Origin of the sequence: Neobacillus terrae (genome assembly GCF_011393025.1) — a bacterium.
In the GTDB taxonomy this organism is placed as follows: domain Bacteria; phylum Bacillota; class Bacilli; order Bacillales; family Cytobacillaceae; genus Neobacillus_A; species Neobacillus_A terrae.
The window spans coordinates 1-57,671 of record NZ_JAAOEO010000020.1 but is presented as its reverse complement, the minus strand read 5'-3'; the positions used below and the strand labels follow the sequence as shown (position 1 = coordinate 57,671).

Genomic DNA, 57,671 nt, shown 5'->3' with positions numbered 1-57,671 from the left:
TTGGAAGCTCACTAACATGATAGTTAAGCAGGCGATCAATTCTTCTTTCAGATATTTTTGCTAGATTGGCAAAAGCAATGGTCATATGGTCTGAAGAAATCCCTACATATGTTCCGTCAAAATTGCCCCCCATCAAAGTGGTACCCTCATCTTCTGAAAAAATAATAGGATTATCGCTTACAGATCCAATTTCATTCATAATGGAAAATTTGGCATCCTTTATAGACTTTTTTACCGCCCCGTGAACCTGTGGTATACATCTTAAGCTTAATGCATCCTGAAGTCGATAATTTTTATATATTTCAGTAATTTCACTTTCCTTAAGAATTCTAACAATGTTTCCTGCTGTTTTAGCCTGTTCTTCGTGCTTTTTTACTTGATGTGTACGAGGGTCGAAGGCTTTTATGGTTCCTTTTAAAACTTCTAAAGACATAGCAGCCGCTAAATCAGCCATTTTTACTGACTGTATCCCGTTGTATAAGGCCAGAGCAGCAAGTGCCGTAACTGAGGTAGTACCGCTTGTTAAAGCCAGTCCTTCTTTACTGCTTAAGATTAAAGGATGTAAACCTGCGAGGTTTAATGCCTCTCTACCCGGGAGCAGTTTACCTTGGAACCAGGCCTTTCCCTCGCCTGTTAATACTAAAGCCATATGAGCTTCGGGTGATAAGTAGCCAACAGAACCTTCACCTGGAGCATATGGAAACACACCTTCATTTAACATCGACGCTATAAGTTCGAGCACCTCCAGACGAATACCTGAATAACCATGTCCCAAATTAATAAGAATGATCACTTGAATGGCTCTAACAACCTCTTCTTCTAAAGGTTCACCAACGGAAACGGCATGTGACCTGATAATATTTTGTTGGAGGGTTTGGGCATCAGTTAATGAAATACTTTCTGAAATATTGCTTCCAAATCCAGTGGTTACGCCATATATAGCACGATTTTCACTGAGAAATCTCTCAATAACTTTCCTTGAAGTAAGAACTCTCTCTCGGTACTCCTGACCAAAACAAACTTTTGCTTTATATCTTGCTATTGCAATAATTTCATTTAGGGAAATATCATTTTTTCCCAGAGTTACTTCGTGAATCTGTTTTGGATGCGGCAGGGTATCTATGACGTTCATCTTTCAACCTTCTTCCCTATTAGGAAATATAAAGCATGAAGCTTTTTCAGTTTTTTATTTCAGCCGAAGGCATTTGTCCTTGAAATTTCAGCGCATTATCGCCCACTGGATTGCTTGCTTCATTCAAAGCCAACGATTTTGTCTCTGGTGCCCAAGCAATGGAAACGATTGTCCCGATTAGCAGGACGATCGACATTCCGATCATGGAAGGAACCAAGCCGAAAGAGTTAACGCTGACGGGCAATAAAAATGTCCCTATCGCAGATCCCACACGACTTATTGCTGTAACCACGCCTACTCCCGTGCCCCGGATCTCAGTCGGGAATAGTTCAGCTGGATATACCAAAGTTAGGTTTGAGGCTGCAGACATGACAAAAGTAAAGATTGAAAAAATAACAATGGCTGCCGTATAGGACCCGGCAGGCAAAACACTTAGAATGAATAATGTAACTGTTAGAATGACGAAAGAATAGATAGTAAAACCTCTTCGCGACAGTTTCTCAGTGCACCATAACCCTGCAATTGCGCCGACGAGCAGGAATATATTCAAAAACATATCCACCCCGAATGTTTCCGTAAAGCCCATCTTTTCCAAAATGGTAGGTAAAAATGTGTAAATAGCGAAGTAAGGAATGACCTGACACACATAAAACAAGCCACCAAAAGCAGTGCGTCTCCAATGATGCTTATTAAATAATTCTGTTGAACGAACAGAGGATTCCTTATCCGCAGAAACATTTTCATCCATTACTATATTTGCACCTAGATATTTTCTAATAATTTCATATGCTTCTTCTTTTCTCCCCATCATTAGAAGCCAGCGCGGTGATTCTGGGGTACCAATTCTTAAAACAAGTACAATAATAGCCGGCACAGCAGCACTAACAAGCATCCAGCGCCATGAATCTGGTCCAGTTTTACCAAGATAGTAGCCGATAACATTTGAAATAACATATCCTACCGTCCAAAGTACGTTTAAAGATGACAGTAGTACTCCCCTGTACTTCTTTGGCGCAAACTCTGCAAGCAGCGTTGAACCTACCGCATAGTCACCACCCAATGCAAACCCAATTAAGACCCTCAAAATGAAAAGTGTAAGTGGATCCTGTACAAAAAATTGGAGGGCTGACGCAACAGTAATGATGATAAAGTTTGTAAGGAATATTTTTTGTCTGCCAATTTTATCAGATAGTCCTCCTAGTAACAGACTCCCGAAAAAGAGGCCAATCAGGGCTGATGCTCCTAGTAAGCCATTCCAAAGTGGCCCCAGCTTCATTTGGGGTCCAAGAAGGGAAAGGGCCATTCCGATGATACCTAGTGCATAACCATCAGAAAAATTAGCTCCAAATGTCAAGGCAGTGATTCGAAAATGAAACTTATTTAATGGTGCATCATCTATTAAAATTACCTTTTGATTACTCACTAAAATTACCTCCTAAAATTTTTATTTGACTATTCTGAAATTTACAAAAGCACTTACTCTCATGTATTTTTTCTTTCCTCCCCTGTTAAGTTTCGTTAAAGCGCTTACAATAGTTTTAGAATTTTACATTAGTTAGGTAAATTATAATGAGTGTACCAAAAAATGGCTCTAGAATATCATTCGAATTAATAGCACAATATTGCTGCAATAAATTAAAGTTATCTATCGATTTTAAAGGCAGACAAGTCGTGATTAGTTTTTCCTTTAACAATTAAATCTGCGATAATTTCACCAATTACACTGGAAAACTTAAAACCATGTCCAGAAAATCCAGCTGCAATTATGGCATTGGGGAACTGCATATCGCGATCGATAATAAAGTCTTCATCTTTTGTTAGTGTATAAAAGCATGTGCTTCCTTTTAATAGTCTTCCGTTTCCTAAGGGGATAAATTTCTTTAAAAAAGAACGTACATCTCCTTCATCTTTTGGATAAAAACCGTAAGGCATTATCTTCTTATCAGGATCTATTTTTTCACCGCCATCATGACGCCCGACTTTTATTCCTTTACCATTAAAATCCGGAAAACCATAATAGTGTGAATGAAGACAGTCTACAGTAAATGCAGGAAAAGCTTTTGCAGAAAATTGTCTACGGTCACATTCAAACCAGGAAACCGTTTTGCGAACAGGCTGGAGCATCGTCCCTTTTCCAAGATTGCTTAAAAATTTTTGCGCCCATGCTCCCGCGGAAATAACCACAGCATCAGCATAATAGGTATTTTCATTTGTAGTTATCACAGCGCCACTGGAGCAAAGTTCAATATTTTTAACTATCGTATATGGTTTTATTATTGCTCCATGCAGCTGTGCAAGCTTCTTAAAGGCTCTGATACAACTTTCACTAAATAACACTCCGGAGCTCCGCTCAATACAGCCAATATACTCCTCCGGCAAGGTAAATCCGGCCCAATTTTCTCTTATTTCCTCACTTGAAAGTACCTCTATGGGTAACGAATGCTCTTTTGCACTCTTAATTACTCCTTCTATAAAAGATGAATTTGGCGGTCCTGCTGAAAGCACCCCAGTTGATGCGAATAAATTTATCCCCGATTCTTCCTCAAGTTCCTTCCAAAGCTTTTGAGCACGAAGAGCTAGCGGAACATATACACTTCCTTCTCCATAGGCATGACGAATGATTCTAGTCTCTCCATGATGGCTTCCATTCTCATGAGGCGGGTTATTCCTATCAAGAAGCAATGTGTTAATTCCTAATTTTGATATATAATAGCCAGCAGCCATGCCCATTGAACCTGCCCCTACTATTACAACTTCATAGTTTTCTTTCAATGCCGATCCCTCTCAGATTCATTTTAATTATTACTTTACATTATTGGTAAAATTTATAGAATCAAATTTTAAAAAATTTTTTTAAAACTAGACAACTCTAGCCTCACTCCTTCATGGTTTCTCTAATTTTACGTTTATCTAAGAAAGTAAGGGGTAGTTGATTTTTGTAAGGAGAGATATAAATGTGGTCTGCGGCGATGTGGGTTGCGATTTCAGGCTCTGGGGTGCTTTTAGGCGCCTTAGTGTATATGTTTATCTCCATCCCCAAAAAAATAATTGGATTAATTATGGCATTTGGTACAGGTGTTTTAATTGGTGCGGCCTCATATGAACTGCTTGGTGACGCAGTTAAAGATGGAGGCATTACACCAACAAGTATCGGATTTGTATCAGGTGCGTTGGTTTTTACGATCTTTGATTATGTAGTTTCGAAAAGGGGTGCCTTTCATAGAAAACGGTCCGGGCATAAAGCTGCCGAAGGTGGAGGTCTTGCCATTTTTGTGGGAATGATAATGGATGCTATCCTGAATCCATTATGATTGGTGCGAGTCTGCTGGAACAAGAATCCGTAAGTTTCCTCTTGGTTATCGCTATTTTTATAAGTAATATTCCTGAAGGATTATCGAGCACGGTTGGTATGAAAAACAGCGGTTATTCGAAGAAAAAGATTTTCCTGCTTTGGATTGCTGTTCTCGCTATATCTACCCTTGCATCCTGGGAAGGATATTTCTTTTTAGATGGAGCTTCGGAAAATGTTATGTCCGCTATCGCCGCTTTTGCTGGAGGAGGAATCATCGCGATGATCGCTTCCACAATGATGCCGGAAGCTTATGAAGACAGCGGCCCAATGACCGGTTTAATAGCTGCTCTCGGTCTCTTAGCTTCATTAATTCTTGATCACTTTTCTTTTAAAAAAACTCCTTAAAGGAAAAAAACCTTTAAGGAGTTTTTTTAAGGACCTTAAAATTATATACACCATTGAAATCCAAAACACCTTTTTTTCCAGATTAAAAGCTGCCCTAAAGTGGCAGCCTTGTAAAGTCAACAGCAAGTTCTATGCTGAGTTTGACGAATTCTTTCCTCTATTCCCTTTAAAAATGATGTCCAATACAGCTGACGGCTCCCTTGTTTTTGTTCATCTACCTTTTCCAGAAGCAGCCGGCCCTCATTATTACCGTTTTTCCATAATAAATAGATTTCTTGATTACTTTCCTCCCAGCCTATTTTCACGTTGGAATCTTTACTTAAAATATTCTCTACCTTAGAAATGAAACCCATTTCCATAATGAATCACCTATTCTCAAATTATTAATCTAATTGTATTATACAATAAATTTGTTAGCGCTTACAGACCTATTTTTTTCCAAATTTAATAAGCAAATGGAACACTAGTAAAAAGTATGACTTTTTTCTGGAAAATTATAGTTGACGAATAGGATATAGTTACAGTAAACTGTAACTATAACAGTTCACTGTAACTAGGGGGATTGACAATGGGATTCACAGCCCAGGAGATTGTGGAGCAGCTTCAAAGCGAAGGTGACACAGAAGCAACATTGCGTATGGTTCGGTACTATACACAAATTGGAATGGTACCTGATTTAGAGCTTATCGGTAACAGGCGTATGTATACAAAAAAGCACCTAGATTATTTTAGGGCAATCCGGACGATGAGCAAAACAGGGCAAAAGCTTGCCGATATACAAAAAGAACTTCAGCAAATGGAACCTGAACGAATCAAAAGGATTGGCCATCAAATGCCTAATTTCACTCCAGAAAAACTTTTTGAAGCCATTGCCTATGAACCGGCAGAAATGGAACAAATCAAACTCCATTCGGAGGTCATTCTGCAAATCAGTTCCCATTATGATGCAAAAAAGAAAGAAAAGATTGTAGCAGCAGTAAAAAAAATTGTTGAAGAATAGGGAGAGATTGGAATGCTGACTTACAAATGGGCAAAAAACAAGATGGAACACATCGAAGGATTAAATCATTTAAGTGTTGAAATTACACCTCCTGCCCCTCCATCCATTGAAAATAAACCGGTTGCTATTCTGCTCGTTATTGACCGTTCGGGCAGCATGGACGGTTTAGCGGAGGATTCCCGAATAGCTGAAGCTTCTGCCAGCAAGTTGGATTTTGTTAAAAAGGCATCTGAAAAGCTCGTCGATATGATGCGTGACGGAGACGAAATTGGTATTGTTTCTTTTGACCATATTGCCCGCATCGAGTATCCGCTCTCCCCTATTACTAGAAACGAACGGTTTATAATCAAAGATCGAATCCGCGCTATGGATACTGGCGGTACAACCAATGTCAGCGACGGGTTGGAACAGGCATATAGACAAATTTCAAAAGCCCTTCTAAAAACGCATCATGTTAAAATGATTCTTCTTAGTGACGGCGAGGCAAATGAAGGCATTACAGAAATTGACGACCTTGCTACTATTGTAAAAGGCTACCGCAACGGCGGAACTAGCATCTCAACCATTGGTGTTGGCACTGACTATAACAGTTTCTTTATGGAAAGCATCGCAACAAGCTCTGGCGGAATGTTTTACCACTTAAATTCTATGAAGAAACTTGAAAGCATCCTGACTGCAGAACTTCAAACTCTTGCTTCTCTGACTATGAAAAGCGCAAAGCTATCCATTCAACTTCCAAAAGGTCTTCAGCGAAGCAGCAACCTAAACGAGTATACCGAAGACGCAAATGGCACTATTTACATTGGTAATGTGTTTGAGGAACAGGAAATAATTATTGGAATTTTTACAGATGAAAAAGGCACACAAATAGAATCGAAAAATCTTACTCTCACTTTGGAGTTCACCGATCATGAAGGAACTAAAAATCAGCAAAGCACCCATCTTACCCTTCCACTAGTCGCAGATTCGGAAATGGATGATGTCCAAATTAATCATGACGTAGTCAAAAGTGTCCAGCGCCTCATGGAGTCGAAAGTTAAACGTGAAGCCATCCGTCATTTTGAGGATCATAATTTCGAAGCGGTTCACTCTATCGATATGAGTTCTTTTGAAAAGCTTTCTAGCAACTATGATTTTGAAATGAAGGAAAGTATGATGGAAATTGAAGAATTAAAAGAGACCCTTTCCCATGATATAAAACAAGAAGAACGAAGCCTTATAAAAGATGTATACGCAAGCAACCTGCAAGCATCTCGGAGAAAACGGAGAAACTAAAAAAAAGGGTAAAAGAATCATTATTTGATTCTTTACCCTTTTTTATTTACATATTAGTTTTAATACCATAACTTTTGTTAATAGATAGAGTATCGCTTTCTTAAAAAAGAATAATTTGAAACTTTTTTAGGACAAGAACGTATATACTATATATCGAGGATAAACAAAATATAATTAGATAGGTGATTTATTTGGGTTCTGCTATTTTAGAAATTGGACGATATGTTTTTGAAATTTATTATTGGTTGATCTTAATATCTATTTTTGGTTCATGGTTTCCTCAATTTCAAAAATCTAAACTTGGTGCTTGGGTTTACAGGCTAGTCGAACCTTATTTAGGATTCTTTAGAAGATTTATTCCCCCACTTGGGCCGATAGATTTTTCACCGATTATCGCCTTATTTGCTTTCCGTTATCTTAGGGGGTTTGCTCTTGAGGGTTTGCGCCAGTCATTAAATGTCCTTGGAGTTTAAGAAAAATTTACATTATCCAAAGTATTTAGAAGAAGCCACGAAGGATGAACCTTTGTGGTTTTTTTGAATTACTTTTTAAAATCTTTGATCAAAAGAAAATAAGCAGTTTTTTTCACCATGCTTAAATTTTTCGGTGGATGTTTCTGTGTAGCCATTAGGCAGATTCACATCCTTTTCACAAAATTGTATAACGTTCTTCCCTTTTCTTATTACTCCATAATAATAAGTTGTTTGAGGTTCATCTTTGAAAATAACTTCATAATGACCATGATAAACAGCTTTATTGATTAAATAGCTTGGTTCTACATAATGCCCCGTTAATATTTCCTCATCTTTCATTCCTTTATCCTCTAAATACTTCGGTACATATTTATTAACCAAAAACTTTGTATAAGGGTTGCCATTGTTTAATACATAAAGAATGTATAAAGGCAGCCCAATAATAAAAAAGGTAAACAGGACAATAATAGTGACTCGAATTCTATTTTTCAATTTCATCTTCTCAAAAGGCCCCCCGAAACTATAGTGTAAATTTACACTAATTATAACCTAAAGCCCCTACTAAAAAATAAATTAAATAAAATTTTCTAAATAAATATTTTTACGGAATCCGAAATATTTTTCAACACTTTATCGCTTTATCGTGTTATAATGGTAAAAGTTTTTTCATAGAAAGGTAAGTGTTTCTAATCATGCAATCGCGTAATAATAAAGCTCTTGTCAGCTTGCTATTCGTTTCTATACTTTGGGGCTGCAATTACCCCGTGAGCGCCTATTTACTTAAAGGGTTCTCACCCGTCATTTTATCAACAGTGAGAATTTGTTTTACCTCTTTATTTCTTATCGTTACTGCCCTCTTTCAAAAAGGTATGCGTCGGCCGACTGCCAGTGAGTGGAAGTTCCTGCTTGGGGTCGGGATTTTTGGAACATTGTTTAATCAAACCTTTTACTTTACAGGCTTGCACCATACTACGCCTGCTAATGCATCATTAATTTTGGCACTAGCACCGATTGCAACGATTCTTCTTGAACGGGTTGTTTTTAAAATTAGATTAACTGCCAAGAAATCCATTGGAGCACTGATCAGCCTAGTAGGAGTCTTTTCCATTATCAGCCTAGGAAGCGGCGGCTCTTTCGGCATTTCATTAGGGGATTTTAATGTATTACTAGCCATGCTCAGCCTATCTGTCAGTCTGCTATTTATCCGCGGTTTATCTAAATCAATGCCCTCTTACACAGTTACCGTTTATGCAACCGTTCTTGGCAGTGTATTAATGATTCCTGCTGCTGGGGTAGAGTGGATGGTATCCGGCACAATTGTCAGCCATCATCCTTATATGTGGGTAATGTTAATTTGTGCAGGGATTCTTGCTCAGGGCATTGCCGGTTTTTGGTGGAATAAAGGGGTTGCCGAGGTTGGGGCTGGAACTGCTTCTATGTTCATGAACCTGCAGCCTTTTGTGGCGATTATTGCCTCCCACTTTGTATTAGGAAACGCCATAATGCCCGCTCAAATTGGCGGAGGCGTGCTGGTACTTCTCGGTGTTTACATTGCTAATTTACCTGCCAAACCAGCTTTAGCAGTTGAACCAAATAAAAGTGCGTAAGTTCTTTAGAGTCCCTCTATGGGGCTCTTTTTGTATGATAGGAGCCTCTCCAAGTGGAAGGCTCCTTTCTTATTATTTAACAATGTATACTCATCATTTGTTCCCCATTCTCATCAAATTTTAATTTTCCCTCCTAAACTGTTGACACTTTTCTAGCTTAATAAGATAATAGTCTAAGTGATAATGATTTTCATTTGCATTTAAGACTTCTTTTTACAAAGGGCCTATTTGCAGATATACATACTATTAAAGCCATTGGAGGAATTACATATGAACGTAAATAAAAATAAAACAATTATAGCTGCACTACTCTCCACTTCTTTATTAATCCCTGCCCTTTCCGGCTGCAGTTCTAATTCAGAAAAAACAAATGGAGGCGAGAAATCTCCTGAAACCTCTAAAAAATTTAAAGAAAATGATGTGAAAGCGATATCCTCTTCATTAAAAACTTCGCTTAACTCTTTTACAAAAGCCTTAAACAAAGAAGACAATGAAAATATTAAAAAGACAGCAAAAAACTTAAACACAGAGTGGCTTGCATTAGAAAATAATATTCGGGAGTCTCACCCTCTTCTCTATACAGAAATTGAGAAATACCTTTTGCCTCTTTATGCAGGAGCCTCTCAAGACAATCCAGATAAAGCAACGCTTAAATCCTTAGCTAGTTCTCTTGATGAATCCTTAACAAAACTATCAAATGCTAAGGAAGCGGAAGAAAGTAATTCCGCAACTTTAAATCAAGCTGTCGAGCAATATAAAAAGTATGTTAATGAGGAAGCCAGCAAGTTGGTCATCTCCACTCAAGGATTCACTGATGCAGTTAAGGCAAAAGACATTCAAAAGGCAAAGGCACTTTATGCTGAGTCCCGGGCCCATTATGAACGAATTGAGCCAATTGCAGAAAGCTTTGGCGACCTCGACCCCAAAATTGATGCACGTGAAGGTGACGTTGATCCTTCTGAATGGGGAGGCTTCCACCGTATTGAAAAAGCCCTTTGGAACAATGAGTCCCTTGGTGCAATGATCCCTGTTGCCGACCAATTAAACAAGGATGTCCTTTCCCTTCAAGAGAAAGTTAAAGCAGTTCAATTAAGACCGACAGAGGTAGTTGCCGGTGCCATGGAATTGATTAATGAAGCAGCTGTTTCAAAAATCACCGGTGAAGAAGAACGATATTCCCGTATTGATTTAATGGACCTAGGAGCTAATGTAGAAGGTTCACAGGAAATCTATAAGAATATCCTTCCTGCTTTAAATGAAAAGGATAAGGAGCTTGCTGCCAAGCTGGATGCCAAGTTTAAAGAGCTAACCCAAACTCTAAACTCTCATAAAAAGAACGGACAATATGTTTTATACACAGAGCTAACACAGGAACAAATTCGCGAATTGAGCCAGAAATTAGGGGTTTTATCTGAATTGATGGGCCAAACAGCAAAGATATTACAATAGTAAGGAGTAAGTAAAATGTCTTCTGAAGTAAAACCGAACAAAGTTTCAAGAAGAAATCTTTTAAAAGCTTCTGCGATTGCTGGCGTAGGTATGGCAATTGGAGCAAGTGGATTTGGTGCCGTTACAGCTATGTCGGATGTCCTTGGGAAACCTTCAAATAAGGATAAATCCAGCAAAAGTACCATTCCGTTTTATGGTGAACACCAGGCAGGTATTGCAACCCCGCAACAGGGTTTTGCGTACATTGCTGCCTTCAATCTGCTAACAGACCAGAAGCAGGAAGTCATAAAGCTTTTTAAAAACTGGAGCAGCCTCGGCTACGCCCTTAGCATAGGCCAAGTAAATAAAGAAACAGCCTCTAATGATTTTCTTCCGCCAACTGATACGGGAGAATCCGAGGACCTTTCTCCTTCTAATATTACGATTACCTTTGGGCTTGGATCTTCCTTCTTCTTAAAAGACGGCAGAGACCGCTACGGAATTGCTTCTAAAAAGCCAAAGCATTTACAGGATATCCCTGCTATGCCCCGGGATGCATTAAAGGATCCCTTTATTGGAGGAGACATATGTATTCAGGTTTGTGCGGATGACCAGCAAATCGCTTTTCATGGATTACGAAATTTAATGAAATCAGCAAATGGCATCGCAGAGATAAAATGGATACAATCAGGTTTCCTTAGCAGCCCTGATGGTAAAACTCCAAGAAACCTTTTTGGTTTTAAAGATGGAACAGCAAATGCACAGCCTCGTGATGAATCTGCAATGAATCGGATTGTTTGGGCAGGAGCTGACGAACCTGACTGGATGACAGGAGGATCTTACATGGCTGTGAGAAAAATTCAAATGATGCTGGAATCTTGGGACCGGTCCTCTTTAAAAAGCCAGGAGGATACGTTTGGCAGAAATAAAAAGACTGGAGCTGCCTATGGCAAGGCTAAGGAACATGATTCAGTTGACTTAAATCAGCTGCCGCGAGATTCCCATACAAGGGCAGCAAAAGAAACAGGACAGGAACTTTTCAGGCGGGCTTATTCCTACACAGAAGGAATGGAACCGACAACAGGCAATATTAATGCTGGCCTCATGTTTATCAGCTATCAAAAGGATCCTGATACCCAGTTTCTCCCTATGCTTAAAAAGCTTTCACAAATGGACCGCTTGAATGAATATACCAAACATATTGGCAGCGCCATGTTTGCTATTCCCGGAGGCATTCGTAAAGGCGAGTATTTAGCCCAAAATCTATTAGAAGGTTAAAAAATAGCCCGCATTCGTTTGAATGCTGGTTTTCTTTGGCTAATCAGAATTTATATCCATAAATTCTAAACGCACGACGGACAGGAAGTCCTAGTCAGGAGAAAGGCACAGGATGTGCCGTTTTGAGCGTGATAAGAAAAACTAAGGCATCCACCAAAAGGACTTGGCGAATGCCAAGTTTTTCTAATCCTTCTTCTATCTTTTGTCAATATTGTGGTACACTTTAGTAATGAATTGGATGTAAACAGAGGTGTTCAAAAAAGTGAAAACAATATTAGTTATTGGCGGTGGAGCTGCTGGCCTTTCCGCTATGTATGAATTAAATAAATGGAAGAAAGAAAATCAATCCGATATAAGACTTGTCCTTGCTGAGGCGTCATCACAGCTTGGTGGAAAAATCCGAACCGTCAAGGAAGGCGGTTTTGTTATCGAGGCAGGCGCAGACTCCATTGTGGCCCGTAAAGCAATTGATAAGAATTTCATCAAGGATCTTGGTCTGGAAGAAGAAATCGTTTATAACGCTGTTGGAAGGTCCTTCATTTTCGTTGATGGTGAACTAAAACTAATTCCAGCTGATTCTGTGTATGGTATTCCGGCAAGCATTGAATCTTTGGCCAAAAGCACACTCATTTCTGCTGAAGGCAAGGTCGAGGCTTTAAAAGATTTTTACACTAAAAACGAAAGCTTCACAAAGAAGGATTCCATAGGAGACTTTTTAGAGTACTTTTTCGGAAAGGAGCTTGTTGAAAAGCAAATTGCTCCCGTACTATCCGGTGTCTATTCAGGAAACCTTAGTGACTTAACCATTGGAGATGTCCTACCCCAGGTTTTTGATTACAAAGAAAAGTATGGAAGTATCATTAAAGGGTTCGAGGAAAATAAAAAAATCTGGCTAAGCGGCGGAAGCAAATTTATATCCTTTAAAGGCGGACTTGGTGCTCTTATTGAAGCTTATGAAGAGCATCTGGACAGTACGGAAATTTTTAAAAATACGAAAGCAACTCGGATTGAAAAAGCAGCTGGCCGGTACCAGGTTGTTTTTTCAAATGATGAAATCATTGAAGCTGACCATATTGTACTCAGCATCCCCCATAATGCTGCAGAAGACTTGTTTATGGATGAGGAACTGGAAAAAGAATTTGCCAACCTAAAAAACAGCTCTCTAATATCTGTTTATGTAGGATTTGAAATCCCTGACAGCAAGCTTCCTTCGGACGGAACTGGTTTTATTACTGCAAATACAGATGAACTCTCCTGTAATGCCTGCACCTGGACAAGCAGGAAATGGAAGCATACTTCACAAAGCGGAAACCTGCTCGTAAGGTTATTTTACAAAAGCAGCCATCCGGCATACGCCTCCTTAAAAGAAATGAGCGACGCAGACCTACTACAAACTGCTTTGAATGATATTGTAAAAAGTCTCGGGATTACAGCGGAGCCTGCTGCATATGAAGTAACCAAATGGTCTGAGAGCATGCCAAATTATTTAATTACACACCCACAAACAGTAACCGCCCTGGAAACTAAGCTGGCTAAGGACTATCCTGGAATTTGGCTTGCCGGCTGCTCCTATTACGGGGTTGGTATTCCTGACTGCCTTGAAAACGGGGCAAACACAGCTAAGAAAATCATAGAGAACATCAAATAAAACCAAAAGAGATGCCTACGCATCTCTTTTTGCCTTTATATATTATTGCTTATTATTAAATTCAAAGATATTGCTTTCTCCCTGCTCCATGTCCCCTGTTTTCTTTAAAGTGAGCTTCTGGTCGGCTGTCAGGTTTGTAAATAAAACGGCAGTTGTGGTGGAAGGTACCTTTCCTTTTATTGCCTCCAAGTCTGCCTTTAACAGCTTTTGTCCCTTCGTTACTTGATCTCCTTCATTCACAAAGCTTTCGAATCCCTGGCCCTCAAGTTTTACGGTATCAACTCCAACATGAATGAGTATTTCATGTCCTTCCCTTGTTTTAATCCCAACTGCATGTTTGGAAGGGAATAACATCATAATTTCCCCATCCACTGGTGCTGCCACTGTTCCTTCAGCTGGTTCTATCCCAAATCCATCCCCCATTGCTCTGCTGGAGAATGCCTCATCTGGAATCTCTTCAATTGGAATTACCCTCCCTTTCATAGGAAGAATAAAATCCTCGCCTTTCATCGGGTCACAAGGCTTTGGATCCTCCACTTTTTTCGGCATTGGAGCAGAGACTGCCTCTCCATTCCCTACCCTGCTTTTCATGGCATCCGCAACAAATTCTACATCTGTTCCGACAATAACCTGCAGGTTTGATTTATTAACTTTTATAATACCCCTGGCTCCGTGGCGCTTTAGAGCATCCTCTTTGACTTCATTCATATTATCAACGGTTAAGCGCAAGCGAGTTGTACAATTATCAATTGTACCGATATTGTCTTTTCCGCCAAGATCCTGGATAAAGTATTGGGCCATTGTGTCATATTTATCGCCGCCTGCTGCCATTTCAACTCGGTCTGTTTCGGGCGTCTCGTCGTCTTCCACACGGCCAGGTGTTTTAATATCCAGCCTTGTAATAAGAAAATAGAAAACGACAAAGTAGATAATCGCATAAATAATCCCGATCCCAAACAAAAGCCACGGCTTTGTTGCTAATCCGAGATTCAAGAAAAAATCTATAGCACCTGCAGAAAATCCAAATCCATGGCGAATGCCCAATAAGTAAGTGACCACCATGGAGCTGGCAGTTAAAACTGCGTGAATTCCATATAGTAGCGGAGATAAAAACATAAAGGAAAATTCAAGCGGTTCAGTAATCCCCGTTAGAAATGAGGTTAAGGCTATACCTGCAAGTAAACCCGCAGTTTTTTTCCGCTGCTCAGGCTTAGAAGCAGCAATCATAGCAAAACCTGCTGCCGGAAGACCGAACATCATAATCGGGAAGAAACCAGCCATAAAAATCCCTGCTGATGGGTCCCCCGCAAAAAAACGGTTCAAGTCCCCAGTAGCTCCTTTATATTCCCCGAATACAAACCAGACAAGACTGTTTAATACATGATGGAGACCTACCGGAATAAGCAGCCTGTTAAGGAGGCCATAAAGACCGACACCTATTGCTCCTGCACCAATAATCCAGTGGCCAAGAGCATTTATAGCCGATTGGATTGGCGGCCATATAAACCCGAAAATCCCCGCTAATATGACCATAGCAGCCGCAGTTATAATCGGAACAAATCGTTTACCTCCAAAGAAGCCCAGCCAATCAGGCAGCTTTATTTTATAAAAACGATTATAAAGACTTCCTGCAACAATACCTGAAAGTATCCCGCCCAGAATTGCCATATTGATGTCTTTGTTGATTGCTTTTGTACCCTCTGTTAGAACTAGATACCCAATTGCACCCGCGAGGCCTGCTGCCCCGCTTTGGTCCCTTGATAAGCCAATCGCTACCCCAATCGCAAAAATAAGGGCCAAGTTTGCAAAAATGGCGTTTCCGGAAGCTGCTATAAAGGGAATATCAAATAAATCCTTTTGTCCAAGCCTCAGTAATAACGCTGCAGCCGGAAGAACAGCAATCGGAAGCATTAATGATTTACCGATTCTTTGCAAAAAACCAAGCATATGTACACTTCCCTCTCAAGTTATTCGTAGTTTAATTGCATAACTCCAACCTCTTAAGACAAACATAACCATTATTAAATTCAGTTTAAAACTAGTAATTTATGCATATTTTTACAAAAACGAAGGAGAGCTTGAAAAATGACTAAATCTTTCCTTATAAAAGATGTAACGATTTATGGTGAAAATGGACCTCTTAAAAATGCTTATCTTATAGTTTCAGACGGCATTATTTCGGAAATTGGAGAGATAGATACACTCCAGGAAAAGGATGCAGATTTTGAGGTCATTTCCTTTTCCGATCATTATTCTTTAATGCCTGGATTTATTGATGTCCATATTCACGGCGCGGGTGGAGCAGATACTATGGACGCAACACAAGAAGCCTTAACAGTCATGGCTGAAACACTTCCCCGTGAAGGAACAACAAGCTTTCTTGCCACGACTATCACCCAAAGCAGTGATGCCATTGAAAAAGCACTTGAAAATGCTGCCCAATTTATTAAAAGAAATAATGAGCCAGGAAAAGCTGAGGTTTTAGGAATTCATCTTGAAGGTCCCTTTATCTCTCCTAACATGGCAGGGGCACAGCCCAAGCAATTTATTACCAGCCCTGATACCGTCACTTTTAAAAAGTGGCAGGAACTTGCTTCCGGGCATATCAGGCTCGTTACTCTAGCACCTGAACAAGAAGGCGGGATTGAATTAACAAAGTATCTAAAAGATATAGGAGTTATCCCTTCCGTCGGCCACTCGGAAGCTACCTACCGGCAGGTGATGGAAGCAGTTGAAGCTGGTGTGAGCCATGCCACCCACCTCTTTAACCAGATGCGTGGCCTGCATCACAGGGAGCCCGGCGTTGTTGGTGCCGTTTATTTACGAGATGAGATAATGGCTGAACTAATTGCTGATACGATTCATGTCAGTCCCGAAATGGTCAACATCTCCTACCGCCTGCTTGGAAAAGAGCGGCTTGTCCTTATAACAGATGCCCTCCGTGCCAAATGCCTGAAAAATGGCATCTATGATCTTGGCGGGCAGGAAGTCACAGTCCAAGACGGCAAGGCTCAATTAAAGGATGGTACACTTGCCGGCAGTATTCTTAAAATGAATGAGGCCATTACTCATATGATAAAATTTACCGATGCAAATCTTATCGATTTAGTCGAAATGACGTCGGGGAATCCTGCGAGAGAATTGAATATCTTTAACAGAAAGGGCAGCATTGCCAAAGGAAAGGATGCGGACTTAGTCATCCTTGATGAAAATCATAATGTTGTGCTTACGATGTGCAGAGGGAAAATAGCTTATCAAAAATAAGGAGGTGTTCAGTGTGGATGTAATAGAGGTTTCAAATTATGAAGAAATGAGTCAAAAGGCTGCAAATATTGTAATAGAAACTATTAAAGAAAATGTCCGAACCCTGTTGGGCTTGGCAACTGGGAGTACTCCTAAAGGAATGTATCAGGTTTTAATTGATGATCATAAAAAAAATAAAACCTCCTATCAAGAGGTTCGGACCGTTAACCTTGATGAGTATGTTGGTCTGGCTCCAAGCGATCCCAACAGTTATCACTTTTTTATGAGAGAAAACCTGTTTGATTCCATCGACATCCCTTTAGAAAGTACCCATATTCCGAATGGGCTTGCAGAAAACTTGCAAAATGAGTGCACTAGATATGATTCGCTCATATCAGATTTGGGCGGTATTGATTTGCAAATTCTTGGAATCGGAATAAACGGACATATCGGTTTTAACGAACCTGGAACTTCTTTTGATTCTAAAACCCATATTGTTTCTCTAACCGAATCAACCCGCCAGGCAAATGCCCGCTTTTTTCAAAGCATAGAGGAAGTGCCCACCAAAGCAATCACTATGGGAATAAACACCATCTTCCAGAGTAAAAAAATTATCTTATTAGCATCGGGTGCCCAGAAGGCTGATGCCATTAAAAAGCTGCTTGAAGGTAAGGTTGATAAAGACTTCCCAGCTTCCGCCCTCTGCCCTCATTCCAACGTGACACTTATTGCAGACACAGAGGCATTGTCGAAGGTTGAAGAGGTTAATTCATGTTAAGTGAAAAAAGCATGCCGCGTTGGCATGCTTTTTCTGTTTTCTTCATATCATTAAAGCTGTTTTTACTATAAAAGGTGAAAAAACTCATTAAAAGTTTTTCTTTTAAATACAGATGTTTTTCTAGCGGCCTTGGAGAGTTTGGTTCTTCTTTGAATGAATGAAGGTTATCCACGGTCTGTCCGAGTTAAACATCCGACCGGCCTGCGCGGAAAAATTTCCGTTTCAATTATGGAAATGTTGCTGAAATCAGCTTTAGGGACAAATCACCGAATCTTAGTAAAAAAACCCTCCTCTTCTACAATTACCAATGAGCTTTAACAAGGCCTATAAATTAATGACAATATTTCGTTCATCTGTCATTTCCTGGACAGCAAAACGGGGACCTTCTTTTCCTACACCGCTGTCCTTTACACCCCCATATGGCATGACATCTGCACGGAAGGTAGATACATCGTTAATAATCACACAGCCAAAATTTAATTTGTGGCTGGCTTCCATTGCAATATTTAAATTGGATGTAAATACCCCGGCCTGCAAACCAAATGGAGTGTCATTGGCCATTTCAAAAGCCTCTTCAATCGTTTCGTATGGAGTAATACCAATAACAGGGGCAAAAACTTCCTCACATATGACCCGCATATCTTTGCTGACATTTGTTACAATTGCGGGATGCAAAAAAGCTCCTTCCCTTTCACCTCCATAAATGCTGGCACCTCTATCTCTTGGCTCCTGCAGCCATTCCTCTACTCGTATCGCCTCTTTTTCGCTTATCAAAGGGCCAATATCTGTTTCTGGGTCCTTGGGATCTCCAACCTTTAATGTTCCGGTCAGCTGGATTGCTTTATCAACGAATGCATGGTAAATATCTTTATGTACATAGACACGCTGAACCGATATACAGGCTTGTCCTGCATTTGAAAATCCTCTTGTTACACAAAGTTCCACTGCCCTGTCCAAATCCGCTGCATCATGATGGACAATATTAGGTGAGTTATTGCCAAGTTCCAATGTTACTTTACGAATGCCAGTATTATTTTTTATCTGGCGTCCCACTAGCGGGCTCCCTGTAAAGGTATACATGGCAATTCGTTCATCTTCCAGCATATACTGACCAGTTGTGTGTCCGTTTCCATTAATAAGGTTGAGAAACCCTTTTGGCAGCCCCGCCTCCATAAATATTTCAACAAGTAAACAAGATATAATTGGTGTTTTTTCTGCCGGTTTCAACACCACAGTGTTTCCTGCAGCAATGGCAAGCCCAATTTTATGTACAACCAGGTTAAATGGAAAGTTAAAAGGAGTAATTGCGCCGATAACTCCAACTGGGACACGTATAGTAAAAGCAATTTTATTATCATTACCTGGCTGTCCAAGAGGAATCCCCTGACCCGTAATCCTCTTTGCTTCTTCAGCAGATGCAATGAGAGTTTGTATTCCTCTGTCAATTTCACTCCTTGCATCTTTTAACGCTTTACCTGATTCCTCGACAATAGTTAAAGCTAATTCTTCCTTCCTTTGTTTAACAATCTCAACTGTTTTCAATAAAATTTCGTATCTTTGCATCGGGGAAAGTTTGGCAGCTTGAAAGGTTTCATAAGAATTTTTAACAGCTTCCCTAACTTCCTCCTTAGAAGCTATAGCGATGGTTGCTATTTCTTCACCAGAATATTTATCAAAAACGGCTAAACTTTCATTCGAATCCTTCCATATTCCATTGATAAAATTTCCATAGTACAATCTGTTGCTAATGTGGGTCTGCCCCATTTAAATTGTCCTTCTATTGCAGTACGTTTTTTAATTCTCCAATTGGTTCAATAGTAATAACCATTACATCTCCTGGTTGAAGCCACTTCTGTTTTTCTTTTTCATATCCAAGAATAACACCATCGGGGGTTCCGGTAAAAATAATATCGCCAGGCTTTAGTGTCATATACTTAGAAGCATAGCTAATAATAGCAGCACAGTTAAAAATCATGTCCTTCGTATTTCCCTTTTGCCGTACTTCCCCGTTAACTCTGCATTCCACTGTTAAATTCATTGGATCAATTTCATCGCTTGTGACTAAAAAAGGGCCGATTGGCGCAAAGCCATCAGGGCTTTTTCCTAGTAACCATTGATTCGTTTTAAACTGTAAATCCCTTGCAGAAACATCATTTCCTATAGTGTAACCAAACACATAGGCTAGAGCTTCTTCCTCTGAAACATTTTGTGCAGTTTTTCCAATAACGAGAACAAGCTCTGCTTCATAATCCATTTGTTCTGCGTATTGCGGTATTTTAACTGTTTCTCCATGGGCGGCTAGGGCATTATTAAACTTACTAAATAAGATTGGAGATGTTGGTACATCCATTTTCGATTCCTTTGCATGATTAATATAATTCAAACCCACACAAATAATCTTATCCGGAGAAGAAACAACAGGGGCAAAGTGGATCTCTCCCTCTAATAAAAAGTTGTCTTTATTTCCTTGATTAACTGCTCTTTGTACGACTGCATTTACTGCTTGAATACCATCTTGCCCCAAGGAAATTAACTCCTGCATATTTTCAGGGACTTGCTGCTCAAACTTTCCTCCTGCATCTTTTAAATCCAATACACCTAAGTCAGTTTTTACTCCAAGGCGGATTTCATTATTTTTTTTAAATTGTACAAGTTTCACACCAAGCACTCCTTTACTATTTACATTACCTTAGTTAAGTTGACTTCTTCTTGAGAATACTTAATATTCAAAATAACTACTTCGCATAGTTATTTTCGCTGTAAACTTGATATAAATCAAATAAAAAAGATTTTTATATTCACACTTTATACTTAATGGATCTTCTACAAAATGTGTGGTTTTGAATTATACTTGTCCTGTTGAGTTTCGAATCAGGTGCTTGCTTTCCGCTTGAGTCATATAGCTGTACAAAGCTAAACTTTTAACAATAATCCAAAAGCCTGTTGAGAAGCCTATTTATTACGATCCTAATTAATATAAAAAACCTCCTGAAAAAGGAGGCCTTCTATGATCATCTATTAGCTCGTTCTTTTTATAATAGAATTATCAATAACCTAAGAATATCTCATCGTCCCGGTGATAACCGCCATATCCCATTCCATAACCTGGGTATCCTCCGTGGCCCATTCCGTAGCCTGGATAGCCTCCATGTCCCATTCCATAGCCTGGATAGCCTCCATGTCCCATGCCGTAGCCTGGATAGCCTCCATGTCCCATGCCATAGCATGGGTATCCTCCATGTCCCATTCCATAGCCTGGGTAGCCTCCATGTCCTATGCCATAGCCTGGGTAGCCTCCATGTCCCATGCCATAACCTGGATAACCTCCATGGCCCATTCCATAGCCTGGATAGCCACCTGCTCCCATTCCTGGATAGCCTCCACCCATGGCTGATGAAAAGCCGCTTGATTCTATGCCAGTACCAGGGTAACCGCCTGTGCCCATACCAATATTCCCTAATTGTCTATCCATTTTTAATCTCTCCTCCTCAAATAATTACAAGGTAGTGTATGTGTCCATATCCAAAAAGGAATGGTTATTCGCCCATTTGAAAATGTTAGAGTTTTATTTATGACCCCTAAAATTTTATGTTAAGATTTTATTAGCTTATATAAAAAAGGAGGACAGGATGATGAATATAATTGATTTACATTGTGATGCCTTAATGAAATTGCAGGATGCTAAAGGAACATTAAGTTTTTTAAACTCTCCGGAATTGGAAACAAATAAAACAAGATTGCAAAAGGGAAATGTTAAGGTTCAGTGCTTCGCCATTTTTATCGATCCGGATATCCCTTCTGATCAAAAATTTCAAGCTGCATTAGGTCAAGTGGATTATTTTTACAAGGAAGTATTGGGGAAAAATCCTGATATGGTCCATATAAAGAACTGGTCGGACTTTGACCAGTTAAAAATTGGCCAAATTGGGGCTATGTTAACGCTTGAGGGCGTTGATGCTATAGGGAATGATATTTCTAAATTACATATTCTTTATCAGCTTGGAGTTCGTTCCGTCGGACTTACCTGGAATAATGCAAACTTGGCTGCTGATGGAGCGGGAGAGCCACGCGGTGCTGGCCTTACCTTTTTTGGGAAAGAAATTGTTGAGTTTCATAACGAACATCAAATATTAACCGATGTATCCCATTTAAGTGATAAAGCGTTTTGGGATGTAATGGATATAGCCAAATACCCAATTGCCAGTCATTCCAACTCTCGATCACTATGTAACCACCTCCGCAATTTAACCGATGAACAAGCTAAAGCTATGTTTCAACAAAGCGGGCTCATCCACGTTGTTTTTAATCCCCCTTTTATAACTGAAAACGGAAAAGCTGGAATTTCTGATTTAATTAGGCATATTGATCATTTCTGTTCGCTTGGCGGAGTGAAACAAATTGGACTGGGTTCTGATTTTGACGGTATTACCACCTTTATTACCAATCTGGAGGACGCTTCTAAACACCAAAACCTTATTAATGAGCTGCTAAAGTTTTATAAAGAAGAAGAGGTTCGAGGTTTTGCCTCTCAAAACTTCCTAGATCTCCGCCCAGGATTTGGCAGATGAAGATTCGAAATAATGGCAACTGGTTCAAAAAATTGTATTACTGATGTTAAAGGCGTCGCTGTTCGTCATGTGACACGGATAATTGAAAGGGCTTCAATTTAAAAATTGCAACTAGTGTTTTTGAGAATATTCTTATGCAGGAACGGCGCATAAACTACCCGAAGCTGCGTGTAAGCTGCGTCAATCCCGCGCGTAAGATCCATCAATCGGCGCGTAAACTACTGAAATCGCGTGTAAAATCTCAATCTCTCTCTTCATTCTCAATAAGCACTTTTACTTGATATATTGATCTTTGTTCTCAAGCAGGACGTTTTATAGCTTTGGCAACCGTATTTGTATCATTTATGATCACTTCCTCAAAAACACGAATTTAGTGAGATTTTTATAATCAAAATGAGCATATTAAAAACGATTAAATTTTGAAAGTGAGATGATGACGGTTGTCAAAGCAAGGCAGACAAAATAAGGATCAAACAAGAGAACAAATCGAGAAACAGGATAATAGAAATGACATTGAATTAGGAAGTGATTTTCAAATTGGTAACTCGAAGTCACAGAGCCAGAAAAAAAGCGGGCGTCAGGTAAATAAAAAATAGGCCTTTAAAACGGGATAACAGGAAAAAATACACTCCGGCCCAATGTCCTTCAAGATCATTGTTCAATAAGGGATGCATTTAACCTGATAAAATAAAAAGCATGCCAAAATCAGCATGCTTTTCCGCGTATTATGGAATTTTACAAAATTCTTTAGGAGTCACGTACACTGATGTATTATCTCAAAAAGTTTTCGATTAACGAAATTTGATCCTCTGTATTTAAAGCAGGAGCATGACCTAGCTTTGGCAGTGTCACTAGTTTACAGTTCTCTTTCTGTTCCATTTTTTCTGCTACGTCAAGCGGCAGTACATCGGAAATTTCTCCACGGATAAGAAGAGTTTTAGATTGGATGGCTTTCCAATGGTTCCAGAGCTCTAAATCTTCTGTATGCTTAAATTGCAATGAAATGTTGGGATCATAATCAGGACTTATACCTCCCCCATCCCTTCGTCTGCATGAAAATTGGGTAAAATCAACCCACTCCTGCTCATTTGAAAGTCCAAAGGTAACATATATCGTTTGATAATATTTCACTAGCTCCGTAAAAGTTTTAAATTGCGGCGGGGAACCTACATAACTGATAATACGTTTAATTCCTTCAATATCCTGGACAGCATTTTCAGAAGCCCCAGCTCCTATGTCATTCAATACTAAATGACTAATACGATTTTCATATTCTGTGGTTCCGGCAATACGTATACCAATCGCTCCGCCCATTGACGTACCGACCCAGCGAACTTGTTGGATTCCTAGGTGGTCAAGTAATCCAATTGCCAAATTGCTGTATGTTTCAAAACTATAATCCTTTTCTGGAGAAGAACTCCACTGGCTCAATCCTCGCCCTATTGTATCCGGGCAAATGACATGATACTCCTCTGCTAAATGCCGGGCAGGAATATCAAAATCCCGCCCGTTTCTGGTTAATCCATGCCAGCAAACAACAGATGGGTTTTGTGTATCTCCCCATTCTGAAAAATGAACTTCCATTCCATTAATAGTGGCAAATCTCGACTTAGGAAATAGCAATTTACAAACCTCCTATTTTCGTTTTAATTAATAATTCGCCTAAGAAATTTATATACCTTCCTGGCTAAAAATAAGAACTGCCCATGGCAGTCAATTTGCTTTTAGAACAATTGAAATTCCCCGGGGTTCCAGAGGATCTGATAGTAAAAATAATAAAATGCAAGAAATGTATTTATGATTAAACAAGTAAGGTACAAATTTATATTATAGGACCTATTTTTACCAATGAAGATTAATACGATATTTTGTCATAAACGCTCGAAAGAGTGTAATCCACATCCGTTCATCCCAAATGGAGATCGCTTTCAGACTGAAAAGTCTAATTAAATCATCAGAAACCTGAGCGAAAATGGAACATAGCAGGACAGCAAAAATAAAAAAGAGTGGCGCGTTTCTTTTTAAGATCAACATATGATTCCCCTGTCATTTTACCTTTCTATTCTCCAATAACCTCTTAATCATTCGAATTTGACCGCGGTGATTTATTTCATCCTCCATAACATGGAACCACATCCAGTAATGGTTATATGGAAGGCCATTTTCCCAATTCTTTGTTTCCGTGAGCCACTGGTCGTCCTGAGTTTTTAACAATGTCAAAGTATTGTCCCTGATAGATGCTAAACGATTAAAATAGTAATCAAGCGAGTATCCACGAAACTTTTCTCTAGCCTGATTTCCAAGCTCGAGAGCTGTTCCCCATTCTCTACGTTCTTCTTCGTTAATATCCCTGTCTTCAGCAGTAATAATTTGATGTACAAATTCAATTGAGGCAATATGCATTAAAAGGGACCCAATAGTGTTCGAACTTTCATCGAGCACATAATCCAGGTCTTCCTTGCTTAATCCTTGCAGGCCACTTAAAGTAACTGCCCTTGTGTGCTCCAACATGGAAACTAGGTCGCCAATTTTCGCTGTATAACCCGATATATACCTTATACGATAGTCAATCATTCTTCTTTCCACCCCCTATTCTCCATTTAACCTTAAATCAGTATAGAGAAATAGGGTGATATTTCCTGGATATATATGGTATAATCAAAAAGACTTAAAAGAAAGGGAAAACCATTACGATTTTGCATTTTTACGTTCGTTACTTCAAAATATTTCTCTTTTGACACTCCGCTCCTGCCTATATCTCTTCTGCCCTCTTTGCATATGGTATAAAGACCCATATGAAAGGTGGTGTTGTATATGTTCTACGGCGGTTGCGGCGGTTTTGGTGGTTACGGTTATGGAGGATGCGGATACGGCTTTGGCGGAGGTTTCGCCCTGATTGTAGTATTATTCATCCTTTTAATTATCGTTGGCTGCTCTTGTTTTTACTAAGCCATGATTGAAAGCGCTGAGGAAAACCTCAGCGCTTATTTTAATTCCAGTCAAATGATCTTTAGAAAAATAACTCATGTTATCGCTTGTAATCCATCAAAATTAATGTTATTCTTAGGAAGAATTATTTTTGTTCGGTGTAAAGGATAGTATAAGTACAAACTTTTCGTCTTAATGATCACTGAGAGCAAGGATAGTAACACATTGTGTGTAAAACACACTAGGAGGCAACAAAAATGGAAAATGGTAAAGTAAAATGGTTTAACAGCGAAAAAGGATTCGGATTCATCGAGCGCGAAGGTGGAGACGATGTATTCGTTCATTTCTCAGCGATCCAAGGCGAAGGGTTCAAAACTTTAGAAGAAGGTCAATCAGTGACTTTTGATGTTGAGCAAGGTCAACGTGGCGCGCAAGCAGCTAACGTTCGTAAAGCTTAATCTAATTTTAACCACTACAAAAGACTCTATTTTAGGGTCTTTTTTTAATATTGAAAAAGCACTCATTATATTATGAGTGCTTTTTCGCGTTACTCTGCCTTGCTAAAGATAGCTTGTTGTACATTCCCGAAGGTTTTTAAGGATGAAAAGTCGATACCCGCATTTACAACTAATGTAGCCAGGTCTGGGCGGATACCTGTAAACATAGACTCTACACCCAGAAGTTTTAATACACGGTGAATTTTAAAAATTAAACCCGCAACTTCCTCATCAATTGTAAGCATTCCGGAGAAATCAATGATCAAACACTTTATTTTCTGTTGACTTATCTTAGGAATTACACTATTCATGATATGATTGCTTCGATCTAAATCCAGCTCACCAATTAGGGGCAGAATGGCCATACCATTTTGAATCGGAACAATAGGTGATGATAATTCAGTAATAACCCTTTTACTCTTTTGTTTAGATTCTTTCGATAAGCGTTCCCGTTCAATAATCGTCTGAGTGATACTCAAATCCAGAAAGTAACTAGTACGATTATTCACAAATACTACCTCTTCTGTAGACAGGCCTTGCTCTATAGAAATCTTTGTTAGCATCTTTACCAGCTGCATCCGCACCGCGGCATAAGGCTTTATTAAAGCGGAGATGTCATCCACTTGAAAATTAACTTCTGCTTGAGTTTGCTGCTGATTTTTTTTGTACCATTCCAAAAACCTTTTTGCTGCTGTTTCTTCGTTTAACTCCAAAGTATGACCAATGAACTCCAAAAATTCACCATTGGTGGTCACAGCTCTCTCAACAACTTCATCTGGAAGATCTATCTCTAATTTACCAACATTATAATCAACTATTTTTCTGCTAATGTCTGCTGCATTCTCTACTAAATATTCTGCAATTTTTTCTAATGGTTGCACTGTTACGCTCCCCCGTATTTCTACATCTCTTATTCATTCATTTAGATGATTATATCATATTTACCTAGCATCACATATTTAATAACTGTACTAATTAAAATACAAAAAAATAAAATTACATAAAAACCCCGCTCATAAATGAGCGGGGAAGTTAATCCAAATTAATAATTAAAGACTGCCTATATAATTTAAAGAATTTAGATCCTCAAAATCTTTTTCTCCATCTAAAATTTTTTGGACATCACTTAGTGCATCTTTAAGTTCTACAGACTCCCCTTTTTTTCCGGTAAAAGCTTCTGCCACATAAAACGGCTGTGTCAAATATGCTTCCAGTCTTTCACCCCGGTTATAAGTCTGAAGCTCTGAGGCTGGGATTCCATTTAGCCCTTTTACATTAACTAAGGACCATAATTCCCGATAGCGTCTTAATAATTTTTGAGCTCTTTGTTGGATGGAAAGGTGCTTTTGATCGAGACTTGCCCCCTCCAGAACTGAAGAAGTAGAATAAATGGGGTTTACGGCAGGAAATTTATGTCTGGCTGCGAGGTCTGCGTCAAATTGCCAAAGTGTCTCTAGCGGGCCGTAAGGAAGTTCGTCATCCACGGACTCTCCCTTTAAGTCAAGAAGGAAGGTTGTTACGGATTGAATGTTAGCATTTTGTATTTGTTCCTGAAGATTATATATTTCACCCGTCAGAACATGGGAACGATCTGCAGTAAAAATAATATCCTTTGTTGCACCGAAATCTGAGATTTTCTCAAAAGCTTCATCAATTGAATTTACTACAACATCTGTTTCATCTTTAATATCATCCAGTTCAGGGTGATTATCCTGAGGCTGAAGCAAAATCACTGCGTAGCCTTCTTTCTTGAGCCTATGGAATAATTCAGCTAGAATAACAAGCTGGCCCATTCCATATCTTGCGATTAAACCGACAGTCCCTCCCTTCACAATAGGTGCGAACAAATCAAGCGTTTTAATTTTAGTTTCAATCATCTCCACACTCTCCCCTCTTATTACGAGCTCATCCAAACTGCATTGGGCCAATTCTGCAAGTGCAGCTAAAGTCCGAACTTCCGCTCGACCTATGGGAATTTTTCCTGTACATAAATTAGAGACTGTGGCAGGACGTAATCCTACTGATCTGGCGGCACTCGTTAGGTTTGGCACCTTTTTTCTTAATAAAGAAACATTTAATCTCAAATTTTCCATATTTTCACCTCCTCTTACTTTTAAAGGTAATATATTTTACTCTAAAATGCAATAGGTTTACTTCGAAAAGTTTTTTTATTACTCACAAAAGTATTTTAATAATTTATTCATTTCGTTTTTTCCATTACTGTACATTTTTACAATCTAAACAGGAAAAAATAATCTTATCAACAAAAAGGGAGGAACTACACCGTGCCGAAAATATATGAAGAGATTCTCGGAATTAGCATCAGAGCTCGTCATCGAGAAGAAATAGGCATAAAAGAATCAGAAAATCTTTTTAAAAAACCAATCCTGCATAGGCAAATCTCAGGGAACAAGGTCTATACCCCTTTTAAACTTTGGGAAGAATAATCCTTACGGAAAGAAGGAATAATAATGGCAGAAGTTAGAAATGATCTTCAATCAGAAGATCGAAATAATAAGGGTATGGATGGCGGTCCGAATGGCGGCCAATTGAATAGTGACAACTCGTTTAGTGATACGGGGCTTGAAAATGCAAGAAAACTGGAGGAAGCAGCAAATACAGAGAATAAATAAACATTAGAGAAACTTGCATTCGCCATGTCCTTTGCGGATGCCTTAGTTTCTCTTATGCGTTCAGAAGTTATGGATATAACTGATTAGCTTAGAAAAGACCTTCCCATTAGGGAAAGGTCTTTTCTAATTTAGGCAGGAACAGACTGTTTTTGCCTCTGTACTAAAAATGCCGTGAGCAGAGCAAAAATACTTCCTATAAAGCCAAAAATAAATATATGATGGATTCCAATCATGAAACTGGAGCCTGCTGTTAAAAGTGCTCCCATTACGGTCACACCTATAGCTGTTCCCATGTTTCGGCAGAACATAAAGAATGAAGTCGAAATACCTTTTTCATGTCCTCCAACCAGCTGCTGAACCCCAATGACGCCCACTGTTGTCAGTAAGCCGAAAGCCAGACCCTGAACGATCATAACTGCGAACACGAACCAGAAACCATGATCCTCATTTAATAGAGTTAAAAGGATCCCGGACAGGAACAACAGAGCATTACCGATTATTAATAAAATACGATATCCATATTTTAAAATCCACTTTCCTGCAGGTACAGCAGCAGCCATCCAGCCAATCGCTGTTCCAAGTAACGCTACACCGCTCATAAATAAAGAAAGATGTTTTACATTCTGCAGAAATAATGGAATGAAACTTGATGTTCCGAATAACGCAACCGTCCCTATAAAGGCGTTCAAGTTGATTCGCGAAATCATTTTATTTTTAAACATGGTGAGCGGAACAATAGGTGAGACTTGTTTTTTCTCATAAAAGTAAAAAATCACAAGAATAACTGCTCCGATTATGAAGTATAAGACTCGATTTTCTTTTACTACTGTATCCAATAGAAGGAAGGTAACACCCGCCGCAAAAAGAATTGCACCGAGATAATCGACACTCGCTTTTTTTGGTTCGTAATGTTCCTGGTATGGCATTAATGTTAAAAAGGCTACTAAGCATACCGGTAAATTAACAAAGAAAATCCATCTCCATGTCATATACTCGACGAAGAATGAACCAAGCAGCGGTGCAAGAACGGCAGAAAGCCCCCACATTGCTGTAAATAAGGCCTGGATTTTCCCTCTCTTTTCTACAGGGAATAAGTCACCAGCAATAATAGCTGGGAATGGCATCATAAATCCTGCTCCTATCCCTTGAATGGCACGGAAAATAACGAGCTGGACCATGCTTCCGGAAAGGCCGCATAAAAGTGACCCGAATAAAAATAGTATAATTCCTGAAGCGAACACTTTCTTCCTTCCAAATAAATCCGAAAGCCTCCCTGCTACGGGTGAAAGGATGGTGCTTGTAATCATATAGGAAGCAAATGACCATGCATATAAATCAAATCTCCCCAGTTCTTTTGCAATAACTGGCATCGTGGTGTTCATGATCGTTGTATCAATTGAAGCCACCAGCATGGCAAGAACAATACTAAACATTACTGAAACCCTGCTTTTCATATTTCTAAATTCCCCCTCTTACAATCAAAAATAAATTTTACTTTATTGTTGTCGTTTAGAGAAGCAAAATGTCTTTTTTTAGGTGGGAATTTTTCTCTTTCCTTTTTTTACGTTTGTATTGATTAGAATAAACGGCTGATACCTGTACAAAACTACAAAAAAGGAGGTTCTTTCATCATGCGTCATGCATTAGCATTTGCTATCAAATTTATTGCAACTCTTTCAGTTCTGGGGCTAATCCTTGGCTTGTTCTACAATATGAGTTTTGGTGATATTTTAACTGCAACGATCATTCTTGGACTTGTTGGTTACGTTTTGGGTGACTTATTTATTTTACAAAGATCCACCAACCTAATGGCCACTATTGCCGACTTTGTATTGGCCTTTGTAGTCGTCTGGTTTGTTGCTGCAAATATGACCACAATCGATAACATATTTTCAGCTTCACTTATTTCAGCACTTGGCGTGGCAGTTTTTGAATATTTCTTCCACCGTTTTGTTCCCGATACAGATATGGAGCAAGCTTCTGAGCAACGCAATCAAGGACCAAAACAGATGCGTCCTCAATATCAGACAGAAGCCTCCCGGGAATTAAGACCTGTAAGTCTAAAAAAGGAACCACTTCATAATGAAATTCAAAATTATCGCCAAGGATCAGAAAACTTATCGTATCAAACCGAAGCTTCCGGTGATTTAACACCATTAATTTTATATAATAAACGGGAAGGCCAGCAAAACCAGGGGCAAGGACAAGGTAAACAGCAGTATCAATCAAATGCTTCTGAAAGCTCCAAACCTGCTGGCCTGGAGTATAGCAGCGGTCTTAGCCAAGATCCTGGTCAAGGTGAAATGGGTCAGAAATATCAAACTGAAGTTTCTAATGAATTTCATCCTGTTAAATTAGAAAACCAAAGCCAGAACAGCGGTAATGAAAATAACGGTAAAGAAACAAAAATGACCGAAGGAATGGAGAATCAGGATTACCCAACTGCTGCACCAAACGCATATACACCTATCCTTTCTGATACTGGTGTTGACGGCCAGGGACCGATGGATATGCAACTTCAATACCAGCCCGCTATTTCCAATCTTTTAACACCTGTGAGACCTGATGTCAGAAGTGATGAAGAAGACCAGGAATCAAGAAAATAAATAAAAAGGGAGGATCTTTATTACGATCTCTCCCTTTTACTTTTCGGTATGGTTAGTATTTTTCAATTGAAATTTTCTTTATTTTTTGATTTGCCGATCTCGGATGACTCCCGGTACCAAAAGAGCAAGCTGGCAAATTTGGTGTCATGATTGGAAATTATGCTTTAGTTAGCCCATCACCAGTACCTTCTTTCTTAGTGGCCCTTAAATGGTATACCGAGCAGCAGAAAAAATTAAATTGCTTCTGCTATATCGGAAAAAATCTTCCCTATCATTTTTTCATAATGTTCCTTTATCTTTTTTTCATCTATAGTCAATACTTTTCGATCATACATGATCCACTTACCCTCAACCATCACATGCATGATGGATTCTTTTTGTGTATTGGTTAAGATGTTATGCAGATAGTTCGAGAAGCTTCCCTTCTTAACTAAAGGATAAAGCGAATGATCCTTTTTTATAAAGACAAGGTCTGCTTTATTACCGTCCTGAACGGATCCGATTTCACCATCTAGTCCATATGCTTTTGCCCCATTAAAGGTCGCCATTTTAAAAATATCCTCTGCTGAGAACTCATTTACATCGGTATTTAGCTTTAGCAAATAATAGGCCATACGCATCACTTCCCACATATCTGTATGTGCGTAATCTGTGCCAAGGCATACATTAACCTTTTTCCTGAGCATTTCTTTTACATTTGCCTGCCCTGCCCCAGACCAAAGATTTGAAATAGGACAGTGCACTATAGAGGTGCTATTCTCAGCTACAAGCCTTATATCTTTTTCCGACATGTGTACACCATGGTAAAGAACCGTTTTTTCATCGAGTAAATCACGCTCATGATAGAGCTCCACACTGGACTTTCCGAAGTTGGAATACACAATCTCTTTTCTCCAGCTGTTTTCCATACAATGCGTAAATATAATTTCAGAAGGATATTGCTCCTTTAATTTTTCAAGTGCCGCCAAACTTTCTTCTGTTATATCTTCTTCCTCAAGCAAATGAGTTCCATAACAAACATTGCGATTAACTTTCCCAGCATAATTAGCAATCTTTCCATGCGTATCCACAATTCCGCGAATGCCTAATTCATTTATTCCGTCAGCCAATAGTTCCGGATAATCCCCTGGATCTCCGTCACTTACAAACGTCACCCCATTTTTAACCATTTCAACATAACTTTGCTGTCCAATTAACACAAACTCTTCTTTTGTTGCTTTTGTATCCAAGTAATTGAAAAGGTGATTTTGAAGCTGCCCCTGCTCGCTGTCATTGCACCATTCCTGAATGGGCATTTCCCTCATCAAACCCTTTGCAATGGACGAATAGCTATGAAAATGGGCATTCACTAAACCTGGAATAACAAGATAATCGCTGCAGTCCATTACTGTTTCATAATTTCCCTCAACCGCAGCGATATTAATTTTTCCTTCATCTATTCCAAAGCTTCCCTTTTCAAAATGAAAGTTTCTATTTAAATACGTTATATTTTTCAAAAACATAAAGATCCTCCTTTACTCCCTCGCACTTCCTATTTTTCCAGTTTCAGTGAGGATTGTCTATTACTTTTTGGGCAATCTACTTGACATGACCGTCAATAAGAGTAGAATTGGGAAAGTGAAATATTAGTTACCTAAGGTAACTATTTGTTTATTCGGTTCAGGAGGGTTGATATGCAGGGCTTTTTCCAGCGTTTTTTAATGTTATACCGGCCATTAATCAGTAAATTAAATGAATTGCTTGATGATTATGACCTATCCTATTCTTTATGGCAGGTTATTTTTTATGTGAAAAATAACGGTCCCTCTACGCTCGTCGATATATCAGGACATTATAATATCGAAAAGCCAACCATAACGAGGAACGTTCAGCGCCTGCAGGAAAAGCTATTACTTGAGGTTGTCCCAGGCAAAGACAAACGGGAAAAAATTATCAAGCTGACATCCAGGGGCGAGGAAATATATAAGGCCTGCCGTGAAAAAATAACAGAGCTAGAGTACAAAGTAATGATGGATATTACGAAAGAGGAACAGACAGCTGCTTTTGATGTTCTTCCAAAAATCAGAAAAAACCTTATCAACATTGAGGGAGGAAAACATGAATAAACCTAAATTGTGGACCAAAGACTTCTTAATTATCTCCACGGCTAACTTTTTTCTTTATTTTACTTTTTATTTATTAATGGTAGCCATCACCGTTTTTGCTACTGAAAGATTCCATGCCACGCCTAGCCAGGCGGGTCTTGCTTCAGGTATTTTCGTTATAGGCACACTGCTTGCGCGGCTTTTTGTAGGTAAATCAATTGACCGAATCGGCTGGAAAAAAACACTTTATATAGGATTTATTCTATTTCTAATAACTACTTGTTTGTATTTCCTCGTAAACAGTATGGGCTTCCTTTATGTAAACCGCTTTTTAAATGGTGCAGCTCTTGGAGTGGCTTCTACTGCAACAGGAACCATCGTGGCAAAAATCATTCCTAATGAACGCCGTGGTGAAGGTACAGGTTATTATGCTTTAAGTGTTACTCTTGCCGCTGCTATCGGCCCATTCCTTGGAATGTATGTTGGAGAGCATGCGGGATTTAATATGAACTTTACTATTTGTACAGTTCTATTAGCCTTTAGTTTTGTAGCGATTTTCTTTGTAAAAGTGCCTAAATTAGAATTAACTGAAGAACAGCTTGCAAAAATGCAAGGTATATCGCTTTATAGTTTCTTTGAAGCAAAGGCTGTCCCTATTTCAGTTATTGCCTTTTTTATTGCACTGGGTTATTCAAGCATTCTTTCCTTCCTTACCTCCTATGCGAAAGAAATTAATCTGGTCGATGTCGGTAGCTTTTTCTTCATTGTATATGCTGTCTTTATCCTGGTATCAAGACCTTTTACCGGCCGTTGGTTTGACACGAAAGGTGAAAATGTTGTTATGTATCCATCCTTCTTGTTCTTTGCTGTTGCTTTGGCTGTGCTTAGCCAGGCACATGAGGGTTGGGTTTTATTGCTTGCAGGAGCACTTGTTGGTCTTGGATACGGAACTTTTTCTTCAAGTGCACAAGCTATTTCAATTAAAGTATCACCAAAAAATCGTATTGGTTTAGCAACCTCCACCTTCTATATCTTCCTTGACGCCGGTATAGGTATTGGACCATTTATTTTAGGATTCCTTATCCCACATCTGGGCTTTAGAGGAATGTATGTATTCATGGCAGTTGTAATATTTATCTGTCTATTCCTCTACTACTTCCTGCATGGAAGAAAAGCAGGCGAGCTAAACAGAGTTTCACAACCTAACCAGGCATAAATAAACGAAAAAGGACCCCCGGGGTCCTTTTTTTGTATCCACTTTGCAAACCAGGCCACATAATAGGCAGCAGGAATGAAAAGCAGCTGAGCCAAAAGGGTTCCAACTAATTTTGAAACTTATCATTGTCAGCGAGTAACTTTTTAAGTAAATATAACTGCTTTGTCTTTTTATTACCTTGTCAGCCAGAACAGAGGCTTTCGGATCAATAAACAATGTTAATAAGATCGTTGCGATACCTAATAATGCCCGATGACATTGAAGCTGCCTGAGAATAATCTCTGGGAACAAGGGTAGAACCGTAAATAGAAGAAAGAACGCCGATTGTAAAGACGGCTGAAATAATAACATTTAAAACAAAAATTCTTTTTGGAATCGTCTTTAATGTAATTCCTCTAAGATATGAAATCTTAGGAGCTCTGAAGCATTTTATAATTTTCTTGCCATCTGAAAAATTAAAGTTTTTTAGTATTAGTGAAACCACTGATCCCTTTTCATTGGATAATTGAACAATCGCTCTTTAAAAAATAATGATAAAAGTAGGAAACAGAAGAATTCCGAGCAATACTCCTAACGAGGTTACCCCTATCAATATTCTATATTGTTCTTCAAGAACAGTTAGTTTGTTCGTACTAGGTGCTTCAGCGATAAGTTTCGCCGTGAGAGGCTGCTGAATCATCGTCGGAAATCTTGAAATAATTACTAATGTGCTAAAAAGCGAAACGGCAGTAGCAATTAATTTCACCCTTGCTCCTGAAGTTCTGCTTGAATAGGCTAAAGTTTCGATTAATGTAATGAGCAGCAGGAAAATTGAGATTTCTATTACCTTTCCCGTTATTAAATCCATAATAAGACCCCTTGCTGCAATTAATAATACTTTTCTAGTGCTTGTTAATGTAATCGTTGAGGCGTTCAAAAGTGATGATAATCCTTGTGTCACCCATCTACAAAAGTTGCTGAAGAGTTTTCTATTTCAGCTTATGAGGATTATACGCAAAAAAAGGATAAATGAAAGTTTAAAACTGCTCAATAGAAACAGAAAAGGAATCCGCCCGCTTTCTGAGGACCTACTACTGCCAACCTTCTCCCTCATGCCTCAATGCAAGTCTTGCCAGCTTGTTTTCCAAGAGCTTTGAACTAGTTCCCTGATATAAAAACCGTATGAAGGAACTCTTAAATGCCTATTGGACGAGTGTAACAGATTCCCTTTACAATCATTTAACCCTGTGTATCCTTAAAAAATATAAGAACAAAATAGGCAATAAAATTAACAGATTGGGCTGTTAACTCACCCACCTAAACCCACCCATACCTGTGATAACTTGCATATGGTATTAGTACAAAATATAAGAGGGAGGAACTCGTACAATGGGTTTATTTATTAATAAAAATGAGCACCCCACTGTATTTAAAAATCCCCAGTTTCTCAAAGAACCCAATCAGGAAGTCGAAAGAATAGATTATTTATCACAATTCCTTCAGCAGCAGCAGGAAGCAAGCTCTGCTCTTAGGCATTCATTTGAACATTTAAAGAATCATAATCTGGAGCAAGAGTTTTTACAGGCCAGCCAATGGAAAGAAATCAGTGATAAGCTAAACGAGCTTAAAAACAAAAGCAGCCAGCATACTGATTTTGAAGCTCAAATGCTGGAATGGTTAAAGTCGATTGCGGAAAAAAATATAGTGCTCCATGGCCTCCTAAAAGAGGAAAGTAAATTTAAGGAGAATGTCGCCGGACAGCTGACTATTCAAAAACAGGCAACCAAGGAGATTTCTTACCGGCTTGAAAAGCAGGAAGCACTGCAGAATGTAATTTCTGAGCAGCTTAAGGAGCAAACTGTTGTTCAAAAACAAATGGCAGAGAATCTTTTAAAACAGGAAGAGTTCCAAAACGATGTGCTTGTACGGCTGGAAAAACAAGAAGCCTTAAGCGAAAAAATCTTCAGGCAAATCAATACCATTCGTTCTATTCTTTATGAGAGAACTAATTACCTTGCTGAAAAAATTACTGAAGGCTGCAAGGTTACTTCCTCCTATGTATATAAAATAATGACAGGTTCAGATCAGCCATATACCTTCTTTTTAAAAAACAACAAGAAAGAGGAAAACAAAATTAACACTATTGGTTCTTCAGACGAATAACACCACTTCTTCTTTTAGGGTAATAGGCCCAAATTCACTATATGGCAAAAATAAAAAGTTGCTTTTCTCTCTCTCACCTGTCAAGCTAATAAGAGTATATTGAAAATCGAAATGAATGTGCAGGTGTAGAAAATGATTGAAATAAAAACTTCGAAACTTAGTGATGGGGAATTTAATAGAGGTGTATTTGCAAAAAGGGATATTAAAAAAGGTGAATTAATTCATGAAGCACCAGTAATTGCTTATCCAAACGAACAGCATGAACATATCGAAAAGACACTGTTGGCTGATTATGCTTTCGAGTATGGTATTAACCATACAGCCATTCTGCTTGGCTATGGAATGCTGTTTAACCATTCGTATACTCCTAATGCAGTTTATGATATTAACTTCGATAACCATACCTTCGACTTTTTTGCTTACAAGGATATAAAAGCCGGTGAAGAAATCCTTATCAACTATAACGGCGAAGTCGATAATAACGACCCGCTCTGGTTTAATAAAGAGGAAGAAGAATAAGATCCATATCAGCGGAATCCCAAATGGGGATCGCGTTATTTTTATAACGGCAACTTAGCAGGGTTGTAAATGGCTTATTTGGGGTATATATAATTAACCTTTTCTTCGTGTAGTACCTGGCGCTGAGTTTTCTTTGTTCTTTAGAATAAAGGGAGCTTTGTGGGAGGTGATTATATGAGGAAGGTCTATGGTGTTAAAAAATTAATCGCTTATCTTACATCTGTAGATTATCCCCTTACCGAGGAGGATATCCATAATCTTGTGCTAAAGAAGGACATACCTCATCTTAGTCCTATCAACAAAATGCTTGTCTTTGATTTAGACCACATTGATTGGTGGATAGGCCAACAGCGGTTAAAGCCATAGAAAAACCCTGCCTTTTGGGCAGGGTTTTTTCATTGTCTAAACTTTTAACTCTTTCACTGCTTCCTTTTGTGGCATAACCAGGCTGGCAACAATAAAACCAGCAAAGGATAGCACAATCGGAATTACCACCGTATGGAGACCAAAGGCATTTGGATAAAAACGATCTAATAAAATGTACGAGCCCATCCCCAAAATCATGGATGTAATGGCTCCATTCTTATTTCCTTTATTCCAATACAATCCGAAAATAACAGGCCATATAAAAACGGATTCAAGGCCTCCAAATGAAAAAAGGTTCAGCCAAATAATTAAATCTGGAGGGCTCAGGGCAAGCAAAATCACAAGGATTCCAGTGATTGCTGTCACACTAAAGCTCACCTTTTTCACTTGCTGGTCTCCGGCATTAGGCTTGATGTAATTTAAGTAAATATCCTTTACAAGTGCGGAGCTTACCAAAATTAACAATGCATCAACTGTAGACATAATGGCTGCCATTGGTGCAGCAAGGACAATCCCTGCGACAACAGGCGGTAAGACTTTCATTGATAGTAATGGCATGACCGTATCGCCAACCTTCACTCCAGGAAGAACTGGCCGGGCAAAAACACCTATTAAGTGCATCCCTAGCATAATAAAACCAACAACAATGGTACCAATAATAATTGCATTATGCATTGCTTTTGAATTTTTATAGGACATCGCACGAACAGTAATTTGAGGCAGCCCGACTACCCCTACGCCAACTAATATCCAAAAGGAAGATACGTAGGAAGGAGTCAGTGTCCTTCCTGCTCCAAAAGGACTGATTAAATTAGGATTTTCAGCTGCCAGGTCTGAGATAATTTTTGAAACTCCCCCTCCTGCTTTGATTGTCGCAATTAGCAGAATCAGTGTTCCCATAAACATAACAACACCCTGAATCGTATCTGTCAGGGCAACTGCACGAAAGCCTCCTACAATAACAAAGACCAGGACAGAAAAAGCAAATATTAGAAGCGCGGTCGTATAAGGCATCCCAGTCAGACTTTCCACTAGCCGGGCACCGCCTATCCACTGCGCTGTCATAGATGAAAATAGAAAGATAATAATACTCCCAGCGGATATTATTACGACAGCTTTACTGTGATAACGCTCTTTAAGAAAATCGATGAGGGTAATTGCTTTATATTGACGGGCAATGATCGCAAATTTCTTCCCCAATACCATTAATACGAAATACCCAGTTGCAAGTTGTGCCATTGCAAGAAGCACCCAGCCGAGTCCCTGGTTATAGGCTACTCCAGGACCTCCTATAAAACTGCTGGCACTTCCATAAGTAGCAACCATCGTCATCGCTAAAATAAAGCCGCCCATTTGTCGTTCTCCCAGGAAGTACTCCTCAAGAAACGAGTTCGTTGTCAGGACTGATTTATTTGACCACAGCCCCACTGCAAAAATAATAATTAAAAAAACAATCAATGGTGTAATAACAGCCCAGTTCACTTGCTTCCTCCCCCTTCCTCTTCAAAGGGAACATCTTTAAATAGATATTTAACTGTAAAAATAACAATAATGACCATTAAGACAAAGCCTGCAATACAGCTATAAAAAAACCAAGCTGGCAATCCCAAAACATATGTATAGTCTTCCACTTTTTTAGAACCTAGGCCATAGGCGAAGCCATACCACCATATAAAGTTGAAGATAACAAGTATAACTCCGATCAAAGCTTCCCTGTGGGCAATCTCAAACCGCTTGTCCAGTGGATGGTTTTGTTTCTTCACTGCGCTCCTCCTCTTTCTCAAATTACCTTTTTCTCTTCCATTTATTCTAACCAAAAAGTATGACTTCCATATTTTAACGAATAGACTTTAATAAATCCAGAATAATTACTCCTAAAATAACTTGGTGTTTATTAAAATAACTCGGAAAAATCAGGTTCCAGATGCCCTAGAGGAGAAATCAAAGAAGTAAACGATAATTTATCGGCGGTGATATGCAAAAGAGGCCATAAAAAGAAATGTTGTTATAAGGAAACAAATAATCATTCCTGTTGTTAGTAATAGAATCAGGGGATCTGTTTGGCATAAACACATGCATTTTTTGGATTGTTTTTCAATAAAGGCAGGGGTATTTCACAATAAGCGGGGTTATACTTCCCTTCCTATTTATACTATTGTTTTAAGTCTGCATCTTTTTGTATATAAGCATCTTTTTTCAAAAGAAGAACAACAAACAGCTGAACTAAAATAGAAAAAGCGATACTTCATTTTGGGAAGTATCGCTTTGAATTTTTCTAATGAATTGCCTTCTTTTTAAATCTGCCGCCTCGAACCTCAGCAATATCCGCTATAGCCAAGAAGGCCGAGGGATCGATGTCATCAATAACACTTATTAGCTTGGACTCTTCCAAACGAGTAATCACGCAAAAAACAACTTTTGTGTTATCTCCGGAATAAGCGCCTTCACCTTCCAGATAGGTAACTCCACGACCTAATCTTGAAAGAATCGCTTCGCCGATCTCTCTATTTTTTTCACTTATAACCCAAACAGATTTGGACTGCTCTAATCCATCTACAACCGTATCAATCGTTTTTGCTGCAATTACATAGGCAAGAATGGAGTACATTGCCCGGTCCCAGGAAAACACAAACCCTGCAGCACCAAGAATAAAAATGTTCATAAACATTACAATCTCTCCAACAGAGAAAGGAATCTTCTTGTTTACAACGATTGCCAAGATTTCTGTACCGTCCAATGCTCCGCCATAACGGATAACAAGGCCAACTCCGACCCCTAAAATCATTCCGCCAAAAATGGTTGCTAACAGAATATCATCTGTAAATGCAGGAATAGGATAAAAAAGTGAGGTGAAAAAAGATAGGACAATAATGCCGCAAATCGTAGATAAAGCGAAGGTTTTGCCAATTTGCTTATACCCCAAATAGAAAAAAGGCAGGTTAAGAATGAAAATGAATACACCAAGCGGCAAACCGAATATATGCGCCAGCATAATTGAAATACCCGTTATGCCTCCGTCAATAACGCTATTCGGAACAAGAAAAATTTCTAACCCGGTTGCCATCAAAACAGCGCCTATAAAAATGAAAATCGCCCGCTGAAGTATTCTTGTTTTTGGTAATCTTTTGTGGTTGGTTTTTGTTTCTACCACCCAATCCTCCCCCTTGTATTAAAAAGTTTTATTTTTTACCTCCCTAAAAAGGAGTTTATAAATTAAGTCATTCTGACAAAAGTTTTGCTAAAGAGCCTGCATGGAAAAGCTGGTACTAATCCCATTAATCAAGCTCAAATTGGAACGATAATTATTATCAATTACATTATACCATAAGGGGGTATTAAAAGGTTGAAATAAGCTTGCAAGATTACAATTTAGTTAGAAAGGTTTTTTTTCTCGAAGATAATGTATTTTTTATAAATAGCAGGTAAATCTGCTCCCTTTCCGCGGACGAACTGTCAAGCCTCCTCGCTCGTGCCTCGTTGTGGTGTCTTGCCAGCCCGTTTTTCTGCAGGACATTGAAATTAGCATCTTTGAATAAACACCGCACGAAGGAAAGGCGAATGCATTTTCGAGGAGTGTCGCAGATTACCTTACATTCAACAACATTATTTAACAAGTCCTAAACTAAAAAGACTTACCCGTACTAAAGGGCAAGTCTCCTTAAATTATTTTTGGGTTACGGCTGTATAGGCATTTGCTTCGCCAAAACCAAATAATGAATCTTGACCAGGTTTTCCATAATCAAGTGCTGTTTGCTTAATAACTGCTTTTACTTGGGATGGAGAATATTCTGGGTGTTTCGCCTTAATTAAACCTGCAATACCGGCAACTTTTGGAGAAGCCATAGAAGTACCATGCAGATAGGCGTAACCATCAGCAAGTGTTGTAAAATATTGAGGCAGGTATGTTGGCCAGGTTGCTAGAGCACGGTACGTAAAATCACGTACTATTAAATTTCCTGTGTTTGCATAAGCCGGACCGTTATCTCCACCTGGTGCAGCTACATCGATAAAGCTGTTTCCATAGTTAGAGTAGAATGCCAAATCCTTAGTTGACCACTTGTTTGAAGATGAAACTGTGATTACTCCAGGAGTGCCTCCAGGAGTTTCAACTGCAACTCCTTTGTAAACCAATCCTGGAATGGAATATACAGCATTCATGTAATCTGTTAAGGACTTTTTGTCATCATAATTAAGCGATTCATTACCTGCCGCAGCAACTACAGTAACATTTTTCTTAACTGCATACTGTACTGCCCGCTTCCAGAGCAATACATCCGCAATATCACTGTAACGGGTTCCCTCATAATAATATTTTAGGTTGTCAAAACCTCCAATAGACATGTTGATGACATCTACTTTATCATTAGCCGCCCCTATAATGGCTTCAACGATTGGTGCAGTTGGGGCACTACCGCTGGAATCAAAAATACGGTATGCCATAATTCCAAGATCTGGGCCGACGCCTTTAATTTTTCCATTGCCAGCGATTGAACCGGCAACATGGGTTCCATGTCCTTCTCTATCCAATACATCAGTTGGATCGCCAGTTTCATCTGTTAAGTCTTCATGATTATAACCACCGGCTGGAACATAGTTTCTGCCGCCAACATAGTTCGCTTTTAAATCAGGATGGTTAGCATCGATTCCAGTATCAATAACACCTACTATAGCTTTATGGGTCACCTTACCATTTTTCTCAGTTCCACCTGATTCTACTGCAAAGGACTTCCCTTCATTCGTCAGGTGTCGAATATCCCATTGGGAACTCCAATAAGTGCCATCAGCATCTTCTGTTATTGTTACAGGCTGGCCATCTGCACCAGTTGGCTTTTCGGTATCTAATTTGTAAGTACGTTCCAAATTCGCTGCAGATATATTCGCTACTTTCCCTAGCTTGTCCAGGAAACTCGGATCAGAGGAACTTACTTCGACTCCTCCAACCTCAGGCATAGTAGAAATAACTGTGCCTCCAGCGTTTTTAATTGCTGTTTGATAACCCGCTGGCAGAGATGATTGGCTGTAGGCTATTAGGTACTTCTTGGCCACATTTTGTGCATGCGCTGTATTCATTACATTTTTAGGAATCGTTGCAAGAGATAATGCAAGAAGACTGCTGGCTAAAATGGCCATACCTTTTTTCGTTTTCTTCATCTAAAAACCTCCTAATATTTTTTGCTCACTCTATCATTTTAAAGGAATAGTTAGAATATTAGAATAAAATCTCTTCGATAAAGTACGACGGGATTTGGAAAGAAATCTGTCTAATAAATAAAAAAAATCCATCAGCATAGCTGTTGGACTCGTTTTTTGTTATTTACTACCATCCCATACGTTCTTTAAGGGACGTTATATGTGCAAGATGATGACGGCCATGCCATGCATATAGACCGATATTCATACCAAGTTTGATTTCTCCCAAATCAGGATGGCGGAAGGTTTTCTCTAAATCAGCCGGTTTTAAAGACTTTAAAAGTACAACCCATCTGCTATGCAGAGCTTCCAGCATGGTTAGAGACACCTCAATAGGAAGATTAGAATCGGCAAACTCCGCCCACTTATCTTCCGCATATGGTTTTATAACAGGATTATCCTCTGTTAGGGCGAGTTTAAACCTTATGTAACTATTAATATGGCTGTCTGGTATATGATGAACCACCTGCCGTATAGTCCACCCGCCAGGACGATAAGCAGAATCTAGCTGTTCGTCATTTAAGCCCTTTACAGCTTCTCTTACTTTAGCCGGAAGAGCTTCAATTTCGTAAATCCACTCTTCAATTAAATCCACCTTATAATTGCCTTTAACATCGAACTCACCAACCGGATACCTTAAATCTTCCATTTAACCTTCCCCCTTACGGCTACTCACATTTAAGCAAGAAGAAACAGCGTTGATCCTTGAATATTCCATGTAAAAAGGCATAGCTCTTAAAATACTATCCTCTTTAAACCCGAGTTTAGAGAGAATACCCATGGAGGAAGAGCAATCAGGTTTGTAAAAGCTTCAACTCGGGGCAGCCCCATTGTATGGAAGCGGAAATTTAACAATGCCTTTATTGTTTCAGAGGGATATCCTTTTCTCCAATACTCGCTTCCAAGGTCAAAAGCAATTTCGCCACGTGATCCCCGATATACTTCCCAGGAATTGTATCCACAAGTACCGATTAATTTGTTATCCTCTTACGAATAATGCCTAGCCGAAAAGCCTGATTATTTTCAAATAGATTATTCATAAAATTGATTACGACTTCTGCCAGATCGAGACCGGTAAACGGCGATTCTCCCATATCTTTTACGACCAATGGTTCTGAAAGTTTTGAAAAGTTCCGGAGCATCTTCGTGTGTCATTTTTCGCAAATAAAGCCGGTCGGTTTCTAATTCCGGATATGATCAAAATGCATGAGATTTTCCACTTTGCCTTTATCTATTTATATTTCTCTAAATTCCATTCCCTTCACTTTCATCAGGTACTGTAGTGCTTGTTTAAAAGTTAGGAAGGTATTTAATTCTGATATCATTTTAAGCCCGGAATTAACAAGGTTTTGAGTGACAATGGGAGTAAATCCAGTAAAAATTACTCTTACTCCTAGCAGGTTTAAGGTATCTGTCATGTTCTGAATATAATGGCCGAAAATATCTAAATCGCCTATTTCCATTTCAGAAATTGACGTGAAATCCAAAATAATAGTATCAATTTCAGTAAATGGAGTACTGATTATTTTTGAAATCATCATTTCAAAACGTTCCTGAGATAACTTTCCTGTAATGGGCACAAGGATCGTTTCGGGAATTATAGAAGGTATAATTGGAACAGATATTTCTTTAATCAGTTGCTCGCTTTCTTTAAGCTTTTCTTTTAATTCTTTTACTTCTTCTCTAAGTAGATCTAATTCTGTTTTCTCCATATTTCCTCCGCAGTCAAATCGTTATTATTATATTTTAACATTTAACATTAAAAAAAACATATAAAACGTGAATAGGAATCCTCCTGGAGAAGGATTCCCACTTGGTGTTCCCAATTATCGGTACAAAGGTTTCCAACTTATCTTTTACCCTTTTAAATTACTTTAAAAACTTCTTCGAAAATTGTTTTGCTATTCCTCCGGACAAAATATCTGCAAGATGCAGCATATGCTCTTCAATTACATCAATGGCTTTAATTTCAGCATCCCAATCCTTCTTTAAACGAAAAACCACCTGCTCGTTAATCAATTTTAAATGTGTATATAACATATCCTTTAATACGTTCTCATTCCAGTATGGGTTTGCTTTGCTAAGGTATCTGGCAATATCATCTGCATTTCGATGCCATTCTTTATTAAACTTTATCACTGCTGGCTGATTTCCGGTTTTTGCTGCCTCTACTATTTGCCCTGCAATAATAATATGTTCTCTTAGTAAAGCTGCGACCTTATTACCTGCCGCTTCTCCGTAATAAGGTTAATACGCATTCCCGATATCATCCTGATTTTTTAATAATCGCTCCCAATATCTTTTGCTGCTCCGGAAGCCCTGCATTGGCACTCATAATATAGCTGCCTGTCCAAATCGTATGATCAATCCAAAGCTTTCTCAACTCCCGATTCAGTTCATAATAAGGCTTGCTAATGGTTTGCTGTTGAACTGGTCTAACTTGGGCACTAGTGCTTACTGGCAAAAAAATGAGTCCAAGGGTCAGAACAATAAATAAAATTCCTGCAATCCCTCTTTTCAAAACAATTAACTCCTTTTTAGTAAGAAAATAGAACCTTGAATATTTTTTGTAATTTTTGATTTTCCATCAAAAAAAGCCAGTTAATCCATTAAAAGGATAACTGGCCTTTATGACAAGAAAAGATATGATCGTTCACCATTCCAGTTGCCTGCATAAATGCATAACAAATGGTAGTTCCCACAAATTTGAATCCGCGTTTCTTCAAATCCTTGCTTAAACGCTCACTAATCTCGGTAGAAGCGGGCACATCCTTCAATTCTCTGTAGTAATTTTGTATTGGTTTTCCATCGACAAAGGACCATATATAGTTACTAAAAGAACCAAATTCTTTTACAACCTCAAAATACGCTTTTGCGTTGGTAATCACCGCATTGACCTTAAGCCTGTTTCTTACAATCCCTTCATTACTCAAGAGCTCCTGGATCTTTTTATCATCATAATGAATGATTTTTGCTGGTTCAAAATTATCAAAAGCTTTTCGGTAATTCTCTCTTTTCTTTAAAATGGTATACCAGCTTAATCCCGCCTGGGCTCCTTCCAAATTTAAATACTCGAAAAGCAGCCTGTCGTCGTAAACCGGCACACCCCATTCATGGTCATGATAGTCAATATAAAGCGGGTCCTGATTAACCCAGCCACATCTCTCCATTCCCTTGCCTCCACTAATTGCTTTTATATTTAAATCGTTCATTGTCCAATACAAGGCTGCTGTCAAAAAAACGGTCAACAATATGCCTTTGTTTTTCCAGGGCCATACCGTCGATATGCACCCTATCCATCATGGCATATTCCTGAGTATAAGACAAATATGCATTTGGGCCAACTGAACAAAAAATCTTAAATCCAAGTGTTTCAAGATATTTAAACTTTGGATCATTGGGTAAAACACTGCTCCCAAAGGGATAAATGTATATGTTTGTAGCCCCTGTTAAAGGCTCGACTTCTTTTTTCCATCTGTCAGCATCTCTTTTTAGAGTGCTTAGACTAATTGTTTTGGTGGCCAAATGACCATATCCATGGGAGGCAAATTCCCATCCCTCTTCCTTGAGCTTTGCAATAATAGTTTTTGCTCCCTCACTTTCACCTTCAGCAGTCGGCTGGTTGGTCCGGTAACCCAGAACTCCTTCATATCCGGTTAAAGCTAAAATACCTTTTGCACCATTAAGTGAAAAATCAGGATGGGTTTCTGTAAAACTATTCAGCAGTGGAACGATTTCATTTTCTTCTGATATGACTTCGTTACCCTCAGGATCTTTAGAGTAAGAAGCAATCTTACCATCTTTATTATTAATAAGCTTATAAACATTCCCATTTTGCAGCATGTAAGGATAGTAATTAATATCATCCACCGAAAGAATTAATGGCTTCTTTCCTGCTGGGAGCATAAGCTGCCTTTTTACTAATTCCTTTTTCCCGTTATTCTCTTTTTCTTCGAAAAGATCACTCATTTTAATCAGAATATAATTCCGTTTATAAAGCGATTCTACAATTTTATTAAACTCACTGACTGTGACAAACCATTCATCATAACCTTGAGCCATAGTGTCTCCATCAAATGCCAGCTCGGGATAAACAACCAGCGGATGGAAAAAGATATGTTCAATCGGCCCATTATATGGAACCGGTTCTGCTTGTGGAATCTCCTCCTTTTCTTCCTCTTTTTGAGGCAATGGTGCTGGTTTGTGATTTTCCACCTTTTTTGTAGCCCTGTCATTTACCTTTGCTGTTTTTTGTCCTAAACTGGTGCACCCTGCTAGAGAGAAACAAATAACTAATAGAACAAGTACTCTTTTCAAAACGATCATTCCTTATCCTTGGATTTAACCTCTTATAATATATGACTGATTTAGATCGTTTTAGTTTCAAAATATTCATTTAATTAATATGGCTCTACCCAAAAAAAACTGTGGTAAACTGTTATTTCCTTCATTTGAGTGACATTTTTTTGCATAAGTGTATTAAAAATATAAGCTGCTTTAATAAAGAACTGTATTAACAGCGCAGTAACTTGACTTTGTAACAGAGGAATATTCTCACTAGGAGTATTTAAGTTGATTCATGAAGTTCGCCGAGTTATGCTTTTAGAATGGATATGAACGGAGGCAGATAAAATGACTTTAACGTCCTTATTTTTAAAACGGATCGGCATCCCCGAAACAGAGAAAATCACTTTTCATATGCTTGATGAGCTTCTCGAAAAAACAGCTCTGACTATTCCTTTCGAAAATCTCTGTATTATAAATAAAAATACCTCTGATATTAATCAGGAGAATCTTACCGAAAAAATTCTGATAAGGAATGAGGGCGGTGTTTGTTATGAACTCAATACATTGCTTTACTTTGTCCTGAAGGAAAATGGTTTCCAGGTTGACATAGTTCGTGGTGTTGTATTTGACCACAAGGCACAGGATTTTGCTGCTGTTGGTAGGACCCATGTAATTAATCTTGTCTGTCATGATGGCTACAAGTATGTCGTGGACACTGGTTTTGGGGGCAATCTTGCTTTAAAACCTATTCCCTTGAGCGGGGAAACTGTTTCCTCTTCTAATGGAGAATTCCGGATCCGGAAGGAAGAAACCCATTATGGGGGTCATCTCCTTGAAATGAAGCTCAAACATAAGGATACAAATTGGAAAAAAGGCTATGCATTTGATCCCGGTCAACCAATCACAGATATAAAGGAATTAAATGAGGTACAATCTATTATTAATGTTCACCCTTTGTCCTCGTTTAATAAAGGGCGGCTTATTACCCGGCTTACTGAACAGGGAAGTGTTACTTTAACCGATACATCATTAACAGAATTGGCGAGTGGCAGTACAGCCAAAAAGGAAATTAACCCCATGCAATTCAGCGATTATGCAAGGGAACATTTCCGAATGAAGCTATAATCTATCAGGGACCTCCACGTTTGACAGTTTCTTTATGGATAAGAAGCTAAATAAGATTACAAGAGAAAATAGGATAAATACGTTAAAGACTCCGAGCTTTGAAATAAAAACCCCAGTTAACAGAGCTGATGTTATTTTTACTATAGATGCAAGTATGGTCCTTAATCCTACAACCCTGCCAATGAATTCCCTGCTGGTATTAAGCTGGATTAAGGTCTGGGCCACAACTAGGTGCAGCATTGTAAACCATCCTAGAAAAAAGAAAAGAACTCCCGCTGGTATAGCCAGGCGATTCAAAAACAAAAGGATCCGGCGGCTGCCATGCCAGCCATTGTAACGCCTCTGGATAACCAAGATAATCCGGACTGGGCTGCAAAAATTCACTTTACCCTTGCTCCGGTATATTATCAAAATTACATACTGGGCGAATTGACCGCAGCTCAGCTTCAGCGTTATATTGAGCGAGAAATCTAGCCTAAATTTTTTACAAAAGAAGCTGGACAATTGCTTACTGATTACTACTTCAAGCCGGCTGTCCTATACAGTGGAATGAAAAAAATTGAGCGGGTTACTGGTGAAAAAATTAAATCCTTCCCATTTTGTAGACCTGTATTGTAAAACTTTGAATCACCAAGCTTAAACTCCTTATAATTTTAAAGCAATCGGACAAAATAATTCCGATTTCTAATTAAGGAGGCTTTATCATGACAAACAAGAATGACAACCGGGAGCGTCAAAACAAATATCCAAACAACAAAAAGCAGGATACTGAATTTGGCCAGGAAGCCAATATTAGAAGCGAAATCACACAAAGAGATTTGCAAAACAAAAACCAATAATCCTGCAAAAAGCGCAGTACATGAGTAGCACTAAATAGTTCAGTTTTAAGATGGAAAAATTAAATTAACACCACTTTTTTTAGTCCAATTCGAATATGAATTGGACTATTTATTTTCGCTGATATATCAATGTTTAAAGGTAAAATATGTATAAAATAGCACATAATTAGAAAAGAACCTTTTATAGATATGCTAATAATCCAATTGAGCATCCATTGGCATCATAAGATAAAGGCTTTGACTTGGTTGATTGTACAACAGACCTTTCCTCTTATAAGCCAAGGGATATTGCTGAAATGGTGTTAGAAGTGAATAATAATGCCACCAATGTCTTTATCCAGCAAATGAGAAGAAGGCTGTCCATTCTTGAAAGACCTTTAATGACCGCAAGAGGCGAAGGAAAAAGTTATATTTACGCAAACTTTAACCCGAAATACGCTCAATACGCTTTGATATACTGCGAACTTATTTTAACTTTTGCTTACCTTTTAAGTCTTCGGACGGAAGGAAACTAACCCCTTCTCAAAGGGGTGGTATCCCAGATAGAGAATTTGAAATATATTAGATAATTTACCTAAGATAGAAAATGTTAGGTAATCGGATAGTAACTTTGAAAGGAAACTATCGTCAAATTTTTAAAGAGAATAATTTGGGAGGTAGCTTCAAATGAAAAAGATTAATCTTTTAATCATGCTTTCTGTTCTATTATTAGGACTGATTGCTTGTTCAAATCAAAAAAGTAGTGAAGAAAAGCAAAATTCAAACACAACAACAATAGTTTCAAAAGATAATAATAACGAAGTAAATAATGAAAACGCAACAAATAAGGATGTAAGGGAAAAGGTATGGGAACAACTTAAAGAAAATGAAAAAGAAAGTATTAAAGGCTCATGGTCTGATGGCACTTTAACCAAAATTACTTTAAAAAGTAGTATGGGTAGAATAGAAAACACATCATTTATTGGGAAGGAAGTTTATGCAGTCGATTTTCCAACCAAAAGCTTAAGCATCCCTAATAAAATGATTGTGTATGCCGAAATAAATAGTGGTAAAATTATTGGTTATGGGTATGTAGATTAAAAATGAAAGCACCTTAAAAGTAGGTGCTTTAAAAATGTCTAATTATTTGTTATTTTAAGTGTTACTTAAAACACCAAAACTTTGCTGTTTTTATGTATTTTTATATTGCTTTTTTACTTTTTCTACTTCCAAACTGAACTGCTTATTAGTAGCATTGCTCTTTTTACTATTTAATAGATATATCCTTATTTTTTCTATTTTTCACTTCGTCCATTTTCGCAAAAAAGCTTGTCTCTAAATCAATATCAAAGTAGTTATAGAACTTTAAGAGATACGCCAGGCAGTCTGCAAGTTCTTTTCCGATATCATCTTTTACAGCTTCCTTCGCAAGACGGAAGGCCTCTTCTTCCTCCATGCCCTCAAGAACGTTTGCGGTTGTTAAATTGAATGATTTTCTAAGCTCTTCCCCTACTTCTGCTACCTCCGTAGTTAAAAGCATATAATTTGTTAAAAGGCCGTCTCTGCTTTCAGAATAACCGCTTCCACTTATCTCCCAGTTCATTTCTTTATGGTAATTCCTCATAAAATTCTGTAATTCTATTAATCCATTTATCTGCATTATAAAACCTCCGCTAAGTTTACTTGTTAATAATATTATAAAACAAAAAGAAAAAAGCACCCAATTAGGGTGCCTGTCCGTTTTATTATACAGCTTCTTCTTTAACAGGTTCCTCAGCCTGATGGATGATTTGCTCGTTTCCAATCAATGTAATTTCACTGAATGGATTTGATGAACCTACTACTGAATTGGCTTCAATTACGGTATTACAGCCAACAACTACTCTATTTACCACTGCATTGGCTTCAATGACAGTGCCAGGTAAAATAACAGAATCCTTAATGACAGCGCCTTTGCCAACCTTTACGCCAGTAAATAAAATAGAATTTTCCACCTTACCGTAAATCTTGCATCCTTCACTAACAATGGATTGCTTTAAGGATGCTCTTCCATCTAAATACATTGGCGGCTGGAAGGTTTCCTCTGTATAAACCATCCATTCTTCGTTTTGCAAAATGGGATTGGTATCTTCAGAAAGAAGATCCATGTTTGCTTCCCAGAAGCTTTGTACTGTGCCGACATCCTTCCAGTAACCCTTGAAACGGTATGCATGTAAGTGGCACTGGTCATTAATCATTGCTGGAATAATATCTTTTCCAAAATCCCGTGAAGAATCAGGATTAAGCTCTTCTTTTTCCAAATAATCCTTTAAAACAGACCAATTAAATATATATATGCCCATTGATGCCAGGTTGGACTTTGGCTTCTCAGGCTTTTCCTCAAATTCAACGATTTCACCAGTTGAAGAATCAACATTCATAATGCCAAATCTGCTTGCTTCACTCCACGGAACATTAATGACCGAAATCGTAGCATCCGCACCGGACTCTTTGTGTTCTTCAATCATTTTGCTATAGTCCATTTTATAAATATGATCACCTGAAATTACTAAAACGTATTCTGGATTGTGAGTCTCAATGTATCGCATGTTTTGATAAATCGCATGAGCTGTTCCTTCATACCATTTTTGTCCGTCCTCACATTGGTATGGGGGAAGAATGGTAACGCCGCCCTCTCTTCGGTTCAAATCCCAATGCTTGCCGTCACCTATATAATCCTGAAGAATATGTGGCTGATATTGTGTTAAAACGCCTACAGTATCAATTCCAGAGTTGCTGCAATTGCTCAAAGTAAAATCGATGATACGGTACTTTCCTGCAAATGGAACCGCTGGCTTAGCAATCTCTTCAGTTAAATCTTTTAATCTGCTTCCTCTGCCGCCTGCTAACAGCATAGCGATTACTTCTTTCTTTTTCATTGGTGTTCCGCCCCTTTTTCTTTTGTTTTTTACTATGATTCTATTTAAATATTATTTTCTCTATTTTTGGTCATACATTCTTTACAATTACCACCATTAATCCGAAGTCAAACTTGACTATTAAAATATTTTTAGTGATTTTCAGAAGTTAGGAATAAAGAACTAGATGTTCTATCTTTTCCAATCAAAAAAGAGCAAGGAAATTCTCCCATCTCTTCTTGTTGCCATTATTTCTTCTCAAGTTCACATTCTATTACCCATTTATGATTTTTAACCTTAGGGCCGCCTGTTGTCGGCGTATAGTTAACCATATAAACTGTGGTTGGCTCGACAGATACAATCGTTGCTTTTGCACTCTTCATGCCTTTCATATGGGCGGCCTCCAGATTCACTGGAGTTCCAGGTTTTAATGTCCCGCTGCCAGCTTCCTTTATCTCCTCTTGGATTACCCATTTGTGGTTCTTAACCTCGGGCCCGCCCGATGTTGGTTTGTAGTCAACTACATACGCGTTCGTGTTGAATGCACCAACAATTTCAGCTTCGGCACCCTTCATTCCTGGCATATGATTAGCCTTAATTTTAGCTATATCACCAATCTTAAACGCTAGATTTTCCGCCTTTTTAAGGCTTTTTGGAACTACTGCACTTGAACCGTTTTTCTCCATGTTCAACTTTTTCTGAGTGCTTTGATCCATTTTTTGGTTTGTGGAGTTTTTACTATTGGAAGGTACTACATCATTATCGTCATTTCCACATCCGCTTAATCCGATAATGGCTGTGGCGCTAAGACTTAATAAGAAAAGTTTGCTTTTTATGTTGCCGCTACACTCCCTTGTTTTATTATCTAGGAATCTAATACCCTTAACGGTTTAATGCAAACGAAAAATTAAATTTCGTTCCTTGGGTTATTATGGTAAATTTAAGAGAATAAAAGGGAGGAAAAGTATGTTAGAGATTTACAATGTATACATGACAGCATTTAATCAGGATAGAAAAATAAGAGTCTATTTGCCAAAAAGCTATCAGTTGGAAAGTAAAAATTACCCTGTTTTATATATTAATGACGGCCAAAACGTATTTAATGACCAGGAGGCGGCTGGTGGAGTATCTTTAAATTTGGAAAGCTATCTTGATGAAAATGAAGAAATTAAGGTAATTGTTGTTGCCATTGATTTTAAACCCGGTGAGCGTCTTAACGAACATCTCCCATGGCCTATTGGTGAACTAAGTTATAAGATAGCAGGGGAAAGAACTCCAGGAGGCGGCAGAGGCAAGGATTATGCCAAATTCATTGTCAATGAACTAAAGCCTTTTATTGATAAAAAATATCGTACAAATCAAAATGAAACATCAATTGCAGGCATTTCCTCTGCTGGACTTTTAAGTCTTTATGCAGCAGCTGTTTACCCTCATATTTTTAAAAACGTTGTTGCCTTTTCTTCAGCTTTTTTCCGAAACCAGGAAGAATTCGAGAAGATGTTGGAGAACAGCGATTTATCTTTCATTGAAAGCCTTTATTTTGATTGCGGATCTAACGAAGTACCTGGTAATGAGTATATCAGCAATGCGTTTATTGCCTCTAATAGGACCATATATAATATTGTAAAAGATAAAATACCAAATGTTAGGTTCAAGGTTTGGGAAGGCGCTGAGCATCATTATAGTTTTTTTAAAGATCGGGTTCCCGAACTATTTTCCTATCTAAAAATCGAAAATTCAAAGTAAAACACCTTTTTGAAAAGGTGTTTTTTCTTTTTTGAAGCAATTTGACTTTATCTTCTGCCTCCTTTCTTCAAACTTCTACTACTTTTTGAAAATCTTCTACTTCTTATTTCAAAACTTCACCTTACTATTCCTTTGTGTGATGAGATTGCTAACGAGACTTCTTCTCCTGCCCGTCGTGCGTTCAGATTTTATGGATATAAGTTATGATAACTAAAAAAGAGCGCCCCTTTATGGAGCACTCTTCACTTAGATGGTATTCAATTTATTAAGAAATTGCAGTGTCCGCTTATTTTTCGTATTCCCAAAAACTTCATCAGGTGTCCCCATCTCTGCAACCACTCCCTGATCCATGAAAATGACCTTATCAGAAACGTCACGTGCAAATTGCATTTCATGGGTAACAACTGCCATCGTCATACCTTCTTCAGCAAGATCCTTCATTACCCGGAGCACTTCCCCTACTAATTCAGGATCCAAAGCAGAAGTGGGTTCATCAAATAACAGGACGGCTGGCTCCATTGCCATTGCACGTGCAATACCAATTCGCTGCTGCTGGCCGCCGGAAAGCTGGTGGGGATACATGTCGGCGCGATCCCTCAGTCCTACCTTTTCCAGAAGATCCATTGCCCGTTTACGGACTTCCTCTTTGGGCTTCCTTAGGACTGTAATAGGCCCTTCCATAATATTCTGCAGTGCCGTGAGATGCGGAAATAAGTTATAGTTTTGAAAAACCATTCCTGTTTGCTTTCTTAAAGCAGCAACATCTGCTCCTCTTACTTTCTGCCCGGAAAAATCAATCTTATGATTTCCTATGGAAATTGACCCGCCATCCGGCGTTTCAAGCAAATTGAGGCATCTCAATAGAGTGGTTTTACCTGAACCAGAAGGTCCGATAATAACAGCCGTTGTCCCTTTTTCAATAGTCACATCAATGCCCTTGAGGACTTCAAGCTCACCGAACCGTTTTTGTAAATTAGTTAATGTAATCATGCAAGTCCCCCCTTACTTGGCAACCATGCGGTCATAGCGCTGTTCAAGCTTTGATTGTAAAAATGAAAGTACTGTACTAAAAATCAAATAAATAAAGGCCACTTCAATATAAAGCCAAAGAGGTTCATAGGTAACGGCAGCAATTTGCTGTCCTTTTTGGAACAATTCAGTAACTGTTATTGTAGCCGCTAACGATGTATCCTTCACCAGGCTAATAAAAGAGTTTCCAAGTGGCGGCAGGGAAACACGTACTGCCTGCGGTAATATTACTCTTCTCATCGCCTGGGACTTCGTCATGCTGATTGAATAGGCTGCCTCCCATTGCCCTTTTGGAATGGAAAGAATCGCTGCACGGATTATCTCTGAGCTATAAGCCCCTTTGTTTAACGTAAATGCAATTACAGCAGCTGGGAAAGGATTTAGTGTTATTCCGATACTTGGAAATCCGTAAAATAATATAAAGATTTGTACAAGCAGCGGCGTTCCCCTGAAGATCCAGACAAAAAATCTGGCTGCTGCTTCAAGCGGTTTAACATTGGAAAGCCGGGCAATGGCTATTAGGAATGCCAAAATCAGGCCGAGAACAAATGTAATTAAGGTGAGCGGAATGGTAAAATACAAACCCGCCTTTAAAATAGGAAAAAAGGAATCGCTAAGGATTCCTATAATTCGTTGAGTTCTTTCATCTGCAAACAATTGGATCAAATCCTTTACTTGGAAACATCAGTTCCGAACCATTTTTTAGATATCTTCAGGTATGTTCCGTCTTTCTTCATGTCTGCAAGAGCTTTGTTTACTTCTGTAACCAATTCTTTGCTGCCTTTGCGGAAAAGGAATGCATTTTCTGTTGCATTTGGTTCAGAATATACCGTCTTAATCGGAAGTTCCGGACGCTGTTTTTTCAAATCGAGGTATGAAAGGTTGTCATTAAGTGTTGCATCAATACGGCCAGAAGCCAGAAGGTCGATTGCCTGGTTAAAGCCTTCAACAACTGTGTTGGTTGCGCCATGGTCTTCAGCAATTTTACGGTAGTTGCTGTCAAGAGATTGTCCAACTTTTTTACCTTTCAAATCATCAAGTGACTTAATATCTTTGTTGTCGTTTTTAACAATAAGGACTGCCTTCGAAGCAATATAAGGATCAGACATATCGTATTTTTGAAGGCGATCAGGACGGATCGCCACTTCGTTAGCCACCATGTCATAGCGCTTTGCATCAAGTCCGGCAATCATTCCGTCCCATTTTGTTTCAACAAATTTAGGCTTAATTTTAAGGCGTTTGAAAACTTCTTCTGCTATTTCAATATCAAACCCCGTTAATTTACCGGCTTTGTCATGAAAAGTAAAAGGTGCATAAGTTCCTTCTGTTCCGATTGTTACTTCACCTTTATCCTTTACCTGCTGAAGCAGGTTCTTGCTTGCAGTTTTTTCTTTTCCCTTATCGTTTGATGTGCCGCATGCTGCTAATGAAAGAAGCAAAATCGCAGATAAAACCAAAGTAAGTAATTTCTTCATGTTGTTATCCCCCACTATTTTTATCGGTTTAATTATAAGATCGAATCCTAGAATAAGTCAGTTTAGTTAAGTTGTCAATAATTATGTTTTCTAGGATAACTAATTCACCAGCTTCTTGTCCCCCTCTTATTGTTAATCAAATCAACCCAGGAATATACACTTAATTTTAAAATTAAACAGCTCTTTATAATAATGAAAAAACCGGCTGCTGCTTCGACCACGGAAATTAGGAAAAAAGATGATTAGAAAAGCCCTCACTACAAGGTAAGAAAAAGCTCAACATTTAGTAATTGTTATAACTGCACATCACCTAAACAGATATGTTTTCATAGAAAAAGCGCTCCTGCCCTGAGGAACGCTTTTTGATAAACACTAGTTATTCAATGCCAATTCATATTACTCGGCATGTGTTTCTTTGATGGTTGAAACAGATAATGCACCGATTACGAGAAAAACTCCTGAAATCAGGATCATAGCCGGCAGCGACGCTCCAACCGCTGGAAACAACACGAAACTTAAACAAGAAGCTGCAATTTGCGGTAAACAAATACTGCCATTAAATAGGCCAAGGTACCTTCCCATATTCTCCCCTGATATCGCATTGGTCACCATCGTGAATGGGAAGGTATTCATTCCCGCCCAGGAGATGCCTATCAATATAAATGAAAAAATCAATACCCATTGATTATGAAAGAAGAAAACTGAGCCAAAGCCAATTCCTCCCAGCAATAAACTTAAGGCATATCCCAGTTTCCCCTTTTCCTTTGGCACACGAGACAAGACAAGTGACCATACGACCGCAGCAATGGATTGCACAGCTGATAAAATACCAAACCAGTTCCCGGCTGTTTGATACCCTGAGCTAGACGGTTCAGCCGTATGCCAAACATTGGAAGCAACTGCACCTGTACCATAGGTCCAAAGATATTGGAAACCCATCCAGCAAAAAAATTGAACAAGAGTAACGGCCCAAAAAACTTTTGGAGCGTTGCGAAGGAGTTTAAAACTGTTTGTTCTTTCTTTTTTGGCATTTTTAGTAATACCGTGATAACCAGCAAATTCTGCTGGTGAATATTCTCTAACTTTAAATACGGTAAACAGGCTGCAAATAATTAATATGATTGCTCCAACATAAAACGAGATAACCACTGATGGGGGTACAGTCCCCTTTGGCGAAGTATTCGCCACACCCAAAATCGTCAAAACAAAAGGGAAAACACTTGCAAGCACAGCCCCGCTGTTTGCTAAGAAACTTTGAATGGAGTAAGCAAAACTTTTTTGTTCTTCATTGACCATGTCACCAACCATCATCTTGAACGGCTGCATCGCTACATTCGATGACAAGTCCATAAATAGAATTGTAACCGCACCAAAAGTAAGTGCCGCTATTGAACTAAAACCAAAACTTCCGGCGTTTGGCAAAAGGCACATGACAATTACGGCAACTATGGCACCAATAATTAAATAAGGTATGCGGCGGCCGAGTTTCGGTATCCAGGTACGATCAGATAAATACCCAACTAACGGCTGGACAACCAGTCCTGCCAGTGGCGGAAGGATAAAAAAGAAACCTAATTTAGTTGGATCGGCACCAATCGTTTGGAATATACGACCCATATTAGAGCTTTGTAAAGAAAATGCCATTTGCACACCCAAAAAGCCGAAACTAATCATCCAAATCGAACTGAGCGGGAGATTTGGCAAATTCTTTACAGAGGTTTTTTTACTAATTTTGACTGAGTTTACACCAGACATCATTTCCTCTGGTTTTAATTGCTTTGCTACAGACATAATATCCTCCTCCTTTGGTTTTGGGTCACTAAATGTGGCTTTATTTACCCCTTTTGCCTCTGAAGACTAATTTTGGGTCACTAAATGTGGTTTTAGTTTCCCCTTTTGCCCCTGAAGACGATTGAGTCCATATAATTGTGTAAAAAGAAAGAGTCATTTTATTCACTCTTGGCAACACTGTTTTCAACGACGATA

Annotated in this window: 58 protein-coding genes and 4 pseudogenes (1 of these 62 running past the window's edge); 26 read left to right on the top strand and 36 right to left on the bottom strand. The window is 38.7% G+C overall.

All coding sequences use genetic code 11. The annotated features are described in order from the left end of the window. The 3 genes from hutH to solA form a co-directional block, all read right to left on the bottom strand. Window positions 1-1,132, bottom strand: partial view of a histidine ammonia-lyase gene (gene hutH, locus G8761_RS21130; protein ID WP_166029951.1) — the 5' portion only. The gene continues 428 nt to the left of window position 1, outside the view; the window shows 1,132 of its 1,560 coding nt (coding positions 1-1,132); it begins with the start codon at window positions 1,130-1,132; the stop codon falls past the left edge of the window. Between the two features lie 46 nt (window positions 1,133-1,178). Next, complete coding sequence (locus tag G8761_RS21125) at window positions 1,179-2,555, bottom strand: MFS transporter (protein ID WP_166029950.1); 1,377 nt, start codon at window positions 2,553-2,555, stop codon at window positions 1,179-1,181. 218 nt (window positions 2,556-2,773) lie between these two features. Continuing rightward, a complete protein-coding gene (gene solA, locus G8761_RS21120; RefSeq protein ID WP_166029949.1) occupies window positions 2,774-3,904 on the bottom strand; it encodes an N-methyl-L-tryptophan oxidase in 1,131 nt (376 codons plus the stop codon). 182 nt (window positions 3,905-4,086) lie between these two features. On the opposite strand from solA, the pseudogene G8761_RS21115 reads away from it, so the two are divergent. Continuing rightward, window positions 4,087-4,829 (top strand): annotated as a pseudogene (locus G8761_RS21115) (ZIP family metal transporter). Between the two features lie 116 nt (window positions 4,830-4,945). On the opposite strand, the gene G8761_RS21110 reads toward G8761_RS21115, so the two are convergent. Next, a complete protein-coding gene (locus G8761_RS21110) occupies window positions 4,946-5,188 on the bottom strand; it encodes a hypothetical protein (RefSeq protein WP_166029948.1) in 243 nt (80 codons plus the stop codon). Between the two features lie 209 nt (window positions 5,189-5,397). Here G8761_RS21110 and G8761_RS21105 point away from each other — a divergent pair, with 209 nt between their 5' ends. The 3 genes from G8761_RS21105 to G8761_RS21095 all read left to right on the top strand — a co-directional run bounded on the left by G8761_RS21105 (window position 5,398) and on the right by G8761_RS21095 (window position 7,577). Beyond that, on the top strand, window positions 5,398-5,829 hold the full coding sequence (locus G8761_RS21105) for a MerR family transcriptional regulator (protein ID WP_166029947.1): 432 nt from the start codon (window positions 5,398-5,400) through the stop codon (window positions 5,827-5,829). Between the two features lie 12 nt (window positions 5,830-5,841). Beyond that, the gene (locus G8761_RS21100) at window positions 5,842-7,104 is read left to right on the top strand and encodes a vWA domain-containing protein (RefSeq protein WP_166029946.1); all 1,263 of its coding nucleotides are present in this window, start codon (window positions 5,842-5,844) and stop codon (window positions 7,102-7,104) included. Between the two features lie 191 nt (window positions 7,105-7,295). Further along, window positions 7,296-7,577 (top strand): YggT family protein, encoded by a 282-nt coding sequence (locus tag G8761_RS21095; RefSeq protein WP_207789293.1) that lies wholly within the window; start codon window positions 7,296-7,298, stop codon window positions 7,575-7,577. Between the two features lie 75 nt (window positions 7,578-7,652). On the opposite strand, the gene G8761_RS21090 is transcribed toward G8761_RS21095, so the two are convergent. Further along, window positions 7,653-8,075 (bottom strand): DUF3139 domain-containing protein, encoded by a 423-nt coding sequence (locus tag G8761_RS21090; RefSeq protein WP_166029945.1) that lies wholly within the window; start codon window positions 8,073-8,075, stop codon window positions 7,653-7,655. Between the two features lie 194 nt (window positions 8,076-8,269). Between G8761_RS21090 and G8761_RS21085 the strand changes: the two genes are divergently transcribed. From G8761_RS21085 to hemG, 4 genes are all read left to right on the top strand, one after another. After that, the gene (locus G8761_RS21085; RefSeq protein ID WP_166029944.1) at window positions 8,270-9,184 is read left to right on the top strand and encodes a DMT family transporter; all 915 of its coding nucleotides are present in this window, start codon (window positions 8,270-8,272) and stop codon (window positions 9,182-9,184) included. Window positions 9,185-9,454: 270 nt separating this feature from the next. After that, window positions 9,455-10,633, top strand: coding sequence for an iron uptake system protein EfeO (efeO, locus tag G8761_RS21080; RefSeq protein ID WP_166029943.1), 1,179 nt, complete (start codon window positions 9,455-9,457; stop codon window positions 10,631-10,633). Between the two features lie 15 nt (window positions 10,634-10,648). Further along, a complete protein-coding gene (gene efeB, locus G8761_RS21075) occupies window positions 10,649-11,890 on the top strand; it encodes an iron uptake transporter deferrochelatase/peroxidase subunit (protein ID WP_166029942.1) in 1,242 nt (413 codons plus the stop codon). A 262-nt stretch (window positions 11,891-12,152) separates the two neighbouring features. Then, a complete protein-coding gene (gene hemG / locus G8761_RS21070; protein WP_166029941.1) occupies window positions 12,153-13,538 on the top strand; it encodes a protoporphyrinogen oxidase in 1,386 nt (461 codons plus the stop codon). A 42-nt stretch (window positions 13,539-13,580) separates the two neighbouring features. Here the strand turns inward: hemG and nagE are convergent, their stop codons facing one another. Beyond that, a complete protein-coding gene (nagE, locus tag G8761_RS21065; protein WP_166029940.1) occupies window positions 13,581-15,485 on the bottom strand; it encodes an N-acetylglucosamine-specific PTS transporter subunit IIBC in 1,905 nt (634 codons plus the stop codon). A 138-nt stretch (window positions 15,486-15,623) separates the two neighbouring features. Here nagE and nagA point away from each other — a divergent pair, with 138 nt between their 5' ends. Continuing rightward, window positions 15,624-16,802, top strand: coding sequence for an N-acetylglucosamine-6-phosphate deacetylase (gene nagA / locus G8761_RS21060; protein ID WP_166029939.1), 1,179 nt, complete (start codon window positions 15,624-15,626; stop codon window positions 16,800-16,802). 13 nt (window positions 16,803-16,815) lie between these two features. After that, window positions 16,816-17,559, top strand: a complete 744-nt coding sequence (gene nagB / locus G8761_RS21055; RefSeq protein ID WP_166029938.1) for a glucosamine-6-phosphate deaminase — start codon at window positions 16,816-16,818, stop codon at window positions 17,557-17,559. Between the two features lie 324 nt (window positions 17,560-17,883). Here the strand turns inward: nagB and G8761_RS21050 are convergent, their stop codons facing one another. The 3 genes from G8761_RS21050 to G8761_RS21040 all read right to left on the bottom strand — a co-directional run bounded on the left by G8761_RS21050 (window position 17,884) and on the right by G8761_RS21040 (window position 21,031). After that, window positions 17,884-19,323 (bottom strand): aldehyde dehydrogenase family protein, encoded by a 1,440-nt coding sequence (locus G8761_RS21050; RefSeq protein ID WP_166029937.1) that lies wholly within the window; start codon window positions 19,321-19,323, stop codon window positions 17,884-17,886. A 13-nt stretch (window positions 19,324-19,336) separates the two neighbouring features. Then, a complete protein-coding gene (locus tag G8761_RS21045) occupies window positions 19,337-20,218 on the bottom strand; it encodes a fumarylacetoacetate hydrolase family protein (protein WP_166029936.1) in 882 nt (293 codons plus the stop codon). A gap of 387 nt (window positions 20,219-20,605) precedes the next feature. Then, complete coding sequence (locus tag G8761_RS21040) at window positions 20,606-21,031, bottom strand: hypothetical protein (protein ID WP_207789292.1); 426 nt, start codon at window positions 21,029-21,031, stop codon at window positions 20,606-20,608. Between the two features lie 160 nt (window positions 21,032-21,191). Between G8761_RS21040 and G8761_RS21035 the strand changes: the two genes are divergently transcribed. Beyond that, window positions 21,192-22,127, top strand: a complete 936-nt coding sequence (locus G8761_RS21035) for a dipeptidase (RefSeq protein ID WP_166029973.1) — start codon at window positions 21,192-21,194, stop codon at window positions 22,125-22,127. 771 nt (window positions 22,128-22,898) lie between these two features. Here the strand turns inward: G8761_RS21035 and G8761_RS21030 are convergent. The 3 genes from G8761_RS21030 to G8761_RS21020 form a co-directional block, all read right to left on the bottom strand. After that, window positions 22,899-23,750 (bottom strand): alpha/beta fold hydrolase, encoded by an 852-nt coding sequence (locus G8761_RS21030; RefSeq protein WP_166029935.1) that lies wholly within the window; start codon window positions 23,748-23,750, stop codon window positions 22,899-22,901. Window positions 23,751-23,969: 219 nt separating this feature from the next. Next, entirely contained in the window at window positions 23,970-24,161 is a 192-nt protein-coding gene (locus G8761_RS21025) for a hypothetical protein (protein WP_166029934.1), read from the bottom strand. Window positions 24,162-24,173: 12 nt separating this feature from the next. Further along, complete coding sequence (locus tag G8761_RS21020) at window positions 24,174-24,701, bottom strand: DinB family protein (protein WP_166029933.1); 528 nt, start codon at window positions 24,699-24,701, stop codon at window positions 24,174-24,176. Between the two features lie 240 nt (window positions 24,702-24,941). Here G8761_RS21020 and G8761_RS21015 point away from each other — a divergent pair, with 240 nt between their 5' ends. Both G8761_RS21015 and G8761_RS21010 read left to right on the top strand, forming a co-directional pair. Next, entirely contained in the window at window positions 24,942-25,076 is a 135-nt protein-coding gene (locus G8761_RS21015; RefSeq protein WP_166029932.1) for a YjcZ family sporulation protein, read from the top strand. Window positions 25,077-25,312: 236 nt separating this feature from the next. Next, a complete protein-coding gene (locus tag G8761_RS21010) occupies window positions 25,313-25,513 on the top strand; it encodes a cold-shock protein (RefSeq protein WP_027322764.1) in 201 nt (66 codons plus the stop codon). Window positions 25,514-25,602: 89 nt separating this feature from the next. On the opposite strand, the gene G8761_RS27935 is transcribed toward G8761_RS21010, so the two are convergent. Together G8761_RS27935 and G8761_RS21000 are read right to left on the bottom strand one after the other, a co-directional pair. Beyond that, entirely contained in the window at window positions 25,603-26,433 is an 831-nt protein-coding gene (locus G8761_RS27935) for an STAS domain-containing protein (RefSeq protein ID WP_166029931.1), read from the bottom strand. 168 nt (window positions 26,434-26,601) lie between these two features. Continuing rightward, on the bottom strand, window positions 26,602-27,645 hold the full coding sequence (locus G8761_RS21000) for a P-loop NTPase family protein (RefSeq protein WP_166029930.1): 1,044 nt from the start codon (window positions 27,643-27,645) through the stop codon (window positions 26,602-26,604). A 192-nt stretch (window positions 27,646-27,837) separates the two neighbouring features. Between G8761_RS21000 and G8761_RS20995 the strand changes: the two genes are divergently transcribed. Continuing rightward, entirely contained in the window at window positions 27,838-27,999 is a 162-nt protein-coding gene (locus G8761_RS20995) for a hypothetical protein (protein WP_166029929.1), read from the top strand. Between the two features lie 24 nt (window positions 28,000-28,023). Continuing rightward, window positions 28,024-28,185 (top strand): hypothetical protein, encoded by a 162-nt coding sequence (locus tag G8761_RS20990; RefSeq protein WP_166029928.1) that lies wholly within the window; start codon window positions 28,024-28,026, stop codon window positions 28,183-28,185. A 128-nt stretch (window positions 28,186-28,313) separates the two neighbouring features. Here G8761_RS20990 and G8761_RS20985 read toward each other — a convergent pair whose 3' ends face one another. Continuing rightward, window positions 28,314-29,639, bottom strand: coding sequence for an MFS transporter (locus G8761_RS20985; protein WP_166029927.1), 1,326 nt, complete (start codon window positions 29,637-29,639; stop codon window positions 28,314-28,316). Window positions 29,640-29,816: 177 nt separating this feature from the next. Here G8761_RS20985 and G8761_RS20980 point away from each other — a divergent pair, with 177 nt between their 5' ends. Then, complete coding sequence (locus tag G8761_RS20980; protein ID WP_166029926.1) at window positions 29,817-30,791, top strand: YndM family protein; 975 nt, start codon at window positions 29,817-29,819, stop codon at window positions 30,789-30,791. Window positions 30,792-31,024: 233 nt separating this feature from the next. Here the strand turns inward: G8761_RS20980 and G8761_RS20975 are convergent, their stop codons facing one another. Next, window positions 31,025-32,293 carry an amidohydrolase family protein gene (locus G8761_RS20975; protein WP_166029925.1) on the bottom strand — a complete coding sequence of 423 codons (1,269 nt, stop codon included), beginning with the start codon at window positions 32,291-32,293 and terminating at the stop codon, window positions 31,025-31,027. 171 nt (window positions 32,294-32,464) lie between these two features. On the opposite strand from G8761_RS20975, the gene G8761_RS20970 reads away from it, so the two are divergent. Next, window positions 32,465-32,896 carry a MarR family winged helix-turn-helix transcriptional regulator gene (locus tag G8761_RS20970; RefSeq protein WP_166029924.1) on the top strand — a complete coding sequence of 144 codons (432 nt, stop codon included), beginning with the start codon at window positions 32,465-32,467 and terminating at the stop codon, window positions 32,894-32,896. Next, window positions 32,889-34,091: an MFS transporter gene (locus tag G8761_RS20965; protein ID WP_166029923.1), complete on the top strand. Its 1,203-nt coding sequence runs from the start codon at window positions 32,889-32,891 to the stop codon at window positions 34,089-34,091. Before G8761_RS20970 ends, G8761_RS20965 begins: the two co-directional genes overlap by 8 nt. On the opposite strand, the gene G8761_RS27720 is transcribed toward G8761_RS20965, so the two are convergent. Together G8761_RS27720 and G8761_RS20960 are read right to left on the bottom strand one after the other, a co-directional pair. Next, window positions 34,028-34,186: a hypothetical protein gene (locus tag G8761_RS27720; protein WP_275940730.1), complete on the bottom strand. Its 159-nt coding sequence runs from the start codon at window positions 34,184-34,186 to the stop codon at window positions 34,028-34,030. The genes G8761_RS20965 and G8761_RS27720 overlap by 64 nt on opposite strands. An 85-nt stretch (window positions 34,187-34,271) precedes the next feature. After that, a pseudogene (locus tag G8761_RS20960) lies at window positions 34,272-34,938 on the bottom strand (lipid II flippase family protein); the annotation flags it as partial. A 521-nt stretch (window positions 34,939-35,459) separates the two neighbouring features. Between G8761_RS20960 and G8761_RS20955 the strand changes: the two are divergent. The 3 genes from G8761_RS20955 to G8761_RS20945 all read left to right on the top strand — a co-directional run bounded on the left by G8761_RS20955 (window position 35,460) and on the right by G8761_RS20945 (window position 37,118). Then, window positions 35,460-36,233 (top strand): hypothetical protein, encoded by a 774-nt coding sequence (locus G8761_RS20955; RefSeq protein ID WP_166029922.1) that lies wholly within the window; start codon window positions 35,460-35,462, stop codon window positions 36,231-36,233. A 132-nt stretch (window positions 36,234-36,365) separates the two neighbouring features. Continuing rightward, window positions 36,366-36,752 (top strand): SET domain-containing protein, encoded by a 387-nt coding sequence (locus G8761_RS20950; protein WP_166029921.1) that lies wholly within the window; start codon window positions 36,366-36,368, stop codon window positions 36,750-36,752. A 174-nt stretch (window positions 36,753-36,926) separates the two neighbouring features. Further along, window positions 36,927-37,118 carry a hypothetical protein gene (locus G8761_RS20945; protein WP_166029920.1) on the top strand — a complete coding sequence of 64 codons (192 nt, stop codon included), beginning with the start codon at window positions 36,927-36,929 and terminating at the stop codon, window positions 37,116-37,118. A gap of 36 nt (window positions 37,119-37,154) precedes the next feature. Here the strand turns inward: G8761_RS20945 and panF are convergent, their stop codons facing one another. From panF to G8761_RS20895, 10 genes and pseudogenes are all read right to left on the bottom strand, one after another. Beyond that, window positions 37,155-38,600 carry a sodium/pantothenate symporter gene (gene panF, locus G8761_RS20940; protein ID WP_166029919.1) on the bottom strand — a complete coding sequence of 482 codons (1,446 nt, stop codon included), beginning with the start codon at window positions 38,598-38,600 and terminating at the stop codon, window positions 37,155-37,157. Further along, on the bottom strand, window positions 38,597-38,881 hold the full coding sequence (locus G8761_RS20935; RefSeq protein WP_166029918.1) for a DUF997 family protein: 285 nt from the start codon (window positions 38,879-38,881) through the stop codon (window positions 38,597-38,599). Before G8761_RS20935 ends, panF begins: the two co-directional genes overlap by 4 nt. Before the next feature lie 512 nt (window positions 38,882-39,393). Further along, a complete protein-coding gene (locus G8761_RS20930) occupies window positions 39,394-40,269 on the bottom strand; it encodes a YitT family protein (protein ID WP_338001008.1) in 876 nt (291 codons plus the stop codon). Between the two features lie 512 nt (window positions 40,270-40,781). Next, the gene (locus G8761_RS20925; protein WP_166029917.1) at window positions 40,782-42,269 is read right to left on the bottom strand and encodes a S8 family serine peptidase; all 1,488 of its coding nucleotides are present in this window, start codon (window positions 42,267-42,269) and stop codon (window positions 40,782-40,784) included. Window positions 42,270-42,435: 166 nt separating this feature from the next. Next, window positions 42,436-42,957: a YfiT family bacillithiol transferase gene (locus G8761_RS20920; RefSeq protein ID WP_166029916.1), complete on the bottom strand. Its 522-nt coding sequence runs from the start codon at window positions 42,955-42,957 to the stop codon at window positions 42,436-42,438. Window positions 42,958-43,043: 86 nt separating this feature from the next. Then, entirely contained in the window at window positions 43,044-43,280 is a 237-nt protein-coding gene (locus G8761_RS27395) for a GNAT family N-acetyltransferase (protein WP_338001011.1), read from the bottom strand. 263 nt (window positions 43,281-43,543) lie between these two features. After that, on the bottom strand, window positions 43,544-44,020 hold the full coding sequence (locus tag G8761_RS20910; protein ID WP_166029915.1) for an STAS domain-containing protein: 477 nt from the start codon (window positions 44,018-44,020) through the stop codon (window positions 43,544-43,546). 157 nt (window positions 44,021-44,177) lie between these two features. After that, window positions 44,178-44,829: pseudogene (locus tag G8761_RS28165) on the bottom strand (glycosyltransferase). 88 nt (window positions 44,830-44,917) lie between these two features. Continuing rightward, window positions 44,918-45,478 (bottom strand): DNA-3-methyladenine glycosylase I, encoded by a 561-nt coding sequence (locus G8761_RS20900; protein WP_166029914.1) that lies wholly within the window; start codon window positions 45,476-45,478, stop codon window positions 44,918-44,920. Window positions 45,479-45,491: 13 nt separating this feature from the next. Further along, on the bottom strand, window positions 45,492-46,625 hold the full coding sequence (locus G8761_RS20895; protein ID WP_243450107.1) for a polysaccharide deacetylase family protein: 1,134 nt from the start codon (window positions 46,623-46,625) through the stop codon (window positions 45,492-45,494). A 315-nt stretch (window positions 46,626-46,940) separates the two neighbouring features. On the opposite strand from G8761_RS20895, the gene G8761_RS20890 reads away from it, so the two are divergent. Continuing rightward, window positions 46,941-47,720 carry an arylamine N-acetyltransferase family protein gene (locus tag G8761_RS20890; protein ID WP_166029912.1) on the top strand — a complete coding sequence of 260 codons (780 nt, stop codon included), beginning with the start codon at window positions 46,941-46,943 and terminating at the stop codon, window positions 47,718-47,720. Here the strand turns inward: G8761_RS20890 and G8761_RS20885 are convergent. Further along, window positions 47,715-48,104: an MFS transporter gene (locus tag G8761_RS20885; RefSeq protein WP_166029911.1), complete on the bottom strand. Its 390-nt coding sequence runs from the start codon at window positions 48,102-48,104 to the stop codon at window positions 47,715-47,717. The genes G8761_RS20890 and G8761_RS20885 overlap by 6 nt on opposite strands. 320 nt (window positions 48,105-48,424) lie before the next feature. Here G8761_RS20885 and G8761_RS27715 point away from each other — a divergent pair, with 320 nt between their 5' ends. The 3 genes and pseudogenes from G8761_RS27715 to G8761_RS20875 all read left to right on the top strand — a co-directional run bounded on the left by G8761_RS27715 (window position 48,425) and on the right by G8761_RS20875 (window position 49,639). Continuing rightward, window positions 48,425-48,559 (top strand): hypothetical protein, encoded by a 135-nt coding sequence (locus tag G8761_RS27715; protein ID WP_275940729.1) that lies wholly within the window; start codon window positions 48,425-48,427, stop codon window positions 48,557-48,559. Between the two features lie 179 nt (window positions 48,560-48,738). Continuing rightward, window positions 48,739-49,124, top strand: a pseudogene (locus G8761_RS20880) (insertion element protein); the annotation flags it as partial. 101 nt (window positions 49,125-49,225) lie between these two features. Continuing rightward, the gene (locus G8761_RS20875; RefSeq protein WP_166029909.1) at window positions 49,226-49,639 is read left to right on the top strand and encodes a hypothetical protein; all 414 of its coding nucleotides are present in this window, start codon (window positions 49,226-49,228) and stop codon (window positions 49,637-49,639) included. 166 nt (window positions 49,640-49,805) lie between these two features. Here G8761_RS20875 and G8761_RS20870 read toward each other — a convergent pair whose 3' ends face one another. The 3 genes from G8761_RS20870 to G8761_RS20860 form a co-directional block, all read right to left on the bottom strand. Then, window positions 49,806-50,198 (bottom strand): MazG nucleotide pyrophosphohydrolase domain-containing protein, encoded by a 393-nt coding sequence (locus tag G8761_RS20870; RefSeq protein ID WP_166029908.1) that lies wholly within the window; start codon window positions 50,196-50,198, stop codon window positions 49,806-49,808. 85 nt (window positions 50,199-50,283) lie between these two features. After that, complete coding sequence (locus G8761_RS20865; protein WP_166029907.1) at window positions 50,284-51,456, bottom strand: glucose-1-phosphate adenylyltransferase; 1,173 nt, start codon at window positions 51,454-51,456, stop codon at window positions 50,284-50,286. A gap of 227 nt (window positions 51,457-51,683) precedes the next feature. Continuing rightward, a complete protein-coding gene (locus G8761_RS20860) occupies window positions 51,684-52,271 on the bottom strand; it encodes a DUF1541 domain-containing protein (RefSeq protein ID WP_166029971.1) in 588 nt (195 codons plus the stop codon). Between the two features lie 130 nt (window positions 52,272-52,401). On the opposite strand from G8761_RS20860, the gene G8761_RS20855 reads away from it, so the two are divergent. Further along, the gene (locus G8761_RS20855; protein WP_166029906.1) at window positions 52,402-53,181 is read left to right on the top strand and encodes an alpha/beta hydrolase; all 780 of its coding nucleotides are present in this window, start codon (window positions 52,402-52,404) and stop codon (window positions 53,179-53,181) included. Between the two features lie 246 nt (window positions 53,182-53,427). Here G8761_RS20855 and G8761_RS20850 read toward each other — a convergent pair whose 3' ends face one another. The 4 genes from G8761_RS20850 to G8761_RS20835 all read right to left on the bottom strand — a co-directional run bounded on the left by G8761_RS20850 (window position 53,428) and on the right by G8761_RS20835 (window position 57,440). Then, window positions 53,428-54,171, bottom strand: coding sequence for an amino acid ABC transporter ATP-binding protein (locus tag G8761_RS20850; protein WP_166029905.1), 744 nt, complete (start codon window positions 54,169-54,171; stop codon window positions 53,428-53,430). 12 nt (window positions 54,172-54,183) lie between these two features. Next, window positions 54,184-54,867, bottom strand: a complete 684-nt coding sequence (locus tag G8761_RS20845) for an amino acid ABC transporter permease (protein WP_166029904.1) — start codon at window positions 54,865-54,867, stop codon at window positions 54,184-54,186. A 14-nt stretch (window positions 54,868-54,881) separates the two neighbouring features. After that, window positions 54,882-55,685, bottom strand: coding sequence for an amino acid ABC transporter substrate-binding protein (locus G8761_RS20840; RefSeq protein WP_166029903.1), 804 nt, complete (start codon window positions 55,683-55,685; stop codon window positions 54,882-54,884). Between the two features lie 396 nt (window positions 55,686-56,081). Further along, on the bottom strand, window positions 56,082-57,440 hold the full coding sequence (locus G8761_RS20835) for an SLC45 family MFS transporter (protein WP_207789294.1): 1,359 nt from the start codon (window positions 57,438-57,440) through the stop codon (window positions 56,082-56,084). Window positions 57,441-57,671 lie beyond the last annotated feature (231 nt).

Bases quoted from the DNA above. Each gene is read 5' to 3' on its own strand.
- G8761_RS20955 (WP_166029922.1), top strand. From the start codon at position 35,460: ATGGGTTTATTTATTAATAAAAATGAGCACCCCACTGTATTTAAAAAT.
- G8761_RS21110 (WP_166029948.1), bottom strand. From the start codon at position 5,188: ATGGAAATGGGTTTCATTTCTAAGGTAGAGAATATTTTAAGTAAAGAT.
- nagE (WP_166029940.1), bottom strand. From the start codon at position 15,485: ATGCTTGGTTTTTTGCAAAGAATCGGTAAATCATTAATGCTTCCGATT.
- G8761_RS27715 (WP_275940729.1), top strand. From the start codon at position 48,425: ATGACAAACAAGAATGACAACCGGGAGCGTCAAAACAAATATCCAAAC.
- G8761_RS21050 (WP_166029937.1), bottom strand. From the start codon at position 19,323: ATGGGGCAGACCCACATTAGCAACAGATTGTACTATGGAAATTTTATC.
- G8761_RS20875 (WP_166029909.1), top strand. From the start codon at position 49,226: ATGAAAAAGATTAATCTTTTAATCATGCTTTCTGTTCTATTATTAGGA.
- G8761_RS20950 (WP_166029921.1), top strand. From the start codon at position 36,366: ATGATTGAAATAAAAACTTCGAAACTTAGTGATGGGGAATTTAATAGA.
- G8761_RS20925 (WP_166029917.1), bottom strand. From the start codon at position 42,269: ATGAAGAAAACGAAAAAAGGTATGGCCATTTTAGCCAGCAGTCTTCTT.
- G8761_RS20970 (WP_166029924.1), top strand. From the start codon at position 32,465: ATGCAGGGCTTTTTCCAGCGTTTTTTAATGTTATACCGGCCATTAATC.
- G8761_RS20910 (WP_166029915.1), bottom strand. From the start codon at position 44,020: ATGGAGAAAACAGAATTAGATCTACTTAGAGAAGAAGTAAAAGAATTA.
- G8761_RS20975 (WP_166029925.1), bottom strand. From the start codon at position 32,293: ATGTTTTTGAAAAATATAACGTATTTAAATAGAAACTTTCATTTTGAA.
- G8761_RS20840 (WP_166029903.1), bottom strand. From the start codon at position 55,685: ATGAAGAAATTACTTACTTTGGTTTTATCTGCGATTTTGCTTCTTTCA.
- G8761_RS21015 (WP_166029932.1), top strand. From the start codon at position 24,942: ATGTTCTACGGCGGTTGCGGCGGTTTTGGTGGTTACGGTTATGGAGGA.
- G8761_RS21040 (WP_207789292.1), bottom strand. From the start codon at position 21,031: ATGGATAGACAATTAGGGAATATTGGTATGGGCACAGGCGGTTACCCT.
- G8761_RS21035 (WP_166029973.1), top strand. From the start codon at position 21,192: ATGAATATAATTGATTTACATTGTGATGCCTTAATGAAATTGCAGGAT.
- G8761_RS20990 (WP_166029928.1), top strand. From the start codon at position 28,024: ATGGCAGAAGTTAGAAATGATCTTCAATCAGAAGATCGAAATAATAAG.
- G8761_RS20920 (WP_166029916.1), bottom strand. From the start codon at position 42,957: ATGGAAGATTTAAGGTATCCGGTTGGTGAGTTCGATGTTAAAGGCAAT.
- G8761_RS20985 (WP_166029927.1), bottom strand. From the start codon at position 29,639: ATGAAAAGCAGGGTTTCAGTAATGTTTAGTATTGTTCTTGCCATGCTG.
- G8761_RS20850 (WP_166029905.1), bottom strand. From the start codon at position 54,171: ATGATTACATTAACTAATTTACAAAAACGGTTCGGTGAGCTTGAAGTC.
- nagA (WP_166029939.1), top strand. From the start codon at position 15,624: ATGACTAAATCTTTCCTTATAAAAGATGTAACGATTTATGGTGAAAAT.
- G8761_RS20890 (WP_166029912.1), top strand. From the start codon at position 46,941: ATGACTTTAACGTCCTTATTTTTAAAACGGATCGGCATCCCCGAAACA.
- G8761_RS20965 (WP_166029923.1), top strand. From the start codon at position 32,889: ATGAATAAACCTAAATTGTGGACCAAAGACTTCTTAATTATCTCCACG.
- G8761_RS21020 (WP_166029933.1), bottom strand. From the start codon at position 24,701: ATGATTGACTATCGTATAAGGTATATATCGGGTTATACAGCGAAAATT.
- efeB (WP_166029942.1), top strand. From the start codon at position 10,649: ATGTCTTCTGAAGTAAAACCGAACAAAGTTTCAAGAAGAAATCTTTTA.
- G8761_RS20945 (WP_166029920.1), top strand. From the start codon at position 36,927: ATGAGGAAGGTCTATGGTGTTAAAAAATTAATCGCTTATCTTACATCT.
- G8761_RS20900 (WP_166029914.1), bottom strand. From the start codon at position 45,478: ATGGAGAGATGTGGCTGGGTTAATCAGGACCCGCTTTATATTGACTAT.
- G8761_RS20870 (WP_166029908.1), bottom strand. From the start codon at position 50,198: ATGCAGATAAATGGATTAATAGAATTACAGAATTTTATGAGGAATTAC.
- G8761_RS21025 (WP_166029934.1), bottom strand. From the start codon at position 24,161: ATGTTGATCTTAAAAAGAAACGCGCCACTCTTTTTTATTTTTGCTGTC.
- G8761_RS21090 (WP_166029945.1), bottom strand. From the start codon at position 8,075: ATGAAATTGAAAAATAGAATTCGAGTCACTATTATTGTCCTGTTTACC.
- G8761_RS21085 (WP_166029944.1), top strand. From the start codon at position 8,270: ATGCAATCGCGTAATAATAAAGCTCTTGTCAGCTTGCTATTCGTTTCT.
- G8761_RS21105 (WP_166029947.1), top strand. From the start codon at position 5,398: ATGGGATTCACAGCCCAGGAGATTGTGGAGCAGCTTCAAAGCGAAGGT.
- G8761_RS20865 (WP_166029907.1), bottom strand. From the start codon at position 51,456: ATGAAAAAGAAAGAAGTAATCGCTATGCTGTTAGCAGGCGGCAGAGGA.
- G8761_RS21100 (WP_166029946.1), top strand. From the start codon at position 5,842: ATGCTGACTTACAAATGGGCAAAAAACAAGATGGAACACATCGAAGGA.
- G8761_RS21000 (WP_166029930.1), bottom strand. From the start codon at position 27,645: ATGGAAAATTTGAGATTAAATGTTTCTTTATTAAGAAAAAAGGTGCCA.
- G8761_RS20835 (WP_207789294.1), bottom strand. From the start codon at position 57,440: ATGTCTGGTGTAAACTCAGTCAAAATTAGTAAAAAAACCTCTGTAAAG.
- efeO (WP_166029943.1), top strand. From the start codon at position 9,455: ATGAACGTAAATAAAAATAAAACAATTATAGCTGCACTACTCTCCACT.
- G8761_RS21010 (WP_027322764.1), top strand. From the start codon at position 25,313: ATGGAAAATGGTAAAGTAAAATGGTTTAACAGCGAAAAAGGATTCGGA.
- G8761_RS20855 (WP_166029906.1), top strand. From the start codon at position 52,402: ATGTTAGAGATTTACAATGTATACATGACAGCATTTAATCAGGATAGA.
- G8761_RS20980 (WP_166029926.1), top strand. From the start codon at position 29,817: ATGCGTCATGCATTAGCATTTGCTATCAAATTTATTGCAACTCTTTCA.